This window comes from Roseateles terrae (genome assembly GCF_014192155.1).
GTDB classification, from domain to species: domain Bacteria; phylum Pseudomonadota; class Gammaproteobacteria; order Burkholderiales; family Burkholderiaceae_C; genus Roseateles; species Roseateles terrae.
Map to the genome: position 1 here is coordinate 1 of NZ_JACHXO010000001.1, position 55,827 is coordinate 55,827.

General features: G+C 65.4%; 55 protein-coding genes and 1 other RNA gene. 28 read left to right on the forward strand and 28 right to left on the reverse strand.

The window, feature by feature from the left end; translation table 11 throughout:
* Positions 1-204: 204 nt before the first annotated feature.
* Positions 205-1,746 (reverse strand): fumarate hydratase, encoded by a 1,542-nt coding sequence (locus FHS28_RS00005; RefSeq protein WP_088449656.1) that lies wholly within the window; start codon positions 1,744-1,746, stop codon positions 205-207.
* 190 nt (positions 1,747-1,936) lie between these two features.
* Positions 1,937-2,320 (reverse strand): hypothetical protein, encoded by a 384-nt coding sequence (locus FHS28_RS00010; protein WP_088449655.1) that lies wholly within the window; start codon positions 2,318-2,320, stop codon positions 1,937-1,939.
* 84 nt (positions 2,321-2,404) lie between these two features.
* Between FHS28_RS00010 and FHS28_RS00015 the strand changes: the two genes are divergently transcribed.
* The 4 genes from FHS28_RS00015 (at position 2,405) to FHS28_RS00030 (ending at position 5,100) form a co-directional block, all read left to right on the forward strand.
* Positions 2,405-2,542, forward strand: coding sequence for a hypothetical protein (locus tag FHS28_RS00015; RefSeq protein ID WP_184293898.1), 138 nt, complete (start codon positions 2,405-2,407; stop codon positions 2,540-2,542).
* Between the two features lie 91 nt (positions 2,543-2,633).
* Positions 2,634-3,494: a PIN domain-containing protein gene (locus tag FHS28_RS00020; protein WP_088449654.1), complete on the forward strand. Its 861-nt coding sequence runs from the start codon at positions 2,634-2,636 to the stop codon at positions 3,492-3,494.
* A gap of 156 nt (positions 3,495-3,650) precedes the next feature.
* Positions 3,651-3,872 carry a hypothetical protein gene (locus FHS28_RS00025; RefSeq protein ID WP_088449653.1) on the forward strand — a complete coding sequence of 74 codons (222 nt, stop codon included), beginning with the start codon at positions 3,651-3,653 and terminating at the stop codon, positions 3,870-3,872.
* Between the two features lie 352 nt (positions 3,873-4,224).
* Positions 4,225-5,100 carry a PEP-CTERM sorting domain-containing protein gene (locus FHS28_RS00030; RefSeq protein ID WP_088449652.1) on the forward strand — a complete coding sequence of 292 codons (876 nt, stop codon included), beginning with the start codon at positions 4,225-4,227 and terminating at the stop codon, positions 5,098-5,100.
* Here FHS28_RS00030 and FHS28_RS00035 read toward each other — a convergent pair.
* From FHS28_RS00035 to FHS28_RS00045, 3 genes are all read right to left on the reverse strand, one after another.
* A complete protein-coding gene (locus tag FHS28_RS00035) occupies positions 5,093-5,299 on the reverse strand; it encodes a hypothetical protein (protein WP_088449651.1) in 207 nt (68 codons plus the stop codon). The two genes, FHS28_RS00030 and FHS28_RS00035, sit on opposite strands and share 8 nt — an antisense overlap.
* Before the next feature lie 10 nt (positions 5,300-5,309).
* Entirely contained in the window at positions 5,310-5,777 is a 468-nt protein-coding gene (locus tag FHS28_RS00040; protein ID WP_088449650.1) for a DUF4265 domain-containing protein, read from the reverse strand.
* A gap of 61 nt (positions 5,778-5,838) precedes the next feature.
* Positions 5,839-6,099, reverse strand: coding sequence for a hypothetical protein (locus tag FHS28_RS00045; protein ID WP_184293900.1), 261 nt, complete (start codon positions 6,097-6,099; stop codon positions 5,839-5,841).
* A 164-nt stretch (positions 6,100-6,263) separates the two neighbouring features.
* Here FHS28_RS00045 and nhaA point away from each other — a divergent pair, with 164 nt between their 5' ends.
* Positions 6,264-7,472, forward strand: coding sequence for a Na+/H+ antiporter NhaA (gene nhaA / locus FHS28_RS00050; protein WP_088449648.1), 1,209 nt, complete (start codon positions 6,264-6,266; stop codon positions 7,470-7,472).
* 61 nt (positions 7,473-7,533) lie between these two features.
* Here nhaA and FHS28_RS00055 read toward each other — a convergent pair whose 3' ends face one another.
* Entirely contained in the window at positions 7,534-8,094 is a 561-nt protein-coding gene (locus FHS28_RS00055) for a TIGR00645 family protein (RefSeq protein WP_246409362.1), read from the reverse strand.
* A 264-nt stretch (positions 8,095-8,358) separates the two neighbouring features.
* Between FHS28_RS00055 and acs the strand changes: the two genes are divergently transcribed.
* Both acs and FHS28_RS00065 read left to right on the forward strand, forming a co-directional pair.
* Positions 8,359-10,317 (forward strand): acetate--CoA ligase, encoded by a 1,959-nt coding sequence (gene acs, locus FHS28_RS00060; RefSeq protein ID WP_088449646.1) that lies wholly within the window; start codon positions 8,359-8,361, stop codon positions 10,315-10,317.
* A gap of 119 nt (positions 10,318-10,436) precedes the next feature.
* Complete coding sequence (locus tag FHS28_RS00065; protein ID WP_184293902.1) at positions 10,437-10,964, forward strand: DUF3016 domain-containing protein; 528 nt, start codon at positions 10,437-10,439, stop codon at positions 10,962-10,964.
* A gap of 72 nt (positions 10,965-11,036) precedes the next feature.
* On the opposite strand, the gene rpmG is transcribed toward FHS28_RS00065, so the two are convergent.
* The 3 genes from rpmG to trxB all read right to left on the reverse strand — a co-directional run bounded on the left by rpmG (position 11,037) and on the right by trxB (position 12,709).
* Positions 11,037-11,207, reverse strand: coding sequence for a 50S ribosomal protein L33 (gene rpmG, locus FHS28_RS00070; RefSeq protein WP_025564431.1), 171 nt, complete (start codon positions 11,205-11,207; stop codon positions 11,037-11,039).
* 19 nt (positions 11,208-11,226) lie between these two features.
* Positions 11,227-11,460, reverse strand: a complete 234-nt coding sequence (gene rpmB, locus FHS28_RS00075; protein WP_058934742.1) for a 50S ribosomal protein L28 — start codon at positions 11,458-11,460, stop codon at positions 11,227-11,229.
* Between the two features lie 289 nt (positions 11,461-11,749).
* On the reverse strand, positions 11,750-12,709 hold the full coding sequence (gene trxB, locus FHS28_RS00080; RefSeq protein WP_088449644.1) for a thioredoxin-disulfide reductase: 960 nt from the start codon (positions 12,707-12,709) through the stop codon (positions 11,750-11,752).
* Between the two features lie 170 nt (positions 12,710-12,879).
* Here trxB and FHS28_RS00085 point away from each other — a divergent pair, with 170 nt between their 5' ends.
* The 5 genes from FHS28_RS00085 to FHS28_RS00105 all read left to right on the forward strand — a co-directional run bounded on the left by FHS28_RS00085 (position 12,880) and on the right by FHS28_RS00105 (position 19,254).
* Positions 12,880-13,548, forward strand: a complete 669-nt coding sequence (locus FHS28_RS00085; RefSeq protein ID WP_058934744.1) for a Crp/Fnr family transcriptional regulator — start codon at positions 12,880-12,882, stop codon at positions 13,546-13,548.
* Positions 13,549-13,606: 58 nt separating this feature from the next.
* Positions 13,607-16,066: a DNA translocase FtsK gene (locus FHS28_RS00090; protein WP_088449643.1), complete on the forward strand. Its 2,460-nt coding sequence runs from the start codon at positions 13,607-13,609 to the stop codon at positions 16,064-16,066.
* Between the two features lie 98 nt (positions 16,067-16,164).
* A complete protein-coding gene (lolA, locus tag FHS28_RS00095) occupies positions 16,165-16,779 on the forward strand; it encodes an outer membrane lipoprotein periplasmic chaperone LolA (RefSeq protein ID WP_310736715.1) in 615 nt (204 codons plus the stop codon).
* Positions 16,780-16,808: 29 nt separating this feature from the next.
* Positions 16,809-18,179 carry a replication-associated recombination protein A gene (locus tag FHS28_RS00100; protein WP_088449641.1) on the forward strand — a complete coding sequence of 457 codons (1,371 nt, stop codon included), beginning with the start codon at positions 16,809-16,811 and terminating at the stop codon, positions 18,177-18,179.
* Positions 18,180-18,315: 136 nt separating this feature from the next.
* Positions 18,316-19,254 carry an amino acid ABC transporter substrate-binding protein gene (locus FHS28_RS00105; protein WP_184293904.1) on the forward strand — a complete coding sequence of 313 codons (939 nt, stop codon included), beginning with the start codon at positions 18,316-18,318 and terminating at the stop codon, positions 19,252-19,254.
* Between the two features lie 84 nt (positions 19,255-19,338).
* Here the strand turns inward: FHS28_RS00105 and FHS28_RS00110 are convergent, their stop codons facing one another.
* Positions 19,339-22,746, reverse strand: a complete 3,408-nt coding sequence (locus tag FHS28_RS00110; RefSeq protein ID WP_184293906.1) for a sensor histidine kinase — start codon at positions 22,744-22,746, stop codon at positions 19,339-19,341.
* 145 nt (positions 22,747-22,891) lie between these two features.
* Between FHS28_RS00110 and FHS28_RS00115 the strand changes: the two genes are divergently transcribed.
* Positions 22,892-23,389, forward strand: a complete 498-nt coding sequence (locus tag FHS28_RS00115; RefSeq protein WP_088449638.1) for a hypothetical protein — start codon at positions 22,892-22,894, stop codon at positions 23,387-23,389.
* Between the two features lie 207 nt (positions 23,390-23,596).
* Here the strand turns inward: FHS28_RS00115 and FHS28_RS00120 are convergent, their stop codons facing one another.
* The 5 genes from FHS28_RS00120 to rpsU all read right to left on the reverse strand — a co-directional run bounded on the left by FHS28_RS00120 (position 23,597) and on the right by rpsU (position 27,082).
* Positions 23,597-25,117 (reverse strand): TRAP transporter large permease, encoded by a 1,521-nt coding sequence (locus tag FHS28_RS00120; RefSeq protein WP_088449783.1) that lies wholly within the window; start codon positions 25,115-25,117, stop codon positions 23,597-23,599.
* Complete coding sequence (locus tag FHS28_RS00125) at positions 25,117-25,725, reverse strand: TRAP transporter small permease subunit (protein ID WP_088449637.1); 609 nt, start codon at positions 25,723-25,725, stop codon at positions 25,117-25,119. Before FHS28_RS00125 ends, FHS28_RS00120 begins: the two co-directional genes overlap by 1 nt.
* Before the next feature lie 170 nt (positions 25,726-25,895).
* A complete protein-coding gene (locus FHS28_RS00130) occupies positions 25,896-26,237 on the reverse strand; it encodes a protein tyrosine phosphatase family protein (protein WP_088449636.1) in 342 nt (113 codons plus the stop codon).
* Between the two features lie 69 nt (positions 26,238-26,306).
* Complete coding sequence (locus FHS28_RS00135; RefSeq protein WP_088449782.1) at positions 26,307-26,753, reverse strand: GatB/YqeY domain-containing protein; 447 nt, start codon at positions 26,751-26,753, stop codon at positions 26,307-26,309.
* A gap of 116 nt (positions 26,754-26,869) precedes the next feature.
* Positions 26,870-27,082, reverse strand: a complete 213-nt coding sequence (gene rpsU / locus FHS28_RS00140) for a 30S ribosomal protein S21 (RefSeq protein ID WP_012346814.1) — start codon at positions 27,080-27,082, stop codon at positions 26,870-26,872.
* A gap of 571 nt (positions 27,083-27,653) precedes the next feature.
* Here rpsU and FHS28_RS00145 point away from each other — a divergent pair.
* Complete coding sequence (locus FHS28_RS00145; protein ID WP_088449635.1) at positions 27,654-28,679, forward strand: GGDEF domain-containing protein; 1,026 nt, start codon at positions 27,654-27,656, stop codon at positions 28,677-28,679.
* Here the strand turns inward: FHS28_RS00145 and FHS28_RS00150 are convergent.
* From FHS28_RS00150 to FHS28_RS00185, 8 genes are all read right to left on the reverse strand, one after another.
* Positions 28,676-29,161 carry an EVE domain-containing protein gene (locus FHS28_RS00150; protein WP_246409369.1) on the reverse strand — a complete coding sequence of 162 codons (486 nt, stop codon included), beginning with the start codon at positions 29,159-29,161 and terminating at the stop codon, positions 28,676-28,678. The genes FHS28_RS00145 and FHS28_RS00150 overlap by 4 nt on opposite strands.
* A 12-nt stretch (positions 29,162-29,173) precedes the next feature.
* Positions 29,174-29,352, reverse strand: a non-coding RNA gene (gene ssrS / locus FHS28_RS00155) — 6S RNA.
* A 28-nt stretch (positions 29,353-29,380) separates the two neighbouring features.
* Positions 29,381-29,740, reverse strand: coding sequence for a cell division protein ZapA (locus FHS28_RS00160; protein WP_088449634.1), 360 nt, complete (start codon positions 29,738-29,740; stop codon positions 29,381-29,383).
* Complete coding sequence (locus FHS28_RS00165) at positions 29,737-29,955, reverse strand: cell division protein ZapB (RefSeq protein WP_088449633.1); 219 nt, start codon at positions 29,953-29,955, stop codon at positions 29,737-29,739. Before FHS28_RS00165 ends, FHS28_RS00160 begins: the two co-directional genes overlap by 4 nt.
* Positions 29,956-30,034: 79 nt before the next feature.
* Entirely contained in the window at positions 30,035-30,673 is a 639-nt protein-coding gene (gene nth, locus FHS28_RS00170) for an endonuclease III (RefSeq protein WP_088449632.1), read from the reverse strand.
* A gap of 78 nt (positions 30,674-30,751) precedes the next feature.
* Positions 30,752-31,420 (reverse strand): electron transport complex subunit RsxB, encoded by a 669-nt coding sequence (rsxB, locus tag FHS28_RS00175; protein ID WP_310736716.1) that lies wholly within the window; start codon positions 31,418-31,420, stop codon positions 30,752-30,754.
* Positions 31,417-32,730 carry a polyhydroxyalkanoate depolymerase gene (locus tag FHS28_RS00180; RefSeq protein ID WP_088449631.1) on the reverse strand — a complete coding sequence of 438 codons (1,314 nt, stop codon included), beginning with the start codon at positions 32,728-32,730 and terminating at the stop codon, positions 31,417-31,419. The genes rsxB and FHS28_RS00180 overlap by 4 nt, the downstream gene beginning before the upstream one ends.
* A gap of 267 nt (positions 32,731-32,997) precedes the next feature.
* Entirely contained in the window at positions 32,998-34,200 is a 1,203-nt protein-coding gene (locus tag FHS28_RS00185; RefSeq protein WP_088449630.1) for an amino acid aminotransferase, read from the reverse strand.
* 245 nt (positions 34,201-34,445) lie between these two features.
* Here FHS28_RS00185 and uvrB point away from each other — a divergent pair, with 245 nt between their 5' ends.
* The 12 genes from uvrB to FHS28_RS00245 all read left to right on the forward strand — a co-directional run bounded on the left by uvrB (position 34,446) and on the right by FHS28_RS00245 (position 47,418).
* A complete protein-coding gene (gene uvrB, locus FHS28_RS00190; protein ID WP_088449629.1) occupies positions 34,446-36,578 on the forward strand; it encodes an excinuclease ABC subunit UvrB in 2,133 nt (710 codons plus the stop codon).
* A gap of 441 nt (positions 36,579-37,019) precedes the next feature.
* Positions 37,020-37,553: a Fe-S cluster assembly transcription factor gene (locus FHS28_RS00195; protein WP_088449628.1), complete on the forward strand. Its 534-nt coding sequence runs from the start codon at positions 37,020-37,022 to the stop codon at positions 37,551-37,553.
* Between the two features lie 22 nt (positions 37,554-37,575).
* Positions 37,576-38,796 (forward strand): IscS subfamily cysteine desulfurase, encoded by a 1,221-nt coding sequence (locus FHS28_RS00200; RefSeq protein ID WP_088449627.1) that lies wholly within the window; start codon positions 37,576-37,578, stop codon positions 38,794-38,796.
* 51 nt (positions 38,797-38,847) lie between these two features.
* Complete coding sequence (gene iscU / locus FHS28_RS00205; RefSeq protein WP_088449626.1) at positions 38,848-39,234, forward strand: Fe-S cluster assembly scaffold IscU; 387 nt, start codon at positions 38,848-38,850, stop codon at positions 39,232-39,234.
* Positions 39,235-39,251: 17 nt separating this feature from the next.
* Entirely contained in the window at positions 39,252-39,575 is a 324-nt protein-coding gene (iscA, locus tag FHS28_RS00210) for an iron-sulfur cluster assembly protein IscA (protein WP_088449625.1), read from the forward strand.
* A 14-nt stretch (positions 39,576-39,589) separates the two neighbouring features.
* A complete protein-coding gene (gene hscB, locus FHS28_RS00215; protein ID WP_088449624.1) occupies positions 39,590-40,114 on the forward strand; it encodes a Fe-S protein assembly co-chaperone HscB in 525 nt (174 codons plus the stop codon).
* A gap of 226 nt (positions 40,115-40,340) precedes the next feature.
* Positions 40,341-42,197 (forward strand): Fe-S protein assembly chaperone HscA, encoded by a 1,857-nt coding sequence (gene hscA, locus FHS28_RS00220; protein WP_088449623.1) that lies wholly within the window; start codon positions 40,341-40,343, stop codon positions 42,195-42,197.
* 32 nt (positions 42,198-42,229) lie between these two features.
* Positions 42,230-42,568 (forward strand): ISC system 2Fe-2S type ferredoxin, encoded by a 339-nt coding sequence (gene fdx, locus FHS28_RS00225; protein ID WP_088449622.1) that lies wholly within the window; start codon positions 42,230-42,232, stop codon positions 42,566-42,568.
* A 15-nt stretch (positions 42,569-42,583) separates the two neighbouring features.
* The gene (tsaD, locus tag FHS28_RS00230) at positions 42,584-43,624 is read left to right on the forward strand and encodes a tRNA (adenosine(37)-N6)-threonylcarbamoyltransferase complex transferase subunit TsaD (RefSeq protein WP_088449621.1); all 1,041 of its coding nucleotides are present in this window, start codon (positions 42,584-42,586) and stop codon (positions 43,622-43,624) included.
* Positions 43,625-43,844: 220 nt separating this feature from the next.
* Positions 43,845-45,152: a branched-chain amino acid ABC transporter substrate-binding protein gene (locus tag FHS28_RS00235; RefSeq protein ID WP_088449620.1), complete on the forward strand. Its 1,308-nt coding sequence runs from the start codon at positions 43,845-43,847 to the stop codon at positions 45,150-45,152.
* 266 nt (positions 45,153-45,418) lie between these two features.
* On the forward strand, positions 45,419-46,606 hold the full coding sequence (locus FHS28_RS00240; protein ID WP_246409526.1) for an MFS transporter: 1,188 nt from the start codon (positions 45,419-45,421) through the stop codon (positions 46,604-46,606).
* Between the two features lie 83 nt (positions 46,607-46,689).
* Positions 46,690-47,418 (forward strand): response regulator, encoded by a 729-nt coding sequence (locus tag FHS28_RS00245; RefSeq protein WP_088449618.1) that lies wholly within the window; start codon positions 46,690-46,692, stop codon positions 47,416-47,418.
* Positions 47,419-47,721: 303 nt separating this feature from the next.
* Here FHS28_RS00245 and FHS28_RS00250 read toward each other — a convergent pair whose 3' ends face one another.
* Positions 47,722-47,937, reverse strand: a complete 216-nt coding sequence (locus FHS28_RS00250; RefSeq protein WP_088449617.1) for a CsbD family protein — start codon at positions 47,935-47,937, stop codon at positions 47,722-47,724.
* Between the two features lie 143 nt (positions 47,938-48,080).
* The gene (locus FHS28_RS00255; protein ID WP_088449616.1) at positions 48,081-48,293 is read right to left on the reverse strand and encodes a hypothetical protein; all 213 of its coding nucleotides are present in this window, start codon (positions 48,291-48,293) and stop codon (positions 48,081-48,083) included.
* 538 nt (positions 48,294-48,831) lie between these two features.
* Between FHS28_RS00255 and FHS28_RS00260 the strand changes: the two genes are divergently transcribed.
* Entirely contained in the window at positions 48,832-49,182 is a 351-nt protein-coding gene (locus FHS28_RS00260; protein ID WP_184293908.1) for a hypothetical protein, read from the forward strand.
* A gap of 154 nt (positions 49,183-49,336) precedes the next feature.
* Here the strand turns inward: FHS28_RS00260 and FHS28_RS00265 are convergent, their stop codons facing one another.
* The 3 genes from FHS28_RS00265 to FHS28_RS00275 all read right to left on the reverse strand — a co-directional run bounded on the left by FHS28_RS00265 (position 49,337) and on the right by FHS28_RS00275 (position 54,511).
* Positions 49,337-49,678 carry a PRC-barrel domain-containing protein gene (locus tag FHS28_RS00265; protein WP_088449614.1) on the reverse strand — a complete coding sequence of 114 codons (342 nt, stop codon included), beginning with the start codon at positions 49,676-49,678 and terminating at the stop codon, positions 49,337-49,339.
* 40 nt (positions 49,679-49,718) lie between these two features.
* Positions 49,719-51,638, reverse strand: coding sequence for a carbamoyltransferase family protein (locus FHS28_RS23935; RefSeq protein WP_246409527.1), 1,920 nt, complete (start codon positions 51,636-51,638; stop codon positions 49,719-49,721).
* Between the two features lie 125 nt (positions 51,639-51,763).
* The gene (locus tag FHS28_RS00275; RefSeq protein WP_088449613.1) at positions 51,764-54,511 is read right to left on the reverse strand and encodes an ATP-binding cassette domain-containing protein; all 2,748 of its coding nucleotides are present in this window, start codon (positions 54,509-54,511) and stop codon (positions 51,764-51,766) included.
* Between the two features lie 152 nt (positions 54,512-54,663).
* Here FHS28_RS00275 and FHS28_RS00280 point away from each other — a divergent pair, with 152 nt between their 5' ends.
* Positions 54,664-55,533: a YihY/virulence factor BrkB family protein gene (locus FHS28_RS00280; RefSeq protein ID WP_310736742.1), complete on the forward strand. Its 870-nt coding sequence runs from the start codon at positions 54,664-54,666 to the stop codon at positions 55,531-55,533.
* Positions 55,534-55,827: the final 294 nt, after the last annotated feature.

The window sequence follows — 55,827 nt, forward strand, 5'->3', positions numbered from 1 at the left end:
GAGAGTTCAGACAGGAATTGAAAAACCAACAGCGCCTGGGAGGTCAGGCGCTCAATTGCGAATAGCCCGTGTCCGGTTGTGCGGGGGCAAGATCAGAATGGGCGGAACGAAATGAACAACGGCCGCCCGAGGGTGGCCGCCAGGAAGCGATGCTACTTGACGGCGCATGCGTGACGCACGCAGCCGCCAAGCAGCGTGCAACCATCAGCCCGCCGTCACCGGAATGGTCACCGCCTTGCCCGAGGCAATGCGTTCCTTCCACTCGGCCGGGCCGGTGATGTGGGCGCTGGTGCCGCCCGCATCCACCGCCACGGTGACCGGCATGTCCACCACGTCGAATTCGTAGATGGCTTCCATGCCCAGGTCTTCGAAGCCGACCACCTTGGCCGCCTTGATTGCCTTGGACACGAGATAAGCGGAACCGCCCACCGCCATCAGGTACGCACTCTTGTGATTGCGGATCGACTCGATCGCGACCGGGCCGCGTTCAGCCTTGCCGACCATCGCGATCAGGCCGGTCTTCTCCAGCATCATGTCGGTGAACTTGTCCATGCGGGTGGCGGTGGTGGGGCCCGCCGGGCCGACCACTTCGTCCCGCACCGGATCCACCGGGCCGACGTAATAGATGACGCGGTTGGTGAAGTCCACCGGCAGGGACTCGCCCTTGGCCAGCATGTCCTGGATGCGCTTGTGCGCGGCGTCGCGGCCGGTGAGCATCTTGCCGTTCAGCAGCAGCGTGTCGCCCGGCTTCCAGCTGGCCACTTCTTCCTTGGTCAGCGCATTCAGGTCCACGCGCTTGCTCTTGTTGTAGTCCGGCGCCCATTCGACGTCCGGCCACAGGTCGAGGCTGGGCGGATCGATGTAGGCGGGGCCGCTGCCGTCCAGCACGAAGTGGGCATGCCGGGTGGCGGCGCAGTTCGGGATCATCGCCACCGGCTTGGAGGCGGCGTGCGTCGGATAGGTCTTGATCTTGACGTCCAGCACGGTCGTCAGGCCGCCCAGGCCCTGCGCCCCAATGCCCAGCGCATTGACCTTCTCGTACAGCTCGATCCGCAGTTCTTCCAGCTTGTTCTGGGGGCCGCGAGCCAGCAGCTCATACATGTCGATGTCTTCCATCAACGATTCCTTGGCCATGAGCATCGCCTTCTCGGCGGTGCCGCCGACGCCCAGGCCCAGCATGCCGGGCGGGCACCAGCCGGCGCCCATGGTCGGCACCGTCTTGAGCACCCAGTCGACCAGGTTGTCGCTAGGATTCATCATGACGAACTTGCTCTTGTTCTCCGAACCGCCGCCCTTGGCGGCCACCATCACATCGACGGTGTTGCCCGGGACCACGTGCATGGAGATGACGGCCGGCGTGTTGTCCTTGGTGTTCTTGCGATCGAAGATCGGGTCGGACAGCACCGAGGCACGCAGCTTGTTGTCGGCGTGGTTGTAGGCGCGGCGCACGCCTTCGTTCACCGCGTCGTCGATAGAGCCGGGGAAGTCAGCGAACCGCACGTCCATGCCGATCTTCAGGAAGACGTTGACGATGCCGGTGTCCTGGCAGATGGGGCGGCGGCCTTCCGCGCACATCTTGGAGTTGGTCAGGATCTGGGCGATGGCGTCCTTGGCGGCGGCGCTTTGCTCGCGTTCATAGGCGCGGGCCAGATGCTGGATGTAGTCGGCCGGGTGGTAGTAGCTGATGTACTGCAGCGCGGCGGCGACGCTGTCGACGAGGTCGGCGTAGCGGATCGTGGTGGTCATGGTCGTGCTTGTCTCACAAGGGCAACCTGAGCATTATCGCAAGGTAGGCAGGGTCCCGCTTACGCTGGAACGCGGAGGTTGTCGCACGGTTAGTGTGGCCCACAGCACGCAGGTAAGAGAATTGTTGCGATGCTACGGAGCCACTCGTTGATTTTTGAGAGCGCTTAACGGTATGTCTACCTGGGCCGGATCACTTCAGTGTCCCGTGCGACACCCTGGGCTCAACTGCCCCGGCTTCACGGGAGATCAGTGTCACCTCGATCACCGTGAACCGCTTGGTCTTCTTGTTGATGTAGAACGTCTCCGTTCCCCCGGTCAAGCTAGCAACCATGATCAGGACGACGTTCTCTTCGTCCTCGAATGCTTTGGTTGTCGGGTTGCCATTGCCGCTCGGCCATGACACGAATGGCGTGGGGGTGTTCAAGTTGGCGATAGTCACCTGCGAGCCCTTGTGCTCGGTGTTGGACTTGGTGAATGTGCCTACGTATCCCGCTGGGGTCGGGACCGCACTTGCCACACTGCTTGCAATCACCAGCGATACCGCGAGCGTTGCTTCTCGGAACATGTTCATCATGGTTTTCCTCCCTGACCAGATGCTACTGGGTGCAGCTCGGCTCAGTCACTAGCCTAGACTCCCAGTGATCAGGGGGTGAGCCCCATGGACGACGAGAAGTTCTGGGCCGAAGTGGAAGTCGATCAGACAGAGGAAGGGTTGTGGCAACCCGTGTTGGTTGTGGGGAAGGGCGAAGGCCACATGTTGGTGTTGCTCGATGAACTGCGTGGGATGCAAGCCTAAGACCGCCGCCGCAGAGCCATCCGGAGCACTACCAACGCCCCGATGCTCCGCGCACGGCAGAATTTCGCCATTCCAACACAGTGAGCTCAGCATGGCGGGAGGCATCCAAAAGCTGCTGTTCGTGGACACCAACATCTGGCTGGACTTCTACAGGGCGCGCAATGAAGCACTGATCGGCTTGCTCGACAAGGTGCAAGGCATCAAGACCAAGGTCATCGTCACCCACCAGCTGGAGACTGAGTTCAAGAAGAACCGTCAGGTGGTTATCCTCGAAAGCGTCAATGTTTTAAAAGAGCACATCCCCAGGTCGGTACCTAGCGTGGGCGTTCTTTCGCAGGCCAAGCAGTTTCAACTTCTTGGTAATGACATCAAGGAGGCGAGGAAACGCATCGCGCGACTTCAGGATCGTCTGATCGCCATGCTCGAGAGCCCCAGTCAGAAGGATCCGGTCTACAAGGCTGCGCATCGAATCTTTCACCGCACCGACGACTTAGTGCTCACAAGGGACGACAAAGACAAGGAGCTACGCCGGGAAATCCGAGAGCGGGCCGAGCGTCGCTTCATGCACGGATGTCCACCTCGCAAGAAGAACGACACTTCGTACGGAGATTCCATCAACTGGGAATGGATGATCGAATGTGCGATCAAGAACAACGCAGAGCTTGTGATCGTCTCTCGCGATTCGGACTACGGAGCTAGCTACGGCAAGAAGTCGTACATCAATGACCATCTTCGACATGAATTCTCCAACCGAGTCAGCCAGAAACGCGACCTCCTTCTATATACCAAACTCTCTGAAGCACTCAAGCACTTCAAGGTGACCGTTACTCAAGCACAAGTGAATGCGGAGGCGGAGTTGGTGGAGGACCCGCAGATCGGCGCCGCACACGTGGACGAGTTCCCGAACGTTGACGACCCGCACGCCACTTTGCAGGGTCACGACCAGGGGTAGCCATTTTTGGGCGATCCTCGATGTTGGTTGCGTCGAAAGGCAGCTTGAAAGGGCAGCTTACGGTTTGAAGAGTCGATGCCAATGTGGGTGTCATCCGGCCGGCACAACAATCGCGGAACCCACAAGTGCCAGTACTGCATGTGACGCATCAACGACTTGAGCCACTACGAGCCGGGCAATGTGTTCATCCGGCTATCCAGCGAGAACGCGCGTCAAGGCAAGCTCGGCACCAAGCACACCAAAGAGACGAAGGGCGAGATGAGCGCGGTACGTGAAGGCAAGCCAAACGGGCAGAAGTGCAAGACGCGATCGGTGCCCGCTTGGAACAACGGCAAAGCCGGGTCCGCTGACCATGGCAACTCGATCAGCGTCGGCTGACCGGCTTCAAGTACGACGTAGTGATATGCCCTCACTGCTGTGAGCAGGGCGGCGAGAACAAAATGCCGAAGAGCCACTTCGACAACCGCAAGCACAACGGTCAGAGCCGCTTGTTCAGATCTTGAGATCGCGCGGCCTCAGGTTTGCACAAGGCTTGCAAACACTGGCCTGGCCTCGTGCCTTCTAGTCACGCTACGAGGTAGCTTGCGCCGATGTACTGCAGCGCGGCGACACGCTCCACGAGGTCGGCGTGGCGGATTCAGTGGCTGCTTCACTGTGACCCCCGGACCCGGGGGCATTTCAATGGCCCGTCTGCCGGCAGGAGATACTCCGGCCCCGAGGGAGAGAACCAATGAAAATGACATGGATGGCGGCCGTTGCCGCTCTGGTTTCAATGACCTGCAGCGCATCGGCCAGCGCGCAGACGTACGAACTCAAGCTCACTGGAAGCTTCACCACCCGGCTGACTTCGACCCAATGCAGCGGTTGCGCCAATGAGTGGCTGGATCAACCGATGTTGGTGCCGTTTTCAACCACGTTGTTGCTCAGCTTCGGCAGCGGGCCGGTGACCGGTGGGGTGCTGGATGAAACCAGCCCGTACTACAAGTATTACAGGATCCCGGATATTGCGGTCCTGCAGCCCGGCAGCTTGACCGAAGCGCTGCCTGCAGAGTTGGTCGAGCCTCACGACGCGTCGATGCCCACAATGCAACACAGTGACACCCGCAGCGTCGAGGAATACCGTACCCAGATCGGAGGGCAGACTGAGCCGCAGCCGGGCTCGTTGGGGCGTTCCTGGACGGCCTCACGGACCGAAGAGTGGGCCACGGTGTCGGGAGATGACCGATGGGGCCGGCAGCTCATCGTGAGCGGGACGTTGACGGACTCCCTCAGCGCTTTGGATGCGCCGTTCAATTCCGGTGCCTTCGTGGCCCAGTTGTACCGGGACGTAGGATGCGTGAACTGCCTGAACATCACCGGATTGAGTTTCTGGCGGAGCGCGGACGAGGGGCACTACCGGTATGGCCTGGGCTCAGCCACGCTGGTGTCCCTGCGGGAGCTGGCATCGCCCGTGCCTGAGCCGTCTTCGTGGCTGCTGACGATCGCCGGGCTCGGGCTGATCGCTTGGAGAGCCCGTCGGCGGGTTCAGGCGCTGAGCTTGAGCCCGGTGAACGGATCACGGAAGGATCGGTCGCGGCCCGTTGGGGTGTCCGGCTGCCTTACTTGAGGTCGAGGCCCCAGTCAGCTTTGGCGGCGTCCTGGATATCTCGGAGCATGTACTCCATCTTCTGCAGGTCTTCATCCGCCATCAGCTGCTCGTCTTCGTCTTGGGTGGTTGCCGAGACCTGCTCCAGATGCTGTTGATGGCGCTTCAGCGCTTGCCAGAGGATGTTGTATTCGCTGACGATCAGTCTGATGACGGCCATGGGTTCACTTCTACGTTGACAAGGGTCGAAGATCGCCAGGGGCAGAGGCCACGTCAAACTCCAGTCCCGTGCCGTCTTCGCGCGCCAGTCGGGTGAGAAAACCCTCCCATTCATCCCGAGGTACCGCCGGCGGAATGCCCAGCGCCCAGTACTTCCCGTCAAACGCCGTTTCGACGATGCAGTCTCGGGCCTTCAACCAGTCCCGCAGCGCCAGCTGCTGCGCGGGCTCCTTGCAATAAGCATGGAGCGTGACGAACCCAGACCGCTGAATCACTGCTTCAAACCAGAGGCCGCCGCCGTCTTCCACCGCGGTGACCACATCGCCCCAGGCGACGCCGTGAGCGAAGTAGGGCACGTTGAGCAGCTTGAACCGCCCCGTCGCGATCTGCTTGCACCAGATCGATTCGACGGGGTAGGGCGGCCATTCGTCCTCGTCCTGCTCCAGGCGCCATAGCACCTTGATTTCGTCATCCGTCATTGACGTGCGGAGCAGGTTGGCACAGCGGATATGCGGAAGAGAGCGGCAGCGCGCGGCCCGCTCAGTTGCCTCCGCCCGTCGTGCCGCGTGCGGGGCGGGCCATGCGGGCTGCTTCCTCCGCCAGGCGCTGACGCTCTTCCTCGCTCGGCTTCGGCGCGCAGACGCGCTTGGCCAGCATCGACCCGGTCTGGGCCTCTCCGCGCTCGCACGCTCGAGCTTGCGCCACGGTGGGGTCAGCGTCCGGCTTGTCCGTGGCCTGGCCGGCACATGCAGACAGCACCAGTGCCAGCACCGGCATGGCGATCACAGCAATAACTCGCATCCAAACTCCCTCGGGTGATTGATTTGTGGCCGGCATGCTAGCAGCTGCGCGTGGCCCGTCCACCCCCTGGAAGTGGGCAGATGTGCTTACACCTGTTTGGGCTCTCCGCACTCCCGGGGAGGAGTGTTAGCCTTCAGGGAGACGACTTCAGGATCCTCCACCCCATGCAGACCCTGCCGCGCCTCACCTCCGGCCTTCAGCGATTCTTCGCCAGCGAATCCTCCGGGGGCATCGTGCTCGCGGTGGCAGCACTGGCAGCCCTGCTCCTGAGCAACTCCGCCTGGGCGCCGCTGTACACCGCCTTCACCCAGATCCCCGGAGAGGTCAACATCGGCGACGGCGCCCTGGTCCTGGCCAAACCGCTCATCGTCTGGGTCAACGACCTCTGGATGGCGGTGTTCTTTTTCCTGGTCGGCCTGGAAATCAAACGCGAGTTCGTCAGCGGTGAGCTGGCGCAGCGGTCCCAGGCGGTGCTGCCGGCCGTGGCGGCCCTGGGCGGCATGGTCGTCCCCGCGCTGATCTATGCCGGCCTGAACTGGCAAGACCCGGTGGCGCTGAACGGCTGGGCCATTCCAGCGGCGACCGACATCGCCTTTGCCATCGGCATCGTCATGCTGCTGGGCCCGCGGGTGCCGGCATCGCTCAAGATCTTCCTGACCGCTGTGGCCATCATGGACGACCTGGGCGCCATTGTGGTCATCGCGCTGTTCTACACCAGCCAGCTGTCGGTGACGATGCTCGCGGCGGCGGCGGTCTGCATGCTGGTGCTGTGGCTGCTGAACCGCACAGGCGTGAGGCGCGCCGACCTGTACATCGTCGTGGGGCTGGTGATGTGGCTCTGCGTGTTGAAGTCCGGCGTGCATGCCACGCTGGCAGGGGTGGCCACCGCGCTGTTCATTCCGTCGCAAGGGGCGGATGGGACGGATGGCGAAGACGGCCATTCCCCGGCCGAGCAACTGGAACATGGGCTGCACCCGTGGGTCGCCTTCCTGGTGCTGCCGATGTTCGCCTTCGCCAATGCGGGTGTGTCGCTGCGCGGGATCTCCGTGTCGGACCTGCTGCATCCGGTGTCGCTCGGCATCGCGCTGGGCCTGCTGCTGGGCAAGGCCATCGGCGTGTTCGGCACCGCCTGGTTGATGATCCGCGCAGGCTGGGCCAGCAAACCCGGTGGCGCCGACTGGATGCAGCTCTTCGGCGTCTGTGTGCTTTGCGGCATCGGCTTCACCATGAGCCTGTTCATCGGCGGCCTGGCCTTTGCAGGGCTGGCCGCCGACTTCGAGACGCGGGTCAAGCTGGGGGTGATCGGCGGCTCGCTGCTGTCTGGGGTGGTGGGGACCCTGATCCTGATGCGCCGACCGGCCGCTGCCGGATGAAGAGGCGCGAAGCCCGTTGAACGCCGGGGAGGGCCCCGCCCCGGCCGTTTTGCTCAGTCGCTCAGTGCTTGTGGGCGCTGTTTCCCGAGAGCAGCCGGTCCGTCGCCGCAATCGCCAGCGCGGAGAACAGGAAGGCCACATGGATGATGGTCTGCCAGATCAGCACCTTCTCTTCAATGTTGTTGGCATTGATGAAGGTCTTGAGCAGATGGATGGATGAGATGCCGATGATGGCCGTGGCCAGCTTCACCTTCAGCACCGACGCATTCACATGGTCCAGCCATTCCGGCTGGTCCGGATGGCCCTCCAGCTTCAGGCGGGACACAAAAGTCTCGTAACCGCCGACGATCACCATGATCAGCAGGTTGGAGATCATCACCACGTCGATCAGACCCAGCACCGCCAGCATCACGATGGTTTCGTTGAGCTTGAGCTGGCCGCCCTCATTCAGGATCTCGGCCTTGTAGCCCACGCTCTTGACCAGCAGGCGCAGTGCTTCGTCGTTGCCAAACGCAGCCTCCACCAGGTGGATCAGCTCGCTCCAGAACTGCACCACATACACGCCCTGGGCCAGGATCAGACCCAGATACAGCGGCAGCTGCAGCCAGCGGCTGTGAAACATCACCGCTGGGAAAAACCCCAAGTGGGGGGCGGGCCGTGGCGTTGCGGGGTGCGCTCGGTCGGCGTCTCGATCAGGATGAAGGTCTGACATGGGCGGTGTTTCAGCTCGGCGGAAGGTTGGGGGACGTCGGTGAGACAGAGGGTGAGCGATTTTAGTGAGCTGCAGCCTTCGGTAGAGTAAGGCGATCGTCAGTGTGAAACCGCAAAGTCGCGGCGACAGGCCCGGACCAGAGCAACTGCACAACGACCCGCACGGAGACAAGGCATGAGCGACAAGATCTACACCCCCCCAGCATCCGCCGTCCAGGGGGCGCACGTATCCGGCATGGCCGCCTATGAGGCGCTGTGCAAGGAAGCGGAGTCGGACTACACCGGCTACTGGGCGCGTCTCGCCCGCGAGTTGCTGAGCTGGAAGCAGCCCTTCACCCAGGTGCTCAACGACAGTGAGGCGCCATTCTTCAAGTGGTTCGAAGATGGCCGCCTCAACGCGAGCTACAACTGCCTGGACCGCCATGTGGAAGCCGGTCGGGGTGACCGGGTCGCGCTGATCTTCGAAGCGGACGACGGCACCGTCACCCGCGTCACCTACGCGGAACTGCTGGCCAAAACCTGCCAGCTCGCCAATGCGCTCAAGGCACGCGGCGTGAACAAGGGCGACCGGGTGGTCATCTACATGCCGATGTCGGTGGAAGGTGTGGTGGCCATGCAGGCCTGCGCCCGCATCGGCGCCACGCATTCGGTGGTGTTCGGTGGCTTCTCGGCCCAGTCCCTGCGCGACCGGGTACAGGATGCCGGCGCGGTGATGGTGCTCACGGCCGACGAGCAGGCCCGCGGCGGCAAGTCGCTGCCGCTCAAGAGCATCGTGGACGAAGCGCTGGCCGACAACAGCTGCCCCACCATCCGCCAGGTGATCGTCTATCGCCGCACCGGCGGAAAAATTGGCTGGGTGGATGGCCGCGATCAATGGCTGCATGAGGTGCTGGCCGACCAGCCCACCACCAGTGAACCCGAATGGGTCGAGGCCGAACATCCGCTGTTCCTGCTCTACACCTCCGGCTCCACCGGCAAGCCCAAGGGCGTGCAGCACAGCACCGGCGGTTACCTGCTGCATGCGGCGCTGACCACCAAGTGGACCTTCGACCTGAAGGACAGCGACATCTTCTGGTGTACCGCTGACATTGGCTGGGTGACCGGCCACACCTACATCACCTACGGCCCGCTGGCCCTGGGCGGCACCGAGGTGGTGTTCGAAGGCATTCCCACCTATCCGGACGCCGGCCGCTTCTGGCAGATGATCCAGAAGCACAAGGTGACGATCTTCTACACGGCGCCGACGGCGATCCGCTCCCTGATCAAGGCCGCGGAAACCAACGAGGCCGTGCATCCCAAAAACTACGACCTGAGCTCGCTGCGCATCCTTGGCTCGGTGGGTGAGCCGATCAATCCGGCGGCGTGGGAGTGGTACCACCAGCATGTGGGTGGCGGCCGCTGCCCGATCGTGGACACCTTCTGGCAGACCGAAACCGGCGGCCACATGATCACTCCGCTGCCGGGCGCCACGCCGCTGGTGCCGGGCTCCTGCACGTTGCCGTTCCCCGGCATTGCCGCGGCCATCGTGGACGAAACCGGCCATGACGTGCCGAATGGGCAGGGCGGCATCCTGGTGGTGAAGAAGCCGTGGCCGTCGATGATCCGCACCATCTACGGCGATTCGGATCGCTTCAAGAAGAGCTACTACCCGCCGGAGCTCAAGGGCTACTACCTGGCAGGCGATGGCGCCATCCGCGACGAGAAGACCGGCTACTTCACCATCACCGGGCGGATTGATGACGTGCTGAACGTGTCGGGCCACCGCATGGGCACGATGGAGATCGAATCAGCGCTGGTGAGCTGCACCGAACTGGTGGCGGAAGCCGCGGTGGTCGGCCGCCCGGACGACACCACCGGCGAGGCCATCTGCGCCTTCGTGGTTCTCAAGCGCCCCCGCCCCAGCGGCGACGAGGCCAAGGCGATCGCCAAGCAGCTGCGCGACTGGGTGGCCAAGGAGATCGGCCCGATCGCCAAGCCCAAGGACATCCGCTTCGGCGACAACCTGCCCAAGACCCGCAGCGGCAAGATCATGCGCCGGCTGTTGCGCTCGGTTGCCAAGGGCGAGTCGGTGACACAGGACACCTCCACGCTGGAGAACCCGGCCATCCTGGAGCAGCTGGGCCAGGCCTATTGAGCCGGATCGGAACGTGCGATTGATGAACCGCCTGTCGACAGGGTGAAGGCCCTGCCGGCTGGCCGTTCTGATGCGGACGTGTCCATAATTCACGGGCAATCTCACTGATGGAGCGCCCTATGAGCCGATTCTCAACCGTCCTGTCTTCCCTGCGGATGCTCGGAGGGGTGTCTGTCTCGCTGCTGGCGCTGTCCGCTTCCGCGTCGGCGGTGGCGCAGGCCGATGTCAGCTTCAAGGAGCCGGACAAGTTCTCGGACATCGGCGAGACCGCCTGGGACCGGGAGAACGCCATGAAGCAGATCGAGGCCCACATCAAGCGCCAGGCGGAGCGGGAACTGCCCGGCAAGCAGCTGAAGATCGAGTTCACCGACATCGATCTGGCGGGCGAGCTGGAGCCGCGCGTGGCTGCCAACCGCGTTCGGGTGCTCCGCACGGTGACCATTCCCCGCATGGAGTTCACCTACAGCCTGACCGAGAACGGCCAGGTGGTGGAGCAGGGCAAGGCCACCATCAACGACATGAACTATCAAAGCTCCACCAACCGCTATTTCGACAGCGAGCCCTTCCGCTACGAGAAGAAGATGCTGGACGACTGGATGGCCAAGGAGCTGCTGCACAAGAACCGGCTGGCACACAACGGCCCTTGAGGCTCGTTCGCCGGCGAATGCAGACAACAAAAAACCCGCCATCGGCGGGTTTTTTATGAAGGATCCGCTGAATTACTTCAGCTTGATTTCCTTGTACAGCACGTGCTTGCGTGCCTTGGGGTCGAACTTCATGAATTCCAGCTTTTCGGGCGTGGTCTTCTTGTTCTTGTTCGTGGTGTAGAAATGACCAGTGCCGGCAGTGGATTCCAGCTTGATCTTTTCGCGTCCGCCTTTGGATGCCATGGTGTCGCTCCTTCAGTGATTAGGCTTGACCGCGAGCACGCAGGTCGGCCAGCACGGCGTCGATGCCGTTCTTGTCGATCAGACGCAGGCCAGCATTGCTGATGCGCAGACGGACCCAGCGGTTTTCGCTTTCGACCCAGAAACGACGGTATTGCAGGTTCGGGAGGAACCGGCGCTTGGTTTTGTTGTTGGCGTGGGAAACGTTGTTCCCGACCATGGGCTTCTTGCCCGTGACTTCGCAGACGCGTGCCATGAGGACACTCCGATACTTGTCGTACAGCGACTGTTCGTCCACCTGCCGACTCACCCAAAAAAGGTGAACCTGCAAGGACGCACAGCGGCCTCACCTCGCCAGAAAGGGTGGCGGTAACCCCCCGCACCGAAGCCCTTCACAGGAGGTCGTCGCGGGAAAACGCGGACTGTAGCACAAAGCAAAGGGTCTGCGAAGCGCCAAGCGCCTGCAGGCCCCAGGATCCAGCACCCGGTCCGGCAAAAATGCCGCGACAGATGCCCCGACGAACGTCGCCACTCAGGGCGCCGCGTCAGCCGGCTTCCTGCTCCAGGAAACGCTGCGCATCCAGGGCCGCCATGCAGCCGGTGCCGGCGCTGGTGATGGCCTGGCGGTAGACATGGTCCTGCACGTCGCCGGCGGCGAACACGCCGGGCACGCTGGTCATGGTGGCAAAGCCGTCCAGACCGCTGCGCGTGCGGATGTAGCCGTCCTTCATCTCGATCTGGTTCTGGAAGATCTCGGTGTTGGGGCGGTGGCCGATGGCGATGAACACGCCCTGCAGCTTCACCTCTTCAGTGCTGTCATCCTTGGTGCTCTTCACCCGGATGCCGGTGACCCCACTGGCGTCGCCCAGCACTTCGTCCAGTGTGCTGAACAGATGCAGCTCGATCTTGCCGGCGCGGACCTTGTCCATCAGCTTGTCGACCAGGATCGGCTCGGCGCGGAACTTGTCGCGGCGGTGGATCACATGCACCTTGCTGGCGATGTTGGACAGATACAGCGCCTCTTCCACGGCGGTGTTGCCGCCGCCGACCACGCAGACTTCCTGCTCGCGGTAGAAGAAGCCGTCACAGGTGGCGCAGGCGCTGACGCCGCGGCCCATGAAGGACTCTTCGGAGGGCAGACCCAGGTATTGCGCCGACGCGCCGGTGGCGATGATGACGGCGTCCGCGGTGTAGGTGTTGCTGTCGCCCACCAGTGTGAACGGGCGCTTGCTGAAGTCCACCGAGTTGACGTGATCGAACACGATCTCGGTCTGGAAGCGCTCGGCATGCTCCTGGAAGCGCTGCATCAGCTCCGGGCCCTGCACCCCCATCACGTCCGCCGGCCAGTTGTCGACTTCGGTGGTGGTCATGAGCTGACCGCCCTGGGCCATGCCCGTCACCAGCAAAGGCTTCAAATTGGCTCGGGCCGCATAGATGGCGGCGGTATAACCGGCAGGGCCTGATCCAAGGATCAGGAGCTGGGTGTGGCGGGTGGTTTGGCTCATGGGAAAAAGATGGGGACGCACGTCGGGCGCACAAGGGGTGACAGCCTACGGCCTTCACCCTATCAACACCCGTGAACAAGTTGGCACAATGCATCCATTCTAGGTTGCACCTTGGGGGTGCAGCCGGAATCTCAGAATTGACCCTAGACCCCGACAGGAGGTGCCTCTTTATGGCCATGTTGTCCAACCTGGATCTGATCCGCAGGGTCCCTTTGTTTTCCCTGTTGACTGCTGACCAGGCCCAGTCCATTGCGGACAGTGTCGTCAAGCGGCGCTTCAAGCGTGGGGAACTGATCGTCGAACAAGGGACGAAGTCCAACGCCCTGTTCATCCTGCTCAACGGACGCGCACGCGTCCTGACCGCGGACAACCGCGGTCGCGAGGTCATCCTGGCGGTATTGCAGCCCGGCGACTATGTGGGCGAGATGAGCCTCATCGACAACGAACCGCATTCGGCGACGGTGCGTGCCGAGGTGCAGACCGACATGCTGGTCCTCGGCCGCTCGGACTTCGCCCGCGGCCTGCCCGAACCGAGCAGCCTGGCCTACGGCATCCTGCGCGGCCTGGTGGCGCGTCTGCGCAATGCCGACCGCCAGATCGAGTCGCTGGCCCTGCTGGACGTCTACGGTCGCGTGGCCCGCACGCTGCTGGACATGGCGGAAGAAGAGAAGGGCGTGAAGATCATCCGCGGCAAGGTGTCCCGTCAGGACATGGCCAAGGTGGTCGGTGCGTCCCGCGAGATGGTCAGCCGGGTCATGAAGGACCTGGAGGACAAGGGCGTCATCGAGACCCTGGAGAACGGCTCCGTGGTGATCAAGGAACGCCTGCAACACGATTGAACATGTTCAGGGCGGGCTGCCCGGCAGATCCGGGGGATAGCTGCGTCACAATCGCACCATGAGCTTCCCCGGTTCCCTGCTGGGCGGCGATGACGCCGCCGCTGAGCTGTCCGATTCCCCGAACGACCGTCCGAGCGAACGCCCGGAACGGTCCTCCGAGCGTTCGGCCGATCGTCTGTCTGAACGTTCCTCCGAACGGTCATCGGATCGTCCTGCCCGCAAGTCACGCAAGGCGGTCCCTGCCGCGCCGGTGCCCACCAGCCCGCTGCGCACGCCCATCTGGCTGCTGGCCAGTGCCATGGTGTGGGGCCTGGTGCTGCTGGCCATGCTGAGCCACAACAAGGCGGACAACGCCTTCAGCGTCGCCGCCGGTCAGGCCGTGACGCAGAACCGCATGGGCACGCTCGGCGCCTGGATCTCCGACCTGATGCTGTTCGGCTTCGGCTACTCCTGCTGGTGGCTGCTGCTGGTGAGCCTGCGCAGCTGGCTGGGATGCCTGGCGCGCCTGCTGCGGGCCGATGGGTCCACCGCGCCGACCCTGCGCGAACGGCTCCCCACTGCCGCGGGTGTGCTGCTGCTGATGGCCGCCAGCTGCTCGCTGGAATGGACCCGTCTTTACGGCTGGGAGCCGCATCTCCCCGGCCATGCCGGCGGCGTGCTGGGGTACTGGCTCGGCCCGCTGAGCATGAAGCTGCTGGGCTTTGACGGCTCGGCCGTGGTGTGGATTGCCGGTCTGGTGGTCGGTTTCTCGCTGGCGCTCAAGTTCTCCTGGCTGCACGTGGCTGAGGACATCGGCGCCTGGCTGGAACGGCTGCGGGAGAAGCGGGTCGTCAAGCGCGAGATCGCCGAAGACAAGCGGGTGGGCAAGGTCGCCAAGCAGGAACGTGAAGCCGTGGTGGAGGTGGAACGTCAGGTGCTGGTGGAAGAGCATGTGCCCATCGTGATCGAGCCGACGGTGGTGGAAGTGCCCAAGTCCACCCGTGTGGCGAAGGAACGGCAGCAGACGCTGTTCATCGATCCGGCCGACACCAAGCTGCCGCAGGTCGATCTGCTGGATGCGCCGCCGCCGCGGGTCGAGACGGTCACGCCCGAGTCGCTGGAAATGACCAGCCGCATGATCGAGAAGAAGCTCAAGGACTTCGGCGTGGAAGTCCGTGTGGTGGCGGCTTCGCCGGGCCCGGTCATCACCCGCTACGAGATCGAGCCGGCGACCGGGGTCAAGGGCTCGCAGATCGTCAATCTGGCCAAGGATCTGGCCCGCTCGCTGAGCCTGACCTCCATCCGCGTGGTGGAAACCATCCCCGGCAAGAACTTCATGGCGCTGGAGCTGCCCAATGCGCGGCGCCAGACCATCCGCCTGTCCGAGATCCTCGGCTCGCAGATCTATGCGGACGCCTCGTCTCCGCTCACCATGGGCCTGGGCAAGGACATCATCGGCCTGCCGGTGGTGGCCGACCTTGCCAAGATGCCGCACTGCCTGGTAGCCGGTACCACCGGTTCGGGCAAGTCGGTGGGCATCAACGCGATGATCCTGAGCCTGCTCTACAAGGCGGAAGCGCGGGATGTCCGTCTGATCCTGATCGACCCGAAGATGCTGGAAATGAGCGTCTACGAAGGCATCCCCCACCTGCTGGCGCCGGTCGTCACCGACATGAAGCAGGCCGGCAATGCGCTGAACTGGTGTGTGGGCGAAATGGAACGGCGCTACAAGCTCATGTCCAAGATGGGCGTGCGCAACCTGGCGGGCTACAACAAGAAGATTTCCGATGCGAATGAGCGGGAAGAGAAGATCCCCAACCCGTTCAGCCTGACGCCGGAAGAGCCGGAGCCGCTGGACCGCCTGCCTCACATCGTGGTGGTGATCGACGAGCTGGCCGACCTGATGATGGTGGTCGGCAAGAAGATCGAAGAGCTGATCGCCCGTCTGGCGCAGAAGGCACGGGCCGCCGGCATCCACCTGATCCTGGCCACGCAGCGTCCGTCGGTGGATGTGATCACCGGCCTGATCAAGGCCAACATCCCGACGCGCCTGTCCTTCCAGGTCAGCAGCAAGATCGACAGCCGCACCATCCTCGACCAGATGGGCGCCGAAGCGCTGCTGGGCATGGGTGACATGCTCTACATGGCCTCCGGCACCGGCCTGCCGGTACGGGTGCACGGCGCCTTCGTCAGTGACGACGAAGTGCACCGCGTGGTCGAGTACTTGAAAGAGCAGGGCGGAGAACCCAACTACATCGAAGGCATCCTCGAAGGCGGCGTGCTGGACGATGCCGGTGGCGGTGATGGCCTGCCGGGCCTGGTGGCCGGCGGCGATGGAGAATCGGACCCGATGTACGACCAGGCCGTGGCCATCGTGCTGCAGCACAAGCGGGCGTCGATTTCTCTGGTGCAGCGCCATTTGCGCATCGGCTACAACCGGGCGGCCCGTTTGCTGGAGCAGATGGAGAAATCCGGCCTCGTCTCGGCGATGGCCACCAATGGCAACCGCGACATCGTGGTCCCCAAGCGGGACGAATGATGTTGCTTCACTGACCTCGATCCTTCATGTCCTTTCTGCGCTCCCTGGTTCTGCCGCTTGTTTCTTCCTTTGGGGGGGCGTCACTGCGCGCGACCTCCGTGACCGCTCGTGCCCTGGCCGGCGTCGCGCTGCTGGCTGCTGCCGGCCTGGCGCAGGCCGATGGGGTGGCGTCGCTGCAGCAGTTCGTCACCGAGGTGAAGAGCGGCCGCGCCACCTTCAACCAGACGGTGACCGCCCCGGACGGCAAGCGCAAGAAGAGCACCACCGGCACCTTCGAATTCCAGCGTCCCAACCAGTTCCGCTTCAGCTACGACAAGCCGGCGGAACAGCTGATCATTGGCGACGGCAAGAAGGTCTGGGTCTACGACCCCGACCTGTCCCAGGCCAGCGTGCGCAACATGGACCAGGCCCTGGGCGCGACCCCGGTGGCGCTGCTGGCCGGCGGCGACCTGTCCAAGGACTTCACCCTCAAGTCCCAGCCCGCCGAGCAGGGCGTGGAATGGGCCCTGGCGACGCCCAAGCGCAGCGACAGCGGCTTGCAGAGCCTGCGTCTGGGCTTCCGCGGGCGTGAGCTGGTGGCGCTGGAGATCGTCGACGCCTTTGGCCAGCGGTCGGTGATGCAGTTCAACTCGGTGCAGGTGAATGCCAGGGTGGCGCCGGAGCGCTTCCGCTTTGATCCGCCGGCCGGCACCGATGTGATGGAACAGCGCTGAGTGGCCACCGAGAACGGCGACCCAGCGGCATGAGCAACGCTTCCCTGTTTCCGGACGAGTTCGATCCGGTTCCCAGCGGCGCCGCCACACCGGCGCCGGTGAGCGCGCATGCGCCGCTGCCCGAGCGGCTGCGGCCGCGCAAGCTGGACGATGTGGTGGGCCAGCGGCATCTGCTGGGCGAAGGCATGCCGCTGCGCGTGGCGCTGGAAAGCGGCCGACCGCACAGCATGATCCTCTGGGGTCCGCCGGGCGTTGGCAAGACCACGCTGGCGCGCCTGATGGCGCAGTTTTTCGACGCCCAGTTCATTGCCATCTCCGCGGTGCTTGGGGGAGTGAAGGACATTCGCGAGGCGGTGGACCGCGCCTTGGCCGCGGCCGGGCAGGGGCGCCGCACCATCGTGTTCGTGGACGAGGTGCACCGCTTCAACAAGGCACAGCAGGATGCCTTCCTGCCGCATGTCGAATCGGGCCTGTTCAGCTTCATCGGCGCGACGACGGAGAACCCGTCCTTCGAGGTCAATTCGGCACTGCTGTCCCGCGCGACCGTCCATGTGCTGAAGGCGCTGGATGAGCAGGACATGCGCGAGTTGCTGCGTCGCGGCGGCGAGCTGTTGAGCAGCCCGCCGCTGACCGAAACCGCCATTCAGCGGCTGATCGGTTATGCGGACGGCGACGCCCGGCGCCTGCTCAATACATTGGAAACCGCTGCCCAGCTGACGCCTCCCGGCACCGCCGAGATCGACGAGACACTGCTGGAGCGCACCCTCGGCGAGCAGCTGCGGCGGTACGACAAGGGCGGCGACCAGTTCTACGACGTGATTTCGGCGCTGCACAAGTCGGTGCGAGGCTCCAATCCGGATGCGGCGCTGTACTGGATGGTCCGCATGCTGGATGGCGGCGTGGATGCCCGCTACATCAGCCGGCGGCTGGTCCGCATGGCCAGCGAGGACATCGGCCTGGCCGACCCGCGGGCGCTGCGCATCTGCCTGGATGCGGCGGAGACTTACGAACGGCTGGGATCTCCGGAAGGGGAGCTCACGCTGGCGCAGGCGGCCGTCTATCTGGCCATCGCACCCAAATCGAATGCCGTCTACAACGCCTACAACCAGGTCAAGGCGCTGATCAAGCAGGACAGTTCCCGTCCGGTGCCGGTGCACCTGCGCAATGCGCCGACCCGGCTGATGAAGGAACTGGGCTACGGGAAGGCTTACCGGTATGCCCACGACTTTCCCGGGGCCTATGTGGCGGGCGAGCAGTACCTGCCGGATGGACTGGAAGACCAGCGCTTTTACGAGCCGGTCCCTCGCGGTCTGGAGCTCAAGATTGGCGAGCGTCTGAAGGAACTGCGCCGACAGGACGCCGCAGCGCGGGGTGAGCAGGATGACGCCGCCGAGGCTTGAGGGCCTGGGGCGAGTCCTCACCGGCGCGCTTGTGGGTGCGCTGACTTCGTTCCTGGTCGCCACGGCTGCCGTCGCGGCCGTTGGAGCGGGCCATAGCGCGGCACCGGCGTCCAGACAGGCGGTGACACCCACAGCCATGCGGCCAGCCCCGTCGGCAGTGACTCCGGCACCGGTCAAAGCGGCACCTTCCACCGCCTCCGCCGCGCCCGGCGCTCAGGTGCTGCCGCCTGAAGGCCCCACGCTGACCCGCATCCGTGACACCGGCGTGCTGGTCATGGGCTATCGCCCCGCATCCCTGCCGTTCTCCTACCTGGATGCGCAGCTCAAGCCCATCGGCTACACGGTGGAGCTGTGCGACCGGATCATCCAGGCGCTCAAAGTCCGGCTGAAGCTGCCCGACCTGGAAGTCCGACGCGTCGCCGTGGGCTCCGCCACCCGGTTGCCAATGGTCACCAATGGCACGCTGGATCTGGAATGCGGCATCACCACCAACACCGCCGAGCGGGCGCGCAGCCAGGCGTTCTCGCTGACCATCTTCGTCGCCGAGACCCGCCTGATGACCCGCAATGGCGAGCGGGTGCAGAGCCTGTCCGAACTGCGGGGACGTCCGGTGGTGAGCACCATCGGCACCACCAGCATCCAGCATCTGGCGGCGGTGAATGAACAGCAGCAGCTGGGCATCCGTATCGTCGCCGGCCTGGACGATCCAGATGCGTTCCAGCTGCTGCGCAGTGGTCGCGCCGAGGCGTTCCTGATGGACGATGTGCTGCTGCGCAGCCTGCTGGCGCAGCAGGGCACGGCGGTGTCGGCGCGGGACTATGTGGTGTCGGACCGGGGGCTCACGGTGGAGCCTTATGCCATCGGCCTGAACCGGGATGATCCGGCGTTCAAGGTGATGGTCGACGAGACCATCGCAAACCTCTATCGCACCGGCGAGATCTTCAGCATCTACCGCCGCTGGTTTGAATCGCCGTTGCCCAATTCCGGCGTCAATCTCCAGTTGCCGATGAGCTCGGCCCTGCGGCGTGTGATTGGACAACCCACCGATTCACCGGACCCAGCGCGGTATCGCTGAGAAGGCCTGGCCGATGCCGACATCGCCCTTAGCTCCGCGACCGTCGATATCGCAGGCACCGCCAGGGCGACCCGGCCGCCGCCTTCACCGCGCGACCTTCCTCGAACGCAACAGCGTCCGCAGCGGCCTCGCCAGCCGCACCAGGATGCCCCGCCACTGACGGCGCCGTCGCGCCCGGGCCGCTGGCGCATAGGCCTCGCTGGCCAGCACCCGCACTTCCACCTCGGTGCCGCCCTCCGGCCGGTTGCGGATGCGCAGGCTCCCATGCAGTCGATGGGCCCGCTCGAACATGCCCCGGATGCCATGATGCCCCGGCCGACCCTCGGCGCTGGTGAATTCCGTTGGCATCCCGGCGCCGTCATCGACGATGCGAAGCGTCATCCGACGCGGCTCGTAATGCAACCAGACGCCCAGTTGGGACGCTCCCGCATGCCGCACCGCGTTGCTCAGGGCCTCGCGTCCGATCATCAGCAACTCGTCCTGCACCGTCGGCCGCAGGGCGCGCTCCATGCCTTGCACATCCACCTGCACCGTGACACGGCCGTCGCCATGGGCGGCGGCTGCGGTGGTGAGGTCTTCGCTCAAGGGACCGAAGTGGTGGCGCAGGTCGGACACGCGGTCTCGCGCCGCCAGCAGCAGACGTTCCGCATTGCCCAAGGCGCGCTCGAGCCGGTCATTCAGCTCCGGCTCCTTTACGCGTCGCGCCACGCCATTGAACTGCAGCACCAGTCCTTGCACCCCCTGCAGCAGGGTGTCATGAAGCTCACGAGCGATGCGTTCCCGCTCCCGCAGACGCTCTTCCATGCGCCAGCGCACCTGCCGGGCAATGGCCCGGGTCCGCACGCGATAGGCGCCCCAGCCCAGCACCAGCACCAGCAACACCAGGCCCGCGGCGAAGCTGCGCGTCTGCATCCAGGTCGGCGCAATGTGAAATTCCAGCATCGCGCCGCGGGTGTCCCACACGCCGTCGCCGTTAGCCGCTATCACATGGAAGCGGTATGTCCCCGGCGAGAGGTTGGCGTAGGTCGCCTCGCGGGCATTGCCGGCTTCATGCCAGTCCGGGTCCACCCCCTCCAGCCGATACCGGAAGCGTGCGCGGTCGGCGGCAGCCAGGGTGATGGCGGTGTAGCTGAGCGTCACATGGCGCGTCCCTGCGGGCAGCGTCAGGCCGGGATCGGCACGGAACAGCTGCTCGCCGCTGCGCAGCGCATGGATCTCGGTCAGCGGCGGCTGGTTGTTGCGCGGCACGGTCGCGGGGTCCAGCCAGGCGACGCCGCGGTTGGTGGCAAACCACAGCCGGCCGCGTCGATCCCGCAGCGCGGTGGGCACCATCACCGCCTGCAGTGCGATGCCGGGAAGGCCGTCACGGCGGTCGAAGAGTCGATAGCTGAGCGGCGTGCCGGGGCGTGCGGCGAAATCCCGCAGGTCTTCCGTGCGCACCTGCACGACGCCGCGGCCGCCATTGAGCCAGACGTCGCCGGGCAGGGATTCAACGATGCCGGTGACGTGCCCATACACCGCGTCCACGCTTTGCGTCAGGGTGGTGAAGCGGCGACCGTCGAAGAAGGCGACGCCGTTTTCGCCAGCCACCACCAGACGGCGTTCGGTCACGCTGATGGCGGTGGCGCGGCCGATCGACAGGCCGTCCTGATGGGTCCAGCGGGTCAGGGTGTCGTCGCTCCAGCGCAGCACCTCGTCTTCCTGCGCCATCCACAAGGCGCCGTCCGGGCCGAGCGTCATCGTCTGAGGGGCGTGCAGCTCCCGCAGGCGCGGGTCCAGTTTCACACCGTCGGGCGTGGCGAGGTAGATGCCCTGGTCCTCCACCGAGATCCAGATGCCGCTGCCACCGTCGGGCAGGGCCGCCAGCGGGTTGCCGTCGCGCAGCGCAGGCGGCATGGGAATCTCCCGGGTGGAGACCGCATCGCGGCGGATGAAACGGCCGTTGCTCATCCACCAGAGGGCCCCGTCCGCGGCGCGCAGGGTGTCCCGCGCTGGCACCGGTCCCCGCCATTCGCGCATCGGGCCCGGCGGGTCGGCCTCCAGGGCCGTCTGCGCATTGGCCGCGAGCATGCCGTCGCCATGCGGCACCAGCACGAATCCGCGCAGCGGCGCACCGGAGAGATCCGCCAGGTCATGTAGCCGCGTGCGCTGGAAGCTGGCAAGGCCATTGTTGCTGCCGACCCAGACGGTGCCTTCCCGGTCTTCGATCACCGGCACCACGACCGGTGAACTCAGCCCCTGCTCACGCTCAAAGCGTTGAGGCTGGTCCTGGGGGCCGACGGAGCGGCCGGTGGGAATGGCGGAGGCGGACGGCAGGCGCCAGACGCCGGACCCGGCGACAGTCATCCATACCGATCCGTCGCGGGCAAACAGCAGCTGCTTGGCGGTGGCGAAGGCGGGCGGACGGCGGGCGTCGCGGGGCGCGGGCGGCGCGAGGGCAGGGGAGGCGGCAGGGCTGGCGGACGATGCAGCCACAGGCTTCCCATCAACCGCCGCCACGTCATGGTCTCCAAGCGTGGTCAGGTCCGGCAAGGGCCGCGTCCCCTGGAGGCCTTCACTGATCCACAGCCGTCCATCCAGGTCTTCTGCCACCACCGCGGAGCGCGAGACCGGCAGACCCGAATCGCGGAACTGCCGTTCGCCGGGCAGCAGGTACAGCAGCCGGCGGGAGGTGCAGACCCACAACACGCCGCGGCGGTCCACATGGACGTAATCGACCGCGCTGTCGTTGTAGTTCCAGTCGGCGCCGATGATGCGCCACTGGCCATCCAGATAACGGGCCAGGCCCGTCCCGGCCGCCGCCCAGAGCGCGCCGTCACCCGTCTGCGCGAAATGCAGGATGCGGCCGTTCGGCAGCCCGTCGCGCACGCTGAAGGCCTCGACATGCCCGTCGTGCAAACGGGCTGCGCCGCCGCCGTAGAAGCCCAGCCAGATGTCGCCATCGGGCATCAATTTGAGCGCGTTGATGTTGGTGGAGGGCAGGCGCTGCCCTTCCCGCAAGGGGTAGGGCGAGAAACGCAGACCGTCGAAGCGGAACAGACCCATGCCCGTGCCCAGCCACAGCAGGCCGTTGGCGCCCTGTTCGAGGGTCCAGATGTCGGCAGGCGCGCCTTCATTGACCGCCAGTGGGGTGAAGGCGTAGTCCTGGATGCCGGTGGCGGGCAGGAGCGGCATATCGCGCGGGGGAGGGCGCGGGATGTTCAGTGCCACGTCCCGAGGCCACTGCGGCGGCGCCTGCTGAGACTGCGGCGCCGACGGTGCGGGGGGTGGACCGGATGCCGCCAGCGCTCCAACGCCTGACAGTGCGCCAGCCACCGTCAGCAGCAGCGCATGAAGCGCATGAAGGGCCGGGAGCGGCGGTAACGCCTGTAGCGCCGCTCCCCTGACCGGCCGCAGCGGGCGCGGCCCGGCGCCGGACGCATCGCGCGCGTCGGGCACGTCGATCAGATCGGCAGGAGCGCGCAGGGCGGGGAGAGGGAGTCGGAACTGCATGGACGGGATCCGCCGGCGAGTATGCCACCCCAGCTCCGTGCGCTGGGCGGGTGGCGGGCGGCATGGCGCTTGCCAAGTTCCCTGCATCGGGATCATCCGGCGACTCGCCGGGTGGTCAGTCCTTCAACGTTTTCAGGAGACTGCAATGAACGATTCCAAGCCGCGTGATGCCAATCTGGATCCGATCACCAAGGCACCGGGTGCCCATCCGGTGGGGACCGGCGTCGGTGCTGCCGTGGGCGGCATGGCTGCCGGCGCTGCGGCCGGCACGGTCGTGGGCCCGGTGGGCACGGTGGTGGGTGCTGCCGTCGGCGCTGTGGTCGGCGGGCTGGCCGGCAAGGGCGTGGCCGAGGCGATCGACCCGACCGCCGAACAGGTCTACTGGAAGGACAACTACGCCCAACGTCCTTATGTGGAGCAGGGCACCACCTACGACGACTACGGCCCCGCTTACGCCTATGGCGTGGACGCCTTCAGCCGATATCCGGACCGCGAATTCGAAGACTTCGAAAGCGAACTGCACCGCGACTGGGGCGGCCAGCGCCGGGGTTCGTCGCTGGAGTGGGATCGGGCCCGTCCGGCCGCGCGTGATGCGTGGCAACGGGTGAAGGAAAACTCGGGCATGCCCCCGTCCACTCGTTGATGTGAACCGCACCTCACTTGTCGATGTCATCGACTGACGTCCTTGGGGTGACCTCCATGCGCCGCCCCTGACGTCAACCCTGACGCGCGGCGTCGTTCAGATGCCGATGTGTCAGAAAGCGCCGGCCGCTCCCTCAGGGACGGCCGGCGCATGCATTGAAACGCCAGACATCAACCGTCCGATGTCAGCGCCTCAGCACTGCGACGTTCAGGAAGCGCCCGAGGCGGGCGCCGACGCGGCCGGGGCCACATCAAACAGCTGCGCCGGGTCCTGATCCGACTCCCGCGTCGGGCCGTCCGTACCGGTCGTGTCCAGGTTTTGCAGCATCTCGGTGGCCTTGTCGAGATCGCGCGCTTCTTCCTTGTCGAGGAAAGCGGTCACCGTCACCGGGAAGAAGATCACCACGGCCACCAGCAGCAGCTGCATCAGCACCCATGGGATCGAGCCCATGTAGATGTCGCTGGAGGACACCTTGCGGGGCAGGGCGCCGCTCTTGAACAGGGAATCGGCAATCCCGCGCAGGTAGAACAGGGCAAAGCCGAAGGGCGGATGCATGAAGCTGGTCTGCATGTTCACGCAGAGCATCACGCCGAACCACACCAGGTCGATGCCCATCTTGTGGGCGACCGGGGCCAGCAGCGGCAGAATGATGAAGGCGATCTCGAAGAAGTCGAGGAAGAACGCCAGGAAGAAAATGAAGACGTTCACCGCGATCAGGAAACCCACCTGACCGCCAGGCAGATGGGACAGCTGATGCTCGATCCACGCCCCGCCTTCCACGCCCTGGAACACCAGCGAGAAAGTGCGCGAACCGATCAGGATGAACACCACCATCGCGGTGATGCGCATCGTGCCTTGCATCGCCCCGCGCAGCAGCGGCCAGTTCAATCGTTTGTGCAGGGCGGCGAGCAGAAAGGCGCCCACCGCGCCCATGGCACCCGCCTCGGTCGGCGTGCAGATGGCGGTGTTGAGACCGGGCAGGCCGCCCATCGAGCCCAGCACCGCGAAGATCAGCACGGCGGACGGCACGATGCCCCGCAGGCATTTGCGCCACAAGGCCCAGCCCTGCAGGGTGCGCGCTTCTTTCGGAACACCCGGCACATGGTGCGGCTTGAAGCGCGCCAGCAGGAAGGTGTAGAGCGCAAAGATCAGTACCTGCAGCAGCGACGGGCCCCAGGCGCCCTTGTACATATCCCCCACCGGGCGCCCGAGTTGATCCGCCAGCACCACCAGCACCAGCGAGGGTGGCACCAACTGCGTGATGGTGCCCGAGGCCGCCAGCACGCCGGTGGCATAGCGCATGTGATAGCCGTAGCGCATCATCACCGGCAGGGAAATCATCGCCATGGCGATCACCTGGCCGGCCACGGTGCCGGTGATGGCGCCCAGGATGAAGCCGACGATGATCACCGAATAACCGAGCCCGCCGCGCACCGGGCCGAAGAGCTGGCCCATCGAGTCCAGCATGTCCTCGGCCAGCCCGCATTTCTCGAGCACCGCGCCCATCAGGGTGAAGAAGGGAATGGCCAGCAGCAGGTCGTTGGACAAGATCCCAAAGACGTTCTGCGGCAGGGCGGAGAGGAATTCCGGCGGAAACCATCCCTGGCTCACCGCATACACCCCACAGGCCAGGCCCAGCGCCGCCAGCGAGAAAGCGACCGGAAACCCGATCAGCATGATGAGGATCAACCCCGCGAACATCAGCGGGGGAAACAGCTCCATCGAAATCATTGCAGGGGCCTCTCGTAATGGGTGTCCATCTCGAGGCGGTGCCCCAGCCAGGCGACGCGCTTGATCAGTTCCGACACGCCCTGCAGTGCCAGCATCACAAAGCCGAGCGGCAGCAATGCGGCGGCCGGCCAGCGGATCAGTCCACCGGCATTGCCAGACACTTCCCCGCTGGTGAACAGCTTCCACAGATAGCCGGTCAGGCCCAGCGTTTGCAAACTGTCTTCCGGCCGCATGCCGGTGGTCAGCTTGACCAGGAAGAACTGCCAGGAGAGCCACGCCGCCCAGAGCACCACCGGCATCAGGAAGACCAGCAGGCCGAAGGTGTCGATCAACACCTTGCCGCGGCCAGACAGCCGGCTGTAGATCAGGTCCACCCGCACATGCTCATTCAGGCGCAAGGCTTGCGCCGCGCCCAGCATCACGCAGGCGGCGAACAGATACCACTGGATTTCGAGGAAGGCGTTGGAGCTGAAGTCCAGGCCGTAACGGACCACCGCATTGGTGGCGCTGATGAGGCAGGACAGCAGGACGGCCCAGGCGGCAAGGGTGCCGAAGCGGTCATTGAGGCTGTCGATGCCCCTGGCGATTGCAAGCAGGGCATTCAAGGCAGGTCAGTCTCCAGTCGGACCCTCGACAGGTGGGGTCCTTCAGGACCGTGGATCGGTCCTGCGGAGACTGTAGCCAGGGATGGGGAGGCCGCGAAGCAAATCCCGCGCGGGTGCGGGAAAGTCCTCCCCTGTGGCGGCGCGCGTCCAAAGGACGCGCCAGGCCGGCCTCAGAGCTGCGTGGCGGCGGCGAAAAGCTTCGCGGCGCGCGCGCCGGATCGGCAGAAGGCCAGCACCGGGGAGGGCAGTTCGTCGATCAGCTGGCGCATCGCCTGAATCTCTTCCGGCGATTGATAGCCCCCCTGGACCGGCAGGAACCGGTAGGCCAGACCGGCCGCCTCGGCGGCAGCCTGCATCTGGGCACTGGTCGGCTGGTCCGGCCCCCCTTCGAAGTCCGGGCGATTGTTGATCACGCTCTTGAAACCGGCCTGCGCCAGCGCGGACATGACATCCGGGGTGATCTGCGGAGCAACGCAGAAGTCCTGCGTCAGTTGTTGCACGGTCAGTTCCATGAGGACTCCTGAAGGGGAAGTGGCGACGGCGTCGGGGCCGGGCCGGGGCTCAATGCAGGGGCGGGGCGATCAGCCCGCCAGCGCGGCCTTGACGGCAGCGGAGACCAGGCCCATGTCGGCCTTGCCGGCCAGCTGGGTCTTGACTGCACCCATGACCTTGCCCATGTCGCCGGGGCCCTTGGCGCCCAGATCAGCCACGATGGCGTTCACCGCGGCCTGGATCTCTTCCTGGCTCAGACGCTGCGGCAGGTAGGCCTCCAGCACCTTCACTTCGGCGGTTTCCTTGTCGGCCAGATCCTGGCGACCGGCGGCGCTGAACTGGCTGATGGCGTCCTTGCGCTGCTTGATCAGCTTGTCCACGATGCTCACCAGGGTGGTGTCGTCCACCTCGATGCGCTCGTCCACTTCCTTTTGCTTGACGGCGGCCAGCAGCATGCGGATGGTGCCCAGACGCTCGCTGTCCTTGGCACGCATGGCGGTCTTCATGTCTTCGGTGATTTGTTCTTTGAGGCTCATGGGCATCTCTCCGTGGGAATCATGAATAAGTTCGGTCCGATAAAGCAAAAAAGCCCGCGGCAGCGTCCTGCGCGGGCTTTTTTGAGCTGTTCGGGCCGCTGGTCAGCAGCGCGAGATCAGTACAGCTTCTTGGGCAGCTGCATGCTGCGCACGCGCTTGTAATGACGCTTCACCGCGGCGGCCTTCTTGCGCTTGCGCTCGGCGGTCGGCTTTTCGTAGAACTCGCGGGCGCGCAGCTCGGTGAGCAGGCCCAGCTTTTCAATGGTGCGCTTGAAGCGGCGCAGGGCCACGTCGAACGGCTCGTTTTCTTTGACGCGAATGGTGGTCATGAAAAAAGAATTCCTTCAAATAGCGCTCGGTGTTCGCAAGGATCGCTGCCAACCGAAACCATGAACCTGCCCGAAAGCCTGTTCTCGCCTCTGTCAGCCGGGCTCTCGAAGCGGAGTATCCGGATTCCGCTTCCGAATCGACGCGCAGGGTTTGCCAGCAAAGACGCGGATTCTAGCCTTAATTTTTGGGCCTGACCACCAAACGGCGTAAATCGGGGTGTCGCACCACCGGTGGAAGGGGGTAGATGCCGTAACAAGCGCACATTTGAGAGAGCCAGCCCCCGCGCTGGCGGTGGTGGACGGCTCAGGGAGAGATGGTATCGTGGCCATTCCTCCTGGTGACACGCCGGGCGCGCGCAGAATCAAAAGTTCGCATGGCATTCACGACGTGAGGACGCGTTCCTCTGCCGCGTCTGTCCGCACCCGGGGGTCACGCTAGGATGCGGAGCCCCAAGCTTAGGGGGAGTCAGGCCGGATCATCACCGCCAGGTCTTCCCCGGCTTGATCAGGGCATCTACATTCAACCCATCCACCATTCGACCGCCAGGCCCATCCTGGCCCGGCCCGTCCCATGGAATTTCCTGCCGCCGCGTCTTCTGCGCCTGCCAGCTTCGATGCCTGGCTCGCTACCCTTGGGGCGCCCCAGGCGCCGGTGGCCACGGCACTGCTCAGCCTGATGGAGCCGACCGGGGCCTGCGTCACCGTCAAGTCCATGGCGACCGGGCGTTATGTCTTTGCCAGTGCCGGCATGGCGGAGCTGTTCGGCCGCAGTGAAGACGGTGTGGTCGGCAATACCGACAACGAGCTGATGCGCGTCGATGAAGTCCAGGCCATGCGCCGGGCCGAGCAGGCGACGCTGGCGCAGCGCAGCGTGGTGAGCTCCGAGCACCGGCTGGAGCTGGGCGGCCGTCGCCGGGAAGTCACCGTGACCCGCATTCCGCTGGGCACCGAACACCTGATGGCGCTGTGGAGCGACAAGACCGAAGAGCGCCATCGTGAATCGCACCTGCAGCGGGCGCTGCAGCAACTGGAGCAGCAGCAGAAATCGCTGGAGCAGATGCGCCGCGAATTGCAGCAGGGCAGTGGCCGGGATGAAGTCTCGGGCCTGTACATGCGCGCGCAGTTCGACGACCAGCTGCTGCGCGAGATCGACCTCTCCACCCGCGAGCACCGCGAATTCACGCTGGTGCTGATTGCGCTCGATGCGCAGACCGCAGGCGATGGAGCGCCCTTGACTGCGGAAGCCCGCACCCGGCTGTTGGAAGGGCTGGGTCGCATGCTGCGCGCCAACACGCGCGCGATGGATGCCGCCTGCCGTGTCGGGGAAGATCTGTTTGCCGTGCTGCTGTCGGGCGTGGGTCTGGCCACGGCACACGCCCGCATGGAACAGCTTCGCCGCCAATGCCATGCGCAGATCGTGGTGCTGCACGGCCAGGACCTGGGCCTGTCCCTCTCGATGGGTGTGGCCAGCTTCCCGCATACCGCGTCCCGGCAGGAAGAGCTGCTGCATGCCGCCGAAATGGCGGTCAAGGAAGCGCAGCGCCGCGGGGGCAATCAGGTGGTGCTGGCGTCGATCCCGTTCGGACTGGGCGGCTAAGCCAGCAACTGCTGCACGCGCGCCCATTCCTCGGGCGTGACTGGCGTGATCGACAAGCGGTTGCCTGGCTGCAGCGTGCGCATGCCGGCCAATGCCGGGTCCGCTTTCATCTCCGCCAGTGACAGCAGCCGTGTCTTGCGCACGAAGCGCACATCCACATGCACCCAGCGCGGGGACTGCTTGATCGACTTGACGTCGAAATACGGGCTTGCGGGATCGAACTGCGTCGCATCGGTGTAGGCCAGTCGGCTCACCTCGGCGAAGCCGGCAATGCCGGGCTGCGGGCAGGACGAGTGATAGAACAGCACCCCGTCGCCCAGCCGCATGGCGTCGCGCATGAAATTGCGCGCCTGGTAGTTGCGAACGCCGGTCCAGGGCAGGGTGCCTGCGGCTTCCAGATGATCGATGGAGGCTTCGTCCGGCTCGGACTTCATCAGCCAATATTGCGGCTGCGCCTGCGGACTCGTCTGGGGGAGGGTCATGAAGGGTAAGAGGTGTCCACAGCGAACCGTGAGTCGCATTCCTGAACCCTAGGGGTACAGGTGGGCGAGGTCAGCAAAGCTTCGGGTTCATCTGACGCGAGACGCTCACACCAGCCTTGCAATGTTCCAAGCCCTTGCTCGCGAAAGCATCGGTTCAAGGAAATATAAAACTCACGCGAACGCGGTGGACAGAAAAGATTCTACGCCTGTGCGGACCGCTCAGAGCAGTTGCCCATCTTGCGCAAGGGCTTCATCGATACGCTTCATCAAGAGATCGATTTCGGGTAGGGATTCTGCAGCGGCCGCGTTCGTCGCGGCGAGGTCGGCCGGGACGCCTGACGACGATGGCGAGGACGCTGCAGATTGAGCGGTCTGCGCCGCCGCGTCGCTCAACGAGAAGGCCAGGTTCAGGGCCGCCAGTACCGCAATGCGCTCCCGTGCCTTGATCTTGCCGGAGTCCCGGATGGCGCACATTTCCTTGTCCACCCGCGACACCGCCTTGCTCAGCGCGGCCTCGCCGCCTTCGGGGCAGCCCAGCAGGTAGCTCTGACCCATGATGGTGACTTCCATTTGCTTCATGTGTCGCTCTTCTGCGAGTCAGTGGATTCGAGGGGGAGGCGGTCGAGCAGGGCATCCACACGGGCGCGCGCAGCGGCCAGTCGAGAGCGGAGGCTGTCCCGCTCCACCGTCAGGGCCTGGACCTGTTCCTGGAGCAGGCTGTTGGTCCGCGTGAGCTCTTCATGGCGTACGAGCAGGCGCTCCACACGATCGACAAGGTCGTTCAAGCTGGGCATGGTGGCAGGAGTCCGTCAGATAAATCGATGTGGCATCGCGGCCATCGCAATTGTAGGCGTCGCAACCCGTTTGACAGCCTCAACGGGCCCCAGCCAGGGGGGCGCTGTCACATTCGGAAACGACTGCGCAGCGCTCGCACCAAGGGCGGCGAGCCTGGCACACATAGCGCCCATGCAGGATCAGCCAGTGGTGGGCATCCACCATGAATTCAGCGGGCACCCGTGCCAGCAACTGCTGCTCCACCTCCAGCACATTTTTGCCAGGCGCAAGACCGGTGCGGTTGCTGACGCGGAAGATGTGGGTGTCCACCGCCATGGTGGCTTCGCCAAAGGCGACATTCAGCACCACATTGGCGGTCTTGCGGCCGACGCCGGGCAAGGCTTCGAGTGCTTCGCGGCTGCGCGGCACCTGGCCGCCATGCTGGTCGACCAGCATGCGGCAGGTGGTGTAGAGGTTGCGCGCCTTGGTCTTGTACAGGCCAATGGTCTTGATGAAGTCCGCCAGCCGTTCCTCGCCGAGGTCAAGGATCTTCTGCGGGGTGTTGGCCACCACAAAGAGCCGGCGCGTTGCCTTGTTGACGCCCACATCGGTCGCCTGGGCCGACAGCAGCACGGCGGCCAGCAACTCGAAGACGCTGGCGTATTCCAGCTCGGTTTGCGGCGAGGGATTGGCCCGGCGCAAGGTCTCGAAAAAGGTCTGGATCTGCTGACGGTTCATCGTTCAGGGCCCCTGGGTCCGGGCACGGTTCTGGACAATCGATCTGCACCTGACGAACGGCGCTTCCACGCCGCCGCGTCAAGCACCGCGCTTGGCCCTTGCACGCGCCAGGGCAGCTTCGATCACGGCGCGTTTGCGGTCGAGTTGCACCGGATCGGTCAGCTTGGACGCCTCTTCCAGATGCTCGAGTTTGTGCTGCGCCTTGGCTTCCAGCGCTTCGTCGTGCTCGCGCTGCTGCCGCACGACCCGCAGCTCATGGGCGCGGTAGCGGGAGCGAGCCACGTCCGCCTGTGCCGGGCTCCAGGCATCCCAGCCGGTGCGGCCCAGGGTGACATTCTTGAGCGAGATGCAGTCGACGGGGCAGACCGGAATGCACAGCTCACAGCCGGTGCAGTCTTCTTCCAGCACCACATGCATCTGCTTGTTGCTGCCCAGGATCGCATCCACCGGGCAGGCCTTGATGCACAGCGTGCAGCCGATGCACCAGTCTTCATCAATCACCGCCAGGCGCAGCGGGCCTTCCACCCCATGCTCCGCATTCAAGGGGACGACGGGCTGACCGGTCACGGCCGCGAGGCGGCGGATGCCTTCCGCGCCGCCGGGTGGGCACTGGTTGATCGGCGCCTCGCCGTGGGCGATGGCGTGGGCGTAGGAATGGCAGTCGGGATAGCCGCAGCGGGTGCACTGCGTCTGCGGCAAGGCCTGGTCCAGTTGATGGACCAGGGCCTCCAGGGCTTGGGAATTCACTCGGTCGTCTGGCGCTGGCGGCTGGTCTTGGTGGACGAGCGCCGGGGCGCGGCTGTCTGATGCAACGGGGCTGCATCGTACTTGGCAATGAAGTCGCGCACGGTGGGATAGACCTTCTCGCGCCAGCGGCGGCCGGAGAAGATGCCGTAGTGACCGGCGCCGATGGCGTCGTAATGCCGCTGATGCTCGGGCGCAATGCCGCTGCACAGTTCATGTGCGGCGCGGGTCTGGCCGGCGCCGGAGATGTCGTCAAGCTCGCCTTCCACCGTCAGCAGGGCAGTCTCGTGGATGTCCTGCGGGCGCACCCGCTGGCCGCCCACGTCCCAGGTGCCGTTGACCAGGGCAAAGTCCTGGAAGACGGTGCGGATGGTGTCCAGGTAATACTCCGCCGGCATGTCCAGCACCGCGTTGTATTCGTCGTAGAAGCGCCGGTGGGATTCGGCGCTGTCGTCATCGCCGCGCACCAGATCGAGGAAGTAGTCGTAGTGCGAGGTGAGGTGGCGGTCCGGATTCATCGCCACAAAACCGGTGTGCTGGAGGAAGCCGGGATACACGCGGCGGCCTTCGCCCGGATAGTTGGTCGGCACCCGGTGGATCACGTTGTTCTCGAACCAGCTGTAGCTCTTGTTCATCGCCAGATTGTTCACGGCGGTGGGGCTGCGCCGGGCATCGATCGGGCCGCCCATCATCGTCATCGAGCGCGGCGTCGCCTCGCCGTTGCTGGCCATCAGCGAAATGGCCGCCAGCACCGGCACGGTGGGCTGGCAGACGGAGATGACGTGGCAGTCCTCGCCGACGTGGCGGATGAAGTCCTGCACGTAGTAGATGTAGTCGTCCAGATGGAAGGCGCCCTGGTCGAGCGACACCATGCGGGCGTCCGTCCAGTCGGTGATGTAGACCTTGTGGTCCTTGAGCAGTTGACGCACCGTGTCCCGCAGCAGCGTGGCGTGGTGGCCTGAAAGCGGCGCCACCACCAGCACGGTGGGTTGGGATTTCATCTTGGCCAGGACGGTTTCATTGTCGCTGTAGCGCTTGAAGCGCAGCAGGCGACAGAAGGGTTTCTCCAGCGCCACCAGTTCCTGCACGGCCACGTCGACGCCGTCCACCTGCACCGACGGGATGTTGAATTCCGGCTTTTCGTATTCCTTCGCCAGCCGGTGCATCAGGTCCAGCCCGGCAGACATGCGCTGGGAGGCAGGCATGTGGGAGAAGGGCGACAGCGGATGGCTGTAGAGCTTGGCAGCGGCGCTCGCGAATTCGGCGAACGGGCTCATCAGCGCGCGCTGGGTTTCATAGAGCTGGTAAAGCATCTGGCGACCCCTACGGAAAAGCGGTGGACCTGGACAGGGACCAGAGCGGATGCTCCGGTGATTGTGCGATGCAGCAATTCTAGGACGGTACCGGGCTCAGTGTCCGCCGCGAATGCGACATCCGCGCGGTCAGCAGGGCGGTGCAGGCCGCTTCCGGCGGCTTTTCGTCACACATGCGGGGGAAATCGCCGGGAACGACACGGCGCCGACCAAAAAAAAGCCGACCCGCGGAGGCGGGCCGGCCCTGATCTGGCTGAAAGGAAGGGCTTAAGCCTTCTTCACCGCGGCGATGGCGGCCGCCACCGCCTTGATGTTCTTGCTGTTCAGCGCCGCCACGCAGATGCGGCCCGAGTCCACACCGTAGATGCCGAATTCGCTACGCAGGCGCTGCATCTGCTCCACGCTCAGGCCCGAGTAGCTGAACATGCCCTTCTGGCGGGTGATGAAGTTCAGGTCGTCGGTAATGCCGGCGGCCTTGAGTTCCTGCACCAGGGCTTCGCGCATCTGGCGGATGCGCACCCGCATGCCGCCCAGTTCCTCTTCCCACTGCGCACGCAGGGCCGGGGTGGACAGCACCGTGGCCACCACCTGGGCGCCGTGCGTCGGCGGATTGGAATAGTTGGTGCGGATCACGATCTTGAGCTGGCTCAGCACCTTGGTGGTTTCTTCGGCGGTGCTGCACACCACGCTCAGGGCGCCCACGCGCTCGCCATACAGCGAGAAGCTCTTGGAGAAGCTGGTGGAAACAAAGAAGTCCAGGCCGGCGGCCAGGAACTGGCGGATGACCGCGCCGTCTTCGGCGATGCCTTCGCCAAAGCCCTGGTAGGCCATGTCCAGGAAGGGCACGAGGCCCGCGGTCTTGACGGCTTCCACCACCTGTTCCCACTGGGCGCTGCTCAGGTCGTAGCCGGTCGGGTTGTGGCAGCAGGCGTGCAGCACCACGATGGTGCCGGCAGGAGCGGCCTTCAGCGCGGCCAGCATGCCGTCGAAGTGGATGCCGCGGTTGGCGGCGTCGTAATACGGGTAGGTCTCGACCTGGAAACCCGCGCTCGTGAACAGCGCGCGATGGTTTTCCCAGGACGGGTCGGAAATCAGCACCTTGGCCGACGGGTTGAGCTTCTTCAGGAAGTCCGCACCGACCTTCAGGCCGCCAGTGCCGCCCAGCGCCTGCACCGTGGCCACGCGCTTGGTCTTCACCACGTCGGAGTCGGCGCCAAACACGAGACCCTGCACCGCCTGGTCATAGGCGGCAATGCCATCGATCGGCAGATAGCCGCGGGCCTTCGGGGCAGCGAGCATCTGCGATTCGGCGGCGGCCACGCAGGCCAGCAGCGGCAGCTTGCCGTTGTCGTCGTAATAAACGCCCACGCCCAGATTCACCTTGTTGGGATTGGGGTCGGCATTGAATTGCTCGTTGAGCCCCAGGATGGGGTCGCGGGGGGCCATGGCGACGGCGGCGAACAGGGACATGAGGTTTCCTGACAGGTGTGCTGACACTACGCTGGCACGAGCGGCGGCGAGAATATGCGCCGTCACCCAGCCAACCAGGCAGAGAAGCAGAGAAGCAAATAAGAGCTTGACGGGTTTGCTACGCTGTACCGTTGGTTGCCCAACGCAGCCTGCCGATTGTAGGCAGGGAATGGGCGTTGCCCAGGGATTACCCGATGAGTCGTACCACTGTTGCCAAGACCCTTGCTGCCGCCCGTGGCGGTGCCATGTCCGCGTCCGAAGCCGATGCCCTCGGGCCCGGCCAGGAAGCGGCGGGTGCCGGCGCCGAGCTGCCGAAGGGCGAATTCGTTGCTTTCGAAGGCTCCCCGTTCCAGCTGTTCCAGCCGTATCCGCCGGCGGGCGACCAGCCCACGGCCATTCAGCAGCTGGTGGAAGGGGTGCAGGACGGCCTCAGCTTCCAGACGCTGCTGGGCGTGACTGGCTCGGGCAAGACCTTCACCATGGCCAACACCATTGCCCGGCTGGGGCGGCCGGCCATCGTGTTTGCGCCCAACAAGACCCTGGCCGCGCAGCTCTACAGCGAATTCCGGGAATTCTTTCCGAAGAATGCGGTGGAGTATTTCGTCAGTTATTACGACTACTACCAGCCCGAAGCCTATGTGCCACAGCGCGATCTGTTCATCGAGAAGGACAGCGCGATCAACGAGCAGATCGAGCAGCTGCGCCTCTCCTGCACCAAGAGCCTTCTGGAGCGGCGTGATGTGATCATCGTCGCCTCCGTGTCGGCCATCTACGGTATTGGCAATCCGAGCGACTATCACCAGATGGTCATGACCCTGCGCGTGGGCGACAAGATGGGCCAGCGGGATGTCATCGCCCAGTTGGCGCGCATGCAGTACACCCGCAACGAGACCGAATTCACCCGGGGCCATTTCCGGGTGCGCGGCGACACCATCGATGTGTTCCCGGCGGAGCATTCGGAACTCGCCCTGCGCATCGAGCTCTTTGACGACGAAGTGGACGGCCTGCAGCTCTTCGACCCGCTGACCGGCCACATCCGTCAGAAGATTCCCCGCTTCACCGTTTACCCGTCCAGCCATTACGTGACGCCGCGGGACCGGGTGGTCGCCGCCATGGAGACCATCAAGGAAGAGCTGCGGGAGCGCGTGGCCCATTTCGTCAAGGAAGGCAAACTGGTGGAAGCCCAGCGGCTGGAGCAGCGCACCCGTTTCGACCTGGAAATGCTGCAGGAAGTCGGCCACTGCAAGGGCATCGAGAACTACACCCGGCACCTGTCTGGCGCCGCGCCGGGCGAGCCGCCGCCGACCCTGGTGGACTATCTGCCGCCCGACGCGCTGATGTTCCTGGATGAAAGCCACGTGCTGATTGGCCAGTTCGGCGCCATGTACAACGGCGACCGTGCGCGCAAGACGACGCTGGTGGAATACGGTTTCCGCCTGCCCTCGGCCATGGACAACCGCCCGCTGAAGTTCGAAGAGTACGAACGCAAGATGCGGCAGGCGATTTTTGTCTCGGCCACGCCGGGCGACTATGAAAAGCGCCAGGCCGGCCAGGTGGTCGAGCAGGTGGTGCGGCCCACCGGGCTGGTGGATCCGATCGTCGAAGTGCGGCCGGCCGTGCATCAGGTGGACGATGTGCTGCAGGAGATCCGTGATCGCGTCGAGATCAACGAGCGGGTGCTGATTACGACGCTGACCAAGCGCATGGCCGAGCAGCTGACCGAATATCTCAGCGACAACGGCGTCAAGGTGCGTTATCTGCATTCGGACGTGGATACGGTCGAGCGGGTGGAGATTCTGCGCGACTTGCGGCTGGGGACCTTCGACGTGCTGGTGGGGATCAACCTGCTGCGGGAGGGCCTGGACATTCCGGAAGTCTCCCTGGTGGCGATTCTGGATGCCGACAAGGAAGGCTTCCTGCGGGCTGAACGCAGCCTGATCCAGACCATTGGTCGCGCGGCGCGGAACGTCAATGGCAAGGCCATCCTCTATGCGGACCGCATCACCGAATCGATGCGCAAGGCCATCGGCGAAACGGAACGTCGCCGGGCCAAGCAGATCGAGTTCAATGCGGCCAATGGCATCACCCCCCGAGGGGTGATCAAGCGGATCAAGGAATTGATCGAGGGGGTCTACAGCGACAAGCCCGGCCGCGACGATGTCAAGCTGATCGAGCAGACGGCCGAAGTGGAGGCCATGAGCGAGCGCGACCTCAGCAAGCGCATCACCCAGCTGGAGAAGCAGATGCTGGAGCATGCTCGCAACCTCGAGTTCGAGAAGGCGGCGCGGCTGCGCGATCAGTTGTCCCAGCTCAAGGAGCAGGCGTTTGGCGCGGCGGTGCACGACAACGTGGTGCCCATCACCAGCGCCAAAGGGTGAGGCCACCGCGATTCGAGTCATTTCGGTGGGAAGTTCGCTGCCGTGGCCGGGGTCCGTCTCGACGACCGTGGAACGAGTCCACGGACACTGCGCCTTAGCCCGCCAAAACCCCACCTCAAGCAGGGATGCTCCAGGCGCCGTCCCTGGCGTTCGTGGCGTCTGGGGCCGTCCCAGGTCCGCTGTTCGCGCGCTTGCCCTCGCATTGACACGTCTTCGCGGCGACCAAGCGCCATTTCGTCACATCTCTAACCGAAAAACGCATCCCGCGCGGGGGCGGCTCCGGCCACCCTGCCGGCGCCCTGGGGTCGCCCGGGCAAGAATCTCCATAACCTAGTAGAATGCTCGGACATAGCAAGGGGTTAACCCTGCTGCGTGAGTCAGTCCGGAGTCCCGGGCTGTTGCCTCAGGTCCTGATGCCTTCATCGGCCAAGGAGAAGTTCGATGCGTCTCACCACCAAAGGTCGTTTTGCTGTTACCGCGATGATTGATCTGGCGCTGCGCGAAAACAGCGGCCCGGTCGCGTTGGCGGCCATCAGCCAGCGCCAGCAGATTTCGCTGTCCTATCTGGAACAGCTGTTCGGCAAGCTGCGCCGTCATCAACTGGTGGAAAGCACCCGTGGTCCTGGCGGCGGCTATTCCCTGGGTCGTCGCTCCGACGAGATCACCGTGGCCGACATCATCGTGGCAGTGGATGAACCCATCGACGCCACCGGCTGCGGCGGCAAGGAAAACTGCATGGGCGACGACACCGGACGGTGCATCACCCACGACCTGTGGACCGCGCTCAACAACAAGATGATCGAGTACCTCGACTCGGTCACGCTGCGCAAGCTGGTGGATGACCAGCTGGCCAAGGGTGTCACCGTGGAAGAAGCGCCGATCAAGCGGGCCATTTCCAGCACGCCGGTCGTCAAGCCGATCCGCATCACCGCCCCCAATTCCGTGTTCGCCCTGGGCAATGCCCTGAGCAAGTAAAGCCACCAGAAGACCTGTTCCCATGGACATGACCCCGCATTTCCCCATTTACATGGATTACGGCGCCACGACGCCGGTGGATCCGCGCGTCGTGGACGCGATGATTCCCTGGCTGCGCGAGCACTTCGGCAACCCGGCTTCTCGCAGCCACGCCTGGGGCTGGGAAGCGGAAGAAGCCGTGGAGAAGGCCCGTGGCCAGGTGGCCGCTCTGATCAATGCCGACCCTCGCGAGATCGTCTGGACCTCCGGGGCCACCGAGTCCAACAACCTCGCCATCAAGGGCGCGGCGCAGTTCTACAAGAGCCGCGGCAAGCACCTGATCACCATCAAGACCGAGCACAAGGCGGTGCTGGACACCACCCGCGAGCTGGAGCGCCAGGGTTTTGAGGTGACCTACCTGGACGTCCAGGAGAACGGCCTGATCGACCTGGACGTGCTCAAGGCGGCCATTCGCCCGGACACCATCCTGATCTCGGTCATGTTCGTGAACAACGAAATCGGCGTGATCCAGGACATCCCCACCATCGGTGCAATGTGCCGGGAGAAGGGCATCGTCTTCCATGTGGACGCTGCCCAGGCCACCGGCAAGGTGGAGATCGACATGGCCACGCTGCCGGTCGACCTGATGAGCCTGGCTTCCCACAAGAGCTACGGCCCCAAGGGCATCGGCGCGCTGTATGTGCGCCGCAAGCCCCGGGTGCGCCTGGAAGCACAGATGCACGGCGGGGGCCATGAGCGCGGCCTGCGTTCGGGCACGCTGCCCACCCACCAGATCGTCGGCATGGGCGAAGCTTTCCGCATCGCCCGTGAAGAGATGGCCACCGAACTGCCTCGCATCAAGGCGCTGCAGCAGCGTCTGCTGGACGGCCTGAAGGACATCGAGCAGGTGTTCATCAACGGCGACCTGACCCGCCGCGTGCCCCACAACGTCAACGCCTCCTTCAACTTCGTCGAAGGCGAGTCGCTGATCATGGGCATCAAGGGCATCGCCGTGTCCTCCGGCTCGGCCTGCACCTCGGCCAGCCTGGAACCCAGCTACGTGCTGCGCGCCCTGGGCCGCAGCGACGAACTGGCCCATTCCTCCCTGCGCATGACCATCGGCCGCTTCACCACCGAAGAAGAGATCGATTACGCCATCTCGCTGCTGAAGGACCGGGTCGCGAAGCTGCGCGAACTCTCGCCCCTGTGGGACATGTACAAGGAAGGCGTTGACATCAGCACCATCCAGTGGGCCGCCCACTGATCCGCTGAAACGACCCATCGGGACCTTTCAAAAAAACGTTGGAGAACGACCATGGCATACAGTGACAAAGTGCTGGACCACTACGACAACCCCCGCAACGTTGGCGCCTTCGAAAAGGGCGACGAGTCGGTGGGTACCGGCATGGTGGGCGCGCCCGCCTGCGGCGACGTGATGCGCCTGCAGATCAAGGTGAATCCGGCCACCGGCCTGATCGAGGACGCCAAGTTCAAGACCTACGGCTGCGGCTCGGCCATTGCGTCCAGCTCGCTGGTGACGGAATGGGTCAAGGGCAAGTCCCTGGACGAAGCCCTGACCATCAAGAACACCCACATCGCCGAAGAACTGGCGCTGCCGCCGGTGAAGATCCACTGCTCCATCCTGGCGGAAGACGCCATCAAGGCGGCGGTGGACGATTACCGCGCCAAGCACGCCCAATAAGGCGGGCGGGATCCATCATGTCTGTCACTCTGACTGAAGCCGCGGCGCGCCATGTGACGCGCTACATCTCCAAGCGGGGACGCGGCGTGGGTGTGCGCCTGGGTGTGAAGACCACCGGCTGCTCGGGCCTGGCCTACAAGCTGGAATATGCCGACGAGGTGTCGCCGGAAGACGTGATCTTCGAGGGCCACGGCGTGAAGGTGCTGGTGGACCCGAAGAGCCTGCCTTACCTGGACGGGACCGAGCTGGACTTCGTGCGCGAAGGCCTGAACGAAGGATTCAAGTTCCGCAACCCGCGCGAAAAAGATCGCTGCGGCTGCGGCGAATCCTTCCGGATCTAGGCGGCTGACCGGCTGTGAAACTGGACGACGACGACTTCGCCCTGTTCGGCTTGCCGGCTCGGTTTGAGCAGGACAGTGCCGAGATCGCCGCCCGCTGGAAAGCGCTGGCGGCGAAGGTGCATCCGGACAAGTTCGCTGCGGAAGGCGCCGCTTCCCAGCGCCTCGCGATGCAGTGGTCGCTGCGGGTCAACGAGGCCTATCAGCGTCTGAAGGATCCGCTCAAGCGGGCCGCCTACCTGTGCGAGCTGCGGGGTGCGCCCATCGAAGCCAACGAGAACACCGCCATGCCGGCGGCGTTCCTGATGGAACAGATGGAATGGCGCGAGTCGCTCGACGAGGCCCGGGACAGCAGCGCCATCCTGGCCATCGACCGCGAAGTCGCCAGCCGTGAACGCAGCCTGCTCACCCAGGCCGGCACCGCTCTCGACCAGCGCCAACAGCCGCAGGAAGCCGCCCAGGCGGTCCGCGCCCTGATGTTCCTCACCCGTTTTCGCGCCGATATCGACCGACGTCTGGAATCCCTGGATCCCGCGACCTGAACCTGCCGTCCGAACCTGAACCCGAAGCCGATCGTTTCCGGCGGTGGGCTCGCCGTCTGCGGTCCGGTCGCTCTCCGGTCGCTTCCCGGTCCCCTTCCGGTTGCCTTCTGGTCGCGGTCCTGCCGCACAGAGGCAGCCGGGCCTGCGATTCGTGTTCGTCGCAGGCTGATTCGACCGGGATCGCGCTGACCATCGACGCCCCATAGAACAACAAAGAGTCCCCACCATGGCCTTGCTCCAGATTTCCGAACCCGGCGCCTCGCCCGATCCGCATCAGCGCCGCATTGCCGTCGGCATTGACCTGGGCACCACCCATTCCCTGGTGGCCGCCATGCGCCATGGCCTCTCGGAATGCCTGCCGGACGAGCAGGGGCGGGTGATCCTGCCCTCCGCCGTGCGCATCCTGCCGGAAGGTCGCCGGCAGATCGGCTTTGATGCCCTGGCTGCCCAGGCGGACGATCCGGAAAACACCCTGGTGTCCGTCAAGCGCTTCATGGGCCGTCGGGTGGCCGATGTGGTGGGTCGCGAGCAACTGCCCTACCAGTTCGAAGACACGCCCGGCATGCTCAGTCTGGTGACGCGGGAAGGCCCGAAGTCGCCGGTGGAAATCTCCGCCGAGATCCTGGCCACGCTGCGCCAGCGGGCGGAAGACACCTTCAATGACGATCTGTTCGGCGCGGTCATCACCGTGCCGGCCTACTTCGACGACGCGCAGCGTCAGGCCACCAAGGATGCCGCCGAACTGGCGGGCCTGAATGTGCTGCGCCTGATCAACGAGCCCACCGCCGCTGCCATCGCCTATGGCCTGGACAACGGCAGCGAAGGCCTCTATGCCGTCTATGACCTCGGCGGCGGCACCTTTGACATCTCCCTGCTGCGCCTGACCCGCGGTGTGTTCGAAGTGGTGGCCACCGGCGGCGATGCGCAGCTGGGCGGCGACGATTTCGACCGCCTGCTGGCCGATTGGGCCCTGCAGCAGGCCGGCCTCACGGTGAGCACCGCGCAGGACAAACGCCGCGTCCTGGTGGCGGCCCGCGCCGCGAAAGAAGGGCTGACGGATCAGCCGCAGGTGACGCTGAGCGCCGCGCTGGACGCCGGCCGCCTGTCGGTGCCGGTCACCCGCGATCAGTTCGATACGCTCACCCGCGCGCTGGTCGACAAAACCCTGCTCGCGGTGCGCCGCGTGCTGCGCGATGCCAAGGTCACCGCCGAAGAGGTGCAGGGCACGGTGATGGTCGGCGGTTCCACCCGCATGCCGGTGGTGCGCCGCGCCGTCGGCGAGCTGTTCGGCCGCGAAGTGCTGACCAACCTGAATCCCGACGAGGTTGTGGCCCTGGGCGCCGCCGTGCAGGCCAACCAGCTGGCCGGCAACAGCGCCGATGGTGAGATCCTGCTGCTGGACGTGATTCCGCTGTCCCTGGGTCTGGAGACCATGGGCGGGCTGGTGGAGCGCATCATCGAGCGCAACGCCACCATCCCCGTGGCCAAGGCCCAGGACTTCACCACCTTCAAGGACGGCCAGACGGCCCTGGCGGTGCATGTGTTGCAGGGCGAGCGCGAACTGGTGAGCGAGTGCCGCTCGCTGGCCCGCTTCGAGCTGCGGGGCATCCCGCCGATGGCTGCCGGCGCCGCCCGCATCCGCGTCAGCTTCCAGGTGGATGCGGATGGTCTGCTGAGCGTCTCCGCCCGTGAAATGAATTCCGGTGTCGAAGCCGCGGTGCAGGTCAAGCCCAGCTATGGCCTCTCGGACGACCAGATCGCCAACATGCTGCGTGAAGGCTTTGCCAGCGCAGAGAGCGACATGCAGGCCCGCAAGCTGCGGGAAGCCCGGGTCGAAGCCGAGCGCATGCTGCTCGCCACCGCCTCGGCGCTGAAGGCGGACGGCGACCTGCTGAACGATGACGAGCGCCAGGCCATTGCGTCGCTGGAAGCCGAGCTGCGTACGCTGGCTCAGTCGGAGGATGCCGATGCGATCACCGGCGCCGTCGAGGCGCTGGCCAAGGGCACCGAAGGCTTCGCCGCTGCGCGCATGAACCGCGGCATCCAGCAGGCCCTGACCGGCCGCAGCATCGATTCGGTCTGACCCAGGCAGCCCCCGCGCCCCAAGGAACCCCCATGCCCATCATCAAGATCCTTCCCCATCCCGAATACGCGCCCGAAGGCCGCACCCTGGAGGCGCCGGCCGGCACCACCATCTGCGAGGCGCTGCTGGACAACGGCGTGGAAATCGAACACGCCTGTGACCAGGTCTGCGCCTGCACCACCTGCCACGTGATCGTGCGGGAAGGCTTCTCGTCCCTCTCCGAGATGGAAGAGAACGAGGAAGACATGCTGGACCGCGCCTGGGGCCTGGAGCCCCATTCGCGTCTGTCCTGCCAGGCCATTCTGTCCAACACGCCGGTGACGGTCGAGATCCCCAAGTACTCGATCAATCACGCCAAGGAAAACCACTGATCCCCGGATCTGTCCATGCGTGTCCTCGGCATTGAATCTTCCTGCGACGAAACCGGCGTGGCGCTGGTGGATGCTTCCGGCGACGGCGTGCCGCGCCTGCTGTCGCATGCGCTGCACAGCCAGATCAGCATGCATCAGGCCTATGGCGGCGTGGTGCCGGAGCTGGCCTCGCGGGATCACATCCGGCGTGTGCTGCCGCTGACGCGTGAGGTGCTGGCGGGCGCGGGCCTGTCGCTGCAGGACATCGACGTCGTCGCCTACACCCAGGGGCCGGGCCTGGCCGGGGCGCTGCTCGTCGGCGCGGGCGTGGCGGCATCGCTGGGCGCAGCGCTGGACCGTCCGGTGCTGGGCGTGCATCACCTGGAAGGGCATCTGCTGTCGCCGTTCCTGTCGGCCGATCCGCCGGAGTTTCCGTTCGTGGCCCTGCTGGTGTCCGGCGGCCACACCCAGCTGATGCGGGTGGACGATGTTGGCAGCTACGAGCTGCTCGGTGAAACCATCGACGACGCCGCCGGCGAAGCCTTCGACAAGTCCGCCAAGCTGCTGGGCCTGCCGTATCCGGGCGGGCCGCACCTGTCGCGGCTGGCGGAGCAGGGGCAGCCCGATGCGTTTGCCTTGCCGCGTCCACTGCTGCACAGCGGCAAGCCAGACTTCAGCTTCGCCGGACTCAAGACGGCGGTGCTGACGCAGGTGCGCAAGCTGGAGCAGCAGCCGGGTGGCATCACTGAGGCGCAGCGGGCCGATCTGGCCGCGTCCACCCAGGCAGCCATCGTGGAAGTGCTGGTGAAGAAATCGATGCTGGCGCTGAAGGAAACGGGGTTGAAGCGTCTCGTCGTGGCCGGTGGCGTGGGCGCCAACCGCCATCTGCGCGAGCAGCTGAATGCCGCCTGCGAGCGCCGCAAGGTGCGGGTGCACTATCCCGAGCTGCATCTGTGCACCGACAACGGCGCCATGATCGCCCTGGCCGCCGCGCTGCGGCTGCAGCGAGACATGGGCGCCCTGACACGCGGAGGCGGCTTTGAAGTCCGTCCGCGCTGGGATCTGGCGTCGATCTGACCGGGGTATGCGAGTGACGGATGAAGGGGCGCGGCCGGCCATGGCGGGGCGCGAGACAGGTGGCGCGCCGGGGATGTTTCGGAACGGGGCCCGGGCTGGCAGGAAGGGCAGTGACAGGCAGGACGGGCAGGGAGGGCCTGCGGCTGCCGTCCCAAAGGTCCGGCGTCGTCCTGGCAGTCTCTCCCACGCTTGTTCAGTGCTCGGGCTTGCGCTTGCGCTGATGGCACACTTCCTTCTCCCCGCCGTCGCTGCTGCTGCCCCTGCTCCAGGGGCGACGCCGGCTCCAGCTCCGACGCCGGCTCGTCTGGCCACATCGACACAGGCCCCCATTCGCCTGGGCCTCATCGAAGGCCTCTCCGGCCCGTTGGGCAATGGCGGAGAAGCGGTCTTTCGCAACCTCATCTGGGCCAGTGAACGGGTGAATGCCCGCGGCGGCGTGAAGCTGCCGGGCGGTGCGCGTCCGCTGCAGGTGGTGCGCTACGACAGCAAGGGCTCGGTGGAGGAATCCCTCTCCATGCTGCGCGCCGCGACCGACCAGGGGGTGAAGCTCGTCCTGCAGGGGAACAGCTCGGCGGTGGCCAGTGCCCTCATCAGCGCTCTGGAGCGCCACAACGAACGCGACCCTGACCACCGCGCGCTGCTGCTGAACTATGCGGCGGTGGACCCGGTGCTGACCGGCGCGCAATGCAGCTTCTGGCACTTCCGCTTTGACGCCCATACCGACATGCGGCTGGCGGCGCTGGTGGAAGTGATGGCGCAGGACCGGCAGATCAAGAAGCTCTATCTCATTGGCCAGGACTACAGCTTCGGCCAGCACCTGCGCACACAGGCGCGGGCGATGCTGGCGCAGCGGCGGCCGGACCTGGAGATCGTCGGCGACGAACTGCATCCGCTGGGCCGGGTGAAGGACTTCATGCCCTATGCCAGCAAGATCCGCAGCAGCGGTGCGCAGGCGGTGCTGACCGGCAACTGGGGCAATGACCTGACGCTGCTCATCAAGTCTGCGCGGGATCTTGGCCTGAACACCCGCTTCTACACCTTCTACGGCAACGCGCTCGGCGTGCCGGGCGTGCTCGGTGAGGCCGGTGTGGACCGGGTGCTGGCGGTGGCCGAATGGCATCCCAATGCGGGCGACATGGCGTCCGAGCGCTTCTACCAGGCGTTTCGCCAGCGCTTCCCGAAGCCGGAAGACGACTACCTGCACGCCCGCATGCAGCTGATGGTCGAGATGCTGGTGGCGGCGATGGAAAAGGCCGGGACGGATGAGCCGCGCGCCGTGGCGCTGGCCCTGGAGAACCTGCGTCTGGATGGCCGCAAGCTGGGCGTGGCGCATCAGGGCTGGATGCGTCCGGCGGACCATCAGCTGCAGCAGCCACTGTATGTGAGCATCATGCGTCGCGCCGGGGAGGCGGGCGTGCCCCACGACAACGAGGGCTCGGGCTACGGCTTCAGGACCTTGCGCTATCTGGATGCGGCGCAGGCCGAGGTGCCGGAGACGGCCTGCCGGATGAAGCGGCCGGCGCGTTGAGCGTGGCAGGCGCCAGCCGTGCGAGCGGCGTTCCATCGGTGCTACGGCGCTGACTACACTCGTCCGCTTCCGGCCTCGCCGCCGTCGCGGCCGGTTTCTTCAACCCGAGCCTGCGGGGTGGTCCTGCCGTGACTGTGCCTTCGTCCTCTCCATCACCTTCGTCGTCCGGATCTGCCGGGACCGCCGGGACCGCCGGAACGAACGAGACCGCTGAGCCCGCCAGCGTCTTCGGCCAACGCGCCTTCACCACCTTCCTCGCCGCCCGGCTGCTGGCCGTGCTCGCAGGCCAGATCCAGGCGGTGGTGGTGGCGTGGCAGGTTTACGATCTGACCCGTCAGCCCCTGGCCCTGGCCTATGTGGGGCTGGCCCAGTTCCTCCCGATGCTGGTGCTGCTGCTGCCCGCCGGCGACCTGATCGACCGCTTCAGCCGCAAGCCCATCCTGGCGCTGAGCTGGGGCCTGAGCGGCCTGTGCGGCGCCGGCCTGTGGTGGCTCGCGGGGCACGGCCATGCCGGTGTGAGTGGCATCTACGCGGTGCTGGTCGTGTTTGGCTGTGCCCGGGCCTTTTCCGGCCCGGCGCTGCAGAGCCTGCTGCCGCAGGTCGTGCCACGTGAGCAACTGGCCCAGGCCATCGCCGCCAACAGCATGCTGATGCGGGCGGCCAATATCGGCGGCCCCTTCGTCGGTGGGCTGCTCTACGCCTGGGGCGGCGCGCAGCTGACCTTCGCCGTCTGCTGCATCTGTTTTGCGCTCGGCACCGCGCTGTTCGTGCTGGGGGTGCGGGTGAGGCCCGTGGCCGTCTCCCTGGCCGCCACCCAGGGCAACATCTGGCAGCGCTTCGGCGCCGGCATCCATTTCATCCGCACCCGGCCGATCATTCTCGGCACCATCTCGCTCGACCTGTTTGCGGTGCTGCTGGGCGGCGTCGTGGCCCTGCTGCCGATCTATGCCGCCGAGGTGCTGCATGCGGGTCCGCAGGGCCTGGGGGCGCTGCGCAGCGCGATGGCGGTGGGGGAGGTCAGTGCTGGGCTCTATCTGAGCATGCGTCCGTTTGACCGGCGGGTCGGCCGCACGATGTTCATCGCGGTGGCCATCTTTGGCCTGGCCAATCTGGTGTTTTCCTTGTCGACGACTTTCTGGCTGTCCTTCGCCGCGCTGATGGTGGCGGGAGCGGCGGACATGGTCAGCGTCTACATCCGCGGTGCACTGGTGCAGTTCTCCACGCCGGACGACATGCGGGGCCGGGTGAATGCGGTCAACATGCTGTTCATCGGATCGTCCAATGAGCTGGGTGAGTTCCGCGCGGGCAGCGCGGCGGCTGCGCTGGGCGTGGTGCCCGCTGCGGTGACCGGGGCGCTGTGCACCCTGGGCGTCGTGAGCGCCTGGGCGGTGCTGTTCAAGCCGTTGCGCCGGGTGAACCGGTTCGAAGAGGCAACGCCATCCCTCACACGCTGAACCGTCAGCCCCTAACTCCATCAGGGAATCGACGCAGCAGGGGCATCCACCGATGATGCCTGCCGTTCCGGTATCGTACGCGCATGGCCGATCTGCCTTCCCATCTCCCGCCCCAAGTGACGCCTGAGGCGTCAGAACCGCCCGCCGCCCCGAGCGCTGCGGGCGAGGCGGGGGCGTCGGTCACCGGCCGCGGCGGCGCGCCCATCCGCATCCTCACGGTGGACGACCACCCGCTGCTGCGCGAAGGCATTGCCGGGACCCTGGAGGATGAGCCCGACCTGCGCCTGGTCGCGGAAGCCGCCAGCGGTCAGGAAGCCCTGGCCCGGTTTCGGGAGCACCGCCCGGACATCACCCTGATGGATGTGCGCCTGCCCGACATGGACGGCATCGACTGCATGGCAGCGCTGCGGCAGGAGTTCCCGGATGCCCGCATCATCATCCTGACCACCTACCGTGGCGATGTACAGGTGCGCCGGGCGCTGGCGGGCGGGGCGATGGGGTATCTGCTCAAAAGCATGCTGCGCAAGGACCTGGTGGACACCATCCGTGTGGTGCATGACGGCCAGCGCTGCATCCCGGGCGAGGTCGCTCGCATGCTGGATGAGGACAGCGAAGGCAGCCTTTCTCCGCGCGAGATCGAGGTGCTCCGCCTGGTGGCGGAGGGCCGCTCCAACAAGCGGGTCGGTGTGGCGCTGGGGGTGAGCGAGGAAACGGTGAAGATGCACATGAAGAGCGTGCTCTCCAAGCTCAATGCCAATGACCGAACCCACGCGGTCACCATCGCGCTCAAACGCGGCTATTTCTCTCCCTGACATTCGCCGACTGCGCAAAAAAAAAGGCCGCGCAGGTCCGAGGACACCGCGCGGCAATAGGGAGGATGCAGTCAGAGAGTCAGAGAGAGTCACAAGTCAAACGCAAAAACCAAAGAGCGAGGGAAGGGGACTTCCCTGTTGCCCGCCATCCGACTCGTCAGCCTCACGATGGCCTGTGAGACGGATGGGGAGCAGAGCGTGCCATCGCTGGCGCGCTCAAGCGGCACAGGCCGCTTGATCCACACAAGCAGCTGAAGCCGCTTGCTTCATACCAGCAGCCGAAGCGGCTGGGTCAGACATTCATCACGACAGCCAGCGGTCGTCCGCGCTGTTCTGCCAGGTGTCGAGCTGGCGGTCCGCTTCATCGCGGGCAATGCCATACCGCTCCTGGATCTTGCCGGAGAGCTGGTCGCGCTTGCCGGCAATCACGTCGATGTCGTCATCGGTCAGCTTGCCCCATTGCTCGCGGACCTTGCCCTTGAGTTGGGTCCAGTTGCCTTCGATTCGGTCCCAGTTCATGGTGAACTCCTTGTGGGTGGGAATGAGTTCACTGTAGCGAAGGGGCCGTTGTTCTCAGGTCAGACAAGCCTCGAAGCGTTTGTAGGACAGAGCCTCAGCGACTGGGCTGGCGTCGGATCGCGACGCCTACGCCTGCGACGCCATCAATGTTTCAGCACGTGAGGCGGCAGGTAATCTTTGCCCACCATGGCGCGGGCGAAGAGGTAGTTGTTACGCGCCCGGGCAGGGAGGCTGTCCAGATCGACATGGCCTTCGTGGTCACACGGGAAGGACATGGCGCGGCCCGGATCGAACAGCGATTCGAAGCGCACTTCATAGTGCTGCAGGTCTTCAGCGGAGATGTTGAGGGTGCTCATCGGATTCTCCTTGCGGGAAGCTTTGAGTGAACTATCGGCGGCAGAGGTTCCGACGCCCATAGGTGCAGTTCGGTGCTCGCTGTCGGTCATGCGAACCGGCGGTTGTACGGTTTCGTCCTACACCCGTCGCGAGATGACTCTTCCTTGCAATCCGCGAGCCAGGGCGCCGTACGGCACTGCAGCTGCCCCTTGCAAACATCGGTTTCCAGGTGCCGCCCGGTCCCTTCGCAGGGCGACGCCCTTCCTTCAGGTGTCGGTTGTGGGAGAGCACCTACAGCCGGTTGCGGCCTTGGCCGCTTCGAGGGCCCCTGGGGCGACGGGCACCATGTGTTCATCGCAACCCGATCTGTTCCCCAGCCCAGCTTTGGCATGTGGTGCGGCGCCATCCGCCCTCATGTCTCTCACGACGCACGAGGTCTCCCATGGACGACATGCTGATGCTGATGACGCTGGCTTCCTGCACCGCCACAGCCCTGGCCTTGCGCCTGTGGCAGTTTCTGGATGACCTGGGACAGGACGATCACCTGGAGGATTTGCCATGAGCGCCCGACCCCCTTTGCCCCCCGAGCATCCCGCTGACGAGTCCGTGCTGGACGCCTCGGTCGCCATGCAGCAGGTGGATGATCAACCGCTGGACAACAGCGCCTTTGTCTGCGGCGATGTGAGCTACCGCACCGGCGACGGCCCGATGCTGCAGATCCCGCAGGGACCGATCAAGGTCTCGGTGGGGGACCATGATGTCACCCTGGGCTGGGAAGACGAGGACAACCGCATGAGCGCGGTGATGCCGCGCACTGAATATGCGCGTTTTGTCGGAACCGGCGCCATCAAGCCGGTGGTGTCGGCCGGCTCGTCGGCGACGACATCGGTCCCGCCCACCGCAGACTGACGCCGCAGTCGACCGCCGGGTGCCGCGAGCGCCCGGTCCATCGGCCCGCTGAGAAGTGCCCATGAAAATCGCCCCCGAGGGGGCGATTCTTCATTGCAGGATTCTCAAACACACAGCGCCTGGGGACCGTCCCCAGGCGTTTTGCTTCACAGCCTTACATCCACGCCACACCGTAGTAGTCGTAGATCTTGCGGCCATATTCGTCGGAATACTCCGGACGTTCGGCCTGCGCGTACTTCGGTGCCTTCTCCAGCTGGTCTTCACGCAGCGGCACGACATAACCGTCCAGGCCGGTGTCGTACTTCAGCATGTTCCAGGGGATGGGATAACGGTCGGTGCCGATGCCCATGAAGCCGCCGAATTCCAGCGCCGCGTAACGGACCAGGCCGGAACGCTTGTCGATGACGAGGTTGTCGATGGTGCCGAGCTTGTCGCCATTGCCGTTATAGACCTTGGTGCCTTCAACGCGGTCTGACGAGATGGTGGTGCTTGCCATAGGGTCTCCTTTGGGGTTGCTACAGGCCATTGATGGCAAATCACGTGCCGCGACGCTTCGGTTTTTCGAGAATGAAGGAGCCGATGACCAGCGCGTCCAGCGGCGTGCTGAAGAAGGCCTCCAGCGCCGCCTTGGGCGACCCGACGATCGGCTCGCCGCGCACGTTGAACGAGGTGTTCACCAGCACCGGCACCCCGGTGAGCCGGCCCACGGCGGCGAGCAGGTCGTGGAAGACCGGATTGGTGGCGCTGTCGACCGTCTGCACGCGGGCGGTGCGGTCGGTGTGCAGGGCGGAGGGAATGCGCTCACTGCAACCGGCCTTGACCCGATACACAAACAGCATGAAGGGGGACTCCCCCTGGTTGGCCTCGGCCGGCTCGAACCAGTCGGCAAGGTCTTCACGATTGATCGCCGGCGCGACCGGGCGAAAGTCCTCCCGGTCCTTCAGCTCATTCAAGCGGGCCTGCATGGCGGGATCGATCGGCGAGGCCAGCAGCGATCGCGCGCCCAGGGCCCGGGGGCCGAATTCCATCCGTCCCTGGAACCAGCCGATGACCTTGTGGTCGGCGAGCAGGCGGGCGGTGTCCTCGGCCACATTCTCCGAGCGGCGATAGTCCAGCTGCGCCCATTGGAGCAGGGCCTCGATCTCTTCATCGGTGAAGGCCGGGCCCAGGTAGGCGTGCTGCATCGACCAGACGCGTGGGGCCAGTGCAAAGCTGCCACGCTCACCGGTCAGCGCCCCTTCGACCTCGGCCTCGCCCCCCGAGGCCTGCGTCAGGGTGGCCACGGCCGCGGCTTCGGCGCGCGGCATGGGGGCCTGGGAGGCTGCGGGGGTGGCCGAGGCCGCGAAGGTGGCGGCGGTCCCGGTGTCGGCCTCGTGCCGGCGCTCGCGCGCATCCACCCACAAGGCGGCGCCCAGGGCCGTCCCGGCATCACCGGCCGCTGGCTGGACCCACACCTCGCGGAAGATGCCGGCGTCCCGCAGCCGCGCATTCATCACGCAGTTCAGCGCCACACCGCCGGCCATCGCCAGCCGGTCTTCACCGCTGGCCTCGCGCAGCCAGCCGGCCATCCGCAGCACCGTGTCCTCCAGCACCTCCTGCAGCGAGGCCGCCAGGTCCAGATACCCCTCCGTCATCGCGGAGCCGGGCACACGGCGCGGACCGAACATCTTCTCCAGATCCATCGGTCGAATTTCATACCGACCGTCCGGCATCACCTGCACATGTGACTTCAGCAACTCGGCGTGGCGGGGCGTGCCCAGCGCGGCGAGCGCCATGACCTTGTACTCGTCGCTGGAGTGCAGGAAGCCCAGGTAGGACGTCACCTGCTCATACAGCAGGCCCAGCGAGTGCGGCACGTTCACTTCGCCCATCGCCTCGTAGCGGTTGTTGCGATAACGGCCATAGCAGGTGGAGGCATGCTCGCCGCGGCCATCCAGCGTCATCACCGCGCAGCTGGAGAAGGGCGCCGCCAGGAAGGCACTCGCCTGGTGGCACAAGTGGTGCGGCACAAAATGCCAGCGGTAAGGCGCACGGTCATGCTTGACGCCGGTGAAGCGCTTGCGCAGGTGGTGCGGCACGCCATCGGTCAGCTGCCGCGGTGCGTTCAGGATGTAGGCCGCAAACAGCGGATCCCACGGGCTCTCCCAGTCGCCACGATCAAAGTCCGACGGGCGCAGTGGCAGGGTGAAGCGCTGATCCGGCGCCCGCTCGCCGATGAAGTGGTGCGGGTCAAAGCTGTAAGCCACATGCGAGACCTCGGCCAGCGTCACGCCGGCTTCCTTCAGGCAATAGTCAATGGCGTTGTAGGGCAGCTCCCAGGCGGTGAAGGGCACCGGGCGCTTGCCGTGCTTGATGCGGGTGAAGCGTTCTTCCTCGGCCGCGGCCAGCACTTCCCCATTGCGCAGCAGGGCCGCGGCGGAGTCGTGAAAGCTGGCGTTGATGCCGAGCGTGAACAGCGGTCGGCCCGAGGACGATGCGGACTGAACGTCGGCCGCGGCGGATGCCGTGCCCACGGAAGCGGTGGAAGACAGTGACATGCGGACTCCTGACGTGAGGGGTGATCGGTGATGGGAAAGCTTCTTCATGCATGCACCCGCGCCAGTTGACGCAGTGCACGCACCAATTCATCGGGGTTGACCGGTTTGGACATGTGGCGCTGGAAGCCCGCCACCAGGGCCCGCAGCCGGTCTTCCGGCTGCGCCATGCCGGTCAGGGCCACGGCGGGCAGCCGCTGGTCCAGGGGCACATCCCGCTGGGCTTCCAGCGTGCGGATGCTGCGCACCACGGCATGGCCGTCTTCCGGCCCCAGGGCGATGTCGCAGACCAGCACATCCGGCCAGTCCGCGGTGGCGCGGGCATTCAGGCGGGTCAGCGCCTCATGCCCCGAGCTGATGCGTTCAGTGCGGGCGCCGTCGTGTTCCAGCAGATAACCCAGCGAGCTGAGGGCGTCCTCGTCATCGTCGACGCACATGACGTTCAACCCACTCAGCGGATGGGACTGCGCGGCCACCAGCTCGTCCAGCGGCACGGTCTCGGTGGGAATCACTTCATGGACCACCGCCGTGGGCAGCGGCGCGGGGGCGAGGGCGGGCAGCGGGAAGTCCAGCTGGTATTGCTGCACCCCGACAAACGGATCCTTGAGCACCGTCAGATGGCCGTTGGTCCCGGCCACCAGCGTGCGCAGCTCCAGCGTGTCCGGCGCTTCCTGCCGCTCCAGGTCCAGTCGGCCGTGATACCCGATGGTCAGGGAGCTGGCCATCAGCCCCCGGGCCAGCCGGGCTTCCATACGGCCTCCGGTGGCACCATGCAGCCCCAGCTGGCACATCAGCTGCACGATGCGGGCCATGCGGGCTGCATCGCCGATGATGCTGGCGACGTCCAGGTCGATGTCGGTGTAGAGCTCGGTGTCCGCGGCCACAAGCTGCTCGCGCAGGCTGTCCAGGCTCAGCACCAGGAGGCCCGCCAGGTTCACCGGATGCTGCGCCAGCCGGCGCTCCAGCGTCTCGGCCTGCTGCTGCTGGCGCTGCAGTTCCCACAGCTGCGCATACAGTCCCCGGTGGGCCAGCAGGTCGTCATGGCGACCGCGCTCGGCGATGCGGCCGCGATCCATCACGATGATCTCGTCGGCGCCGACGATGGTGGAGAGCCGGTGGGCGATGATCAGCGAGGTGCGGTCCTTGGCCACATTCTCCAGCGCGCCCTGAATGGCCCGTTCGGCCCGGGTGTCCAGCGCCGAAGTGGCCTCATCCAGCACGATGATCGGCGGATTCTTCAGGAAGGCCCGTGCAATCGCGATGCGCTGCTTCTCCCCACCCGACAGCCGTGAGCCGCGTTCGCCCACCACGGTGTCGTACTGCTCCGGCAGCAGCCGGATGAAATCGTCCGCCTGTGCGGCGCGTGCGGCAGCCACCAGTTCCTCGCGGGTGGCGCCGGGTTTCCCGTAGCCGATGTTGTAGGCGATGGTGTCGTTGAAGAGCACCGGGTCCTGCGGCACCACGCCGATCACCTGGCGCAGGCTCTCCTGCGAAATCTGGCGCAGGTCCTGCTGACCGATGCGCACCAGGCCGCGGTCGGGGTCATACATGCGCATCAACAGCCGCGCGAGCGTGGACTTGCCGGAGCCGCTGCTGCCCACCACCGCAAAGGTCTTGCCGTGGGGAATCTCCAGGCTGAGGTCGTGCAGGATCTGCCGCTGCGGGTCGTATCCGAAGTCGATGTGCTCGAAGCGGACGGTCGTGTCCCTCTCGGCCAGCGGAGCCGCATCGGGCGCGTCCTGGATGTCGGGTTGCTGATCGAGCAGGGTGAACAGCGCTTCGGTATTGAGCAGCGCATCGCGCGTCTCGCGGAAGACAAAGCCCAGCGTGTTCAGCGGCAGGAACACCTGAATGAGATAGGCGTTGACCAGCACCAGGTCACCGATGCTCATGCGGCCCTGCACCGTGTCCTGCCCCGCCATCAGCATGACACCGGCCACGCCGGCGGCAATGATGGCGGCCTGCCCCAGATGAAGGGCCGACAGCGTCTTCTGGCTGGACACGCTGCCCTCCACAAACTCCGACAGCACGCTGCCATACCGTGCACGCTCCGACTGTTCGCGGCCATGAGACTTCACCGCGTCGTAGTTCAGCAGGGTGTCGATCAGCAGGCCGTGCGCGCGCGAGTCGAAGGCGTTCATCACCCGCTGCTTCTCCACCCGGGCACGGGTCATCCAGCCGGTCCACACGGCGTACAGCACCATGCTGGCGCTGATGACAAACACGAAGTTCAGTCCGTAGTGCAGCAGCACGACCAGCACGGCCGCGAACTCGACCGCCGTCGGCACCACGGTGAACACGCCGGCGCCCAGCAGATAACCCAGACCGCCCGTGCCTCGTTCCACCTCCCGCACCAACGCGCCGGTATTGCGCTGTGCATGAAAGCGTGGGCTCATGGACAGCAGATGCGCGAAAGCGCGTTCGGAGAAGCCGCTCACCACCTGTTTACCCACCCGCGCAAAGACCAGGTCCCGCAATTCGGTAAACAGGGTGCTCGCATATCGCAGCAGGGCGTAACCGATCAGCAGCCAGACCGGGAGGCTCAGCGCGACCGTCAGCACCTCGCCAGCGGCTGGGGCCGGGACGGATGTCGCACCTGCAGCGCCCGTCATGACCGGTAATGGCGTGAGGTGATCAACGATCTGCTTGAGCAGGCCCGGCACGCCGACGGCGGCCAGCTTGGAGGCCACCAGCAGCACCATGGCCAGGAGCACCCGCCAGCGCCATGGCCACAAGGCGGACCATAGACCGGAGGCCACCTGGGATGTGGTCGGGCGAGGGGGGCTGGACTCCATGCGCCTCTCCCGCAATCCGCGTTCCTGAGAGTGACCCGGGGAATGGCTTCAGGTATTACCCTTGCTGTGGTGGGGCTTCGTGCCCTCATGACACCCACGCCAGGAGACTCATCATCAAGCTGCCGACCCCTCTCAAGGAAGCCGCCGAGCTGATCACCGAAGCCGCCCAGGGCTGGAGCGACGACAACGTGCCCAGCATGGGCGCAGCGCTGGCCTACTACACGCTGTTTTCCATCGCGCCGCTGCTGCTCATCGTGATTGCAGTGGCGGGCCTGGTGTTCGGAGAACAGGCTGCACGCGGCGAAGTCATGGACCAGCTTTCCGACCTCATCGGTCTGCAGGGCGCCATGGCGGTGGAAGATCTCCTCAAGCGTGTCAACCGGCCGGAGGAGGGCGGCTGGGCGGCCATCATCGGCACGGTGGTGCTGATCATCGGCGCCACCTCGGTCTTCGCCGAGCTGCAGAACTCGCTCAACCGCATCTGGAAGGTGCCGCCACCGAAGTCGGTGCCGGTGTGGCACAGCCTCTGGGCGGTGGTGCGGCGGCGGCTGCTGTCGCTGGGGCTGATCATGGGGCTGGGCTTCCTGTCGATGGTCTCGATGGTCGCCAGTGCGGCGCTGGCGGCCATGGGCAAGTGGTGGACGCCCTGGCTGGGGGACGACTTCCTGCTGCTGGCGCAGCTGCTCAATGCCGGCCTCTCCTACGCGCTCATCACCGTGATGTTTGCGGTGATCTACAAGTGGGTGCCGGATGTTCCGATCCGCTGGCGGGACGTGTGGGTCGGTGCGCTGATTACCGCCGCCCTGTTCAGCCTGGGCAAGTCACTCATCGGGCTTTACATCGGGCGCAGTGCCGTCAGCTCGGCCTATGGCGCGGCGGCGTCGCTGGTGGTGATGATGCTGTGGGTGTACTACTCCACCCAGGTGTTCCTGATGGGTGCCGAACTGAGCTGGGCCTTCTCGCGTCGCCACAGTCTGAAGGAGCACGTCATGAGCCCCGAGGCCGATGTCAATGGGTCGTGAACGGTGCTGTCAGTGAACGTACGCGCAGGCTAAGCGCGTGTTAGCGCGATCATTGAATCAGGCGAATGAATTTTCCATTCCGATTCATTCTTCCGCTTTGTCAAAACGCCTGCAAATATCGATTCCATCGGGGTTTCCAGTCGCAACGCCTGCAGCAAGAAACGCTTCTCCGTCGTCCTCGGCGTCCTTCTTTTTATTTGTTGTGGTTGAGTCGCTTCGGCACACCCATTGCCGAATCGAAGTACGGACCCAGGCCACCAGGGATCTTTCAGGTCCCCCGGCTGTCGAGGTTTG

Bases quoted from the DNA above. Each gene is read 5' to 3' on its own strand.
- FHS28_RS00065 (WP_184293902.1), top strand. From the start codon at position 10,437: ATGAGCCGATTCTCAACCGTCCTGTCTTCCCTGCGGATGCTCGGAGGG.
- FHS28_RS00010 (WP_088449655.1), bottom strand. From the start codon at position 2,320: ATGATGAACATGTTCCGAGAAGCAACGCTCGCGGTATCGCTGGTGATT.
- FHS28_RS00260 (WP_184293908.1), top strand. From the start codon at position 48,832: ATGAGCGCCCGACCCCCTTTGCCCCCCGAGCATCCCGCTGACGAGTCC.
- FHS28_RS00135 (WP_088449782.1), bottom strand. From the start codon at position 26,753: ATGAGCCTCAAAGAACAAATCACCGAAGACATGAAGACCGCCATGCGT.
- rpsU (WP_012346814.1), bottom strand. From the start codon at position 27,082: ATGACCACCATTCGCGTCAAAGAAAACGAGCCGTTCGACGTGGCCCTG.
- FHS28_RS00100 (WP_088449641.1), top strand. From the start codon at position 16,809: ATGAGCAACGCTTCCCTGTTTCCGGACGAGTTCGATCCGGTTCCCAGC.
- trxB (WP_088449644.1), bottom strand. From the start codon at position 12,709: ATGAGCCAAACCACCCGCCACACCCAGCTCCTGATCCTTGGATCAGGC.
- FHS28_RS00020 (WP_088449654.1), top strand. From the start codon at position 2,634: ATGGCGGGAGGCATCCAAAAGCTGCTGTTCGTGGACACCAACATCTGG.
- nhaA (WP_088449648.1), top strand. From the start codon at position 6,264: ATGCAGACCCTGCCGCGCCTCACCTCCGGCCTTCAGCGATTCTTCGCC.
- FHS28_RS00165 (WP_088449633.1), bottom strand. From the start codon at position 29,955: ATGCCCAGCTTGAACGACCTTGTCGATCGTGTGGAGCGCCTGCTCGTA.
- iscA (WP_088449625.1), top strand. From the start codon at position 39,252: ATGTCTGTCACTCTGACTGAAGCCGCGGCGCGCCATGTGACGCGCTAC.
- FHS28_RS00160 (WP_088449634.1), bottom strand. From the start codon at position 29,740: ATGAAGCAAATGGAAGTCACCATCATGGGTCAGAGCTACCTGCTGGGC.
- FHS28_RS00200 (WP_088449627.1), top strand. From the start codon at position 37,576: ATGGACATGACCCCGCATTTCCCCATTTACATGGATTACGGCGCCACG.
- FHS28_RS00055 (WP_246409362.1), bottom strand. From the start codon at position 8,094: ATGTTTCACAGCCGCTGGCTGCAGCTGCCGCTGTATCTGGGTCTGATC.
- FHS28_RS00255 (WP_088449616.1), bottom strand. From the start codon at position 48,293: ATGAGCACCCTCAACATCTCCGCTGAAGACCTGCAGCACTATGAAGTG.
- rpmG (WP_025564431.1), bottom strand. From the start codon at position 11,207: ATGGCATCCAAAGGCGGACGCGAAAAGATCAAGCTGGAATCCACTGCC.
- iscU (WP_088449626.1), top strand. From the start codon at position 38,848: ATGGCATACAGTGACAAAGTGCTGGACCACTACGACAACCCCCGCAAC.
- FHS28_RS00185 (WP_088449630.1), bottom strand. From the start codon at position 34,200: ATGTCCCTGTTCGCCGCCGTCGCCATGGCCCCCCGCGACCCCATCCTG.
- FHS28_RS00235 (WP_088449620.1), top strand. From the start codon at position 43,845: ATGGCACACTTCCTTCTCCCCGCCGTCGCTGCTGCTGCCCCTGCTCCA.
- FHS28_RS00245 (WP_088449618.1), top strand. From the start codon at position 46,690: ATGGCCGATCTGCCTTCCCATCTCCCGCCCCAAGTGACGCCTGAGGCG.
- FHS28_RS00265 (WP_088449614.1), bottom strand. From the start codon at position 49,678: ATGGCAAGCACCACCATCTCGTCAGACCGCGTTGAAGGCACCAAGGTC.
- FHS28_RS00035 (WP_088449651.1), bottom strand. From the start codon at position 5,299: ATGGCCGTCATCAGACTGATCGTCAGCGAATACAACATCCTCTGGCAA.
- FHS28_RS00030 (WP_088449652.1), top strand. From the start codon at position 4,225: ATGAAAATGACATGGATGGCGGCCGTTGCCGCTCTGGTTTCAATGACC.
- FHS28_RS00040 (WP_088449650.1), bottom strand. From the start codon at position 5,777: ATGACGGATGACGAAATCAAGGTGCTATGGCGCCTGGAGCAGGACGAG.
- nth (WP_088449632.1), bottom strand. From the start codon at position 30,673: ATGAACCGTCAGCAGATCCAGACCTTTTTCGAGACCTTGCGCCGGGCC.
- FHS28_RS00130 (WP_088449636.1), bottom strand. From the start codon at position 26,237: ATGGAACTGACCGTGCAACAACTGACGCAGGACTTCTGCGTTGCTCCG.
- FHS28_RS00275 (WP_088449613.1), bottom strand. From the start codon at position 54,511: ATGGAGTCCAGCCCCCCTCGCCCGACCACATCCCAGGTGGCCTCCGGT.
- fdx (WP_088449622.1), top strand. From the start codon at position 42,230: ATGCCCATCATCAAGATCCTTCCCCATCCCGAATACGCGCCCGAAGGC.
- FHS28_RS00250 (WP_088449617.1), bottom strand. From the start codon at position 47,937: ATGAACTGGGACCGAATCGAAGGCAACTGGACCCAACTCAAGGGCAAG.
- uvrB (WP_088449629.1), top strand. From the start codon at position 34,446: ATGTCCGCGTCCGAAGCCGATGCCCTCGGGCCCGGCCAGGAAGCGGCG.
- FHS28_RS00180 (WP_088449631.1), bottom strand. From the start codon at position 32,730: ATGCTTTACCAGCTCTATGAAACCCAGCGCGCGCTGATGAGCCCGTTC.
- FHS28_RS00105 (WP_184293904.1), top strand. From the start codon at position 18,316: ATGCGGCCAGCCCCGTCGGCAGTGACTCCGGCACCGGTCAAAGCGGCA.
- FHS28_RS00195 (WP_088449628.1), top strand. From the start codon at position 37,020: ATGCGTCTCACCACCAAAGGTCGTTTTGCTGTTACCGCGATGATTGAT.
- rpmB (WP_058934742.1), bottom strand. From the start codon at position 11,460: ATGGCACGCGTCTGCGAAGTCACGGGCAAGAAGCCCATGGTCGGGAAC.
- FHS28_RS00110 (WP_184293906.1), bottom strand. From the start codon at position 22,746: ATGCAGTTCCGACTCCCTCTCCCCGCCCTGCGCGCTCCTGCCGATCTG.
- FHS28_RS00015 (WP_184293898.1), top strand. From the start codon at position 2,405: ATGGACGACGAGAAGTTCTGGGCCGAAGTGGAAGTCGATCAGACAGAG.
- FHS28_RS00115 (WP_088449638.1), top strand. From the start codon at position 22,892: ATGAACGATTCCAAGCCGCGTGATGCCAATCTGGATCCGATCACCAAG.
- FHS28_RS00150 (WP_246409369.1), bottom strand. From the start codon at position 29,161: ATGACCCTCCCCCAGACGAGTCCGCAGGCGCAGCCGCAATATTGGCTG.
- FHS28_RS00045 (WP_184293900.1), bottom strand. From the start codon at position 6,099: ATGCGAGTTATTGCTGTGATCGCCATGCCGGTGCTGGCACTGGTGCTG.
- FHS28_RS00145 (WP_088449635.1), top strand. From the start codon at position 27,654: ATGGAATTTCCTGCCGCCGCGTCTTCTGCGCCTGCCAGCTTCGATGCC.
- tsaD (WP_088449621.1), top strand. From the start codon at position 42,584: ATGCGTGTCCTCGGCATTGAATCTTCCTGCGACGAAACCGGCGTGGCG.
- FHS28_RS00085 (WP_058934744.1), top strand. From the start codon at position 12,880: ATGGCCATGTTGTCCAACCTGGATCTGATCCGCAGGGTCCCTTTGTTT.
- FHS28_RS00090 (WP_088449643.1), top strand. From the start codon at position 13,607: ATGAGCTTCCCCGGTTCCCTGCTGGGCGGCGATGACGCCGCCGCTGAG.
- acs (WP_088449646.1), top strand. From the start codon at position 8,359: ATGAGCGACAAGATCTACACCCCCCCAGCATCCGCCGTCCAGGGGGCG.
- hscA (WP_088449623.1), top strand. From the start codon at position 40,341: ATGGCCTTGCTCCAGATTTCCGAACCCGGCGCCTCGCCCGATCCGCAT.
- FHS28_RS00005 (WP_088449656.1), bottom strand. From the start codon at position 1,746: ATGACCACCACGATCCGCTACGCCGACCTCGTCGACAGCGTCGCCGCC.